Consider the following 57,148-nt stretch of genomic DNA (forward strand, 5'->3'; position numbering starts at 1 on the left):
GGGAAGTGTGTTCACATGGGTCAATTCTCAGTGACAATTTATGGGGCTACCGGGTCAGTTCTCAGTGACAATCAACACGCGGAGCTATTGACGGAGAACACTGCCCTGCACCCTGCTTCACCGGCCTCGCGATAATCCTGAACCGAATAGGTCACGCTCAGAGACGGCACACCAAGCACGGACACGCTGCGAGCACCGTCATAGGCATCGGCCAGCGCCCCGATGACATTGCGGTCGAATTCCGCCTCCAGTGTGTTGCCCTTCATCGTCACGCGATCTGCCGCGCAAAGCTGTCCAGCGATGTCGAAAACTAGGTTCATTCCTGCTCCTGACCAACATAAAGCGTTGATAAATGATCCACTTTCACCTTCTCAACCCGCAGTCAATTTTCGACGAATTTCGAAATTTCGTAAGAAATTTTGAAATCTGACAGTAATCTGGATCGCAGTGCGGAAATTAACCTTTCGCGCAAGCATGCCTGAGGCGCCCCGGCAGCCTCATCGGGGCGGGCCTTGCGGCCCTGCCCCTGCGCGCCCCTTTCGGGGCACACCTCATCAGCTACAACCCGAGGTGCCACCGCAGGTGTTGCACTTCATACAGGTGCCGTTGCGAACCAATGTGTAGTTGCCGCATTCACCGCAGGCTTCGCCCTCATAGCCCTGCATCTTGGCCTTGGCCCGCGCATCGAGGCTGACCGCCCCGGTGCTGACAGAGGTCGAGGGTTGCACCGCGACCGCCATGTCGCCGCCGCTCACTTGGGGGGCGTAAGCGGTGCTCGGCTCGACGCCCTGCCCGCCTTGCAACACCACCAACTCTTGCGGAAGGCGGTTGCGCAGATAGCCGGTGGAGCTGATTTGCTTGAGCACTTCCAAGGACTTATTCGCGGCCCCCTCGCTTAACTCGCTGACGTTCGAGAGGTTTTCTTCCTCGCCCCGGCCCAGATCATCAAAGGTCGCGCCCTCGGGCTTCACATGCGCCAGATCGGTGCGGTCGAGGTAGCTCACCGCCAATTCACGGAACACATAGTCGAGGATCGAGGTCGCCTGTTTGATGCTGTCGTTGCCCTGCACCATGCCCGCCGGTTCGAACTTGGTGAAGGTGAAGGCGTCGACGAATTCCTCCAGCGGAACGCCGTATTGCAGACCGACCGAGACCGCGATGGCGAAGTTGTTCATCATCGCCCGGAAGCCCGCGCCTTCCTTGTGCATGTCGATGAAGATCTCGCCCAGCTTGCCGTCCTCATATTCGCCGGTGCGCAGGTAGACCTTGTGACCGCCCACGTTGGCCTTCTGGGTATAACCCTTGCGGCGCTGCGGCATCTTCTCGCGATGCGATTTGATGATCTCTTTGACGATCACCTTCTCAACGATCTTTTCAGCCAGCACGGCGGCCTTCTCATGGGTGTTGCCGCTTTCCAGCGTCTCGGCGGCGTCCTCGTCATCCTCCACGAGGGCCGCGGCCAGTGGTTGGCTCAGTTTCGAACCGTCGCGGTAGAGCGCATTGGCCTTGATCCCGAGCGACCAGCTGAGCTCGTAAGCCTTCTGGCAATCCTCGATCGTCGCGTCATTGGGCATGTTGATCGTCTTGGAGATCGCCCCCGAGATGAAGCTCTGCGCCGCTGCCATCATGTGGATGTGGCTGTTGACCGAGAGATAGCGTTTGCCCTTCTTACCGCAGGGGTTGGCGCAGTCGAAGATGCCATAATGCTCCTCGCGCAGATGCGGCGCGCCTTCCAGCGTCATGGTGCCGCAGACATGGTCATTGGCCGCTTCGATATCGGCCTTGCTGAAGCCGAGGGAGCGGAGCAGATCAAAGGTCGGGTCGTTCAGCTTTTCGGTCGGAATGCCCAGCACCTGCGTGCAGAAGGCTTCGCCCAGCGTCCATTGGTTGAAGACAAAGCGGATGTCGAAGGCCTGCTTTAGCGCGGCGTCGATCTTGGCCAATTCATTGGCGCCAAAGCCGTGCCCTGCCAGCGTGGTATGGTTGATCGCAGGCGCATTGCCGATGGTGCCGTGGCCGACGGCATAGCTGACGATCTCTTCGATCTGGGCCGACCCGTAGCCGAGTTTTTCCAGCGCGGCAGGGACGGATTGGTTGATGATCTTGAAGTATCCACCTCCGGCAAGCTTCTTGAACTTCACCAGCGCGAAGTCGGGCTCAATGCCGGTGGTGTCGCAGTCCATGACCAGACCGATGGTGCCGGTGGGCGCGATGACCGAAGTTTGCGCGTTGCGGTAGCCATGGGCTTCGCCCAGTTTCAGCGCCTCGTCCCAGCAGGATTTGGCGATGTCGACCAGCCCTGCCTGCGGGCAATTGGCGTGATCCAGCCGCACCGGTTTGACCGACAGCTGCTCATAGCCGTCCGCTTGCCCATAGGCGGCGGTGCGGTGGTTGCGGATGACGCGGAGCATGTGCTCGGCGTTCTTGGCATAGCCCGGGAAGGCGCCCAATTCGCCCGCCATCTCGGCGGAGGTCGCATAGGCCACGCCGGTCATGATCGCGGTCAGCGCACCGCCCAAAGCGCGGCCCTCGTCGCTGTCATAGGAATAGCCCATGTTCATCAGCAAGCCGCCGATGTTGGCATAACCCAGACCCAGCGTGCGGAAGTCGTAAGACCGCTGCGCGATTTCCTTGGAGGGGAACTGCGCCATCATCACGCTGATCTCCAGTGTCACGGTCCAGAGGCGCGAGGCGTGCATGTAGTCCTCGACCTGAAAGACACCGTCCTTGAGGAAGGTCAGCAGGTTCATCGAAGCCAAGTTGCAGGCCGTGTCGTCGAGGAACATATACTCCGAACAGGGGTTCGAGCCGCGGATCGCCCCGTCTTCGGGGCAGGTGTGCCAGTCGTTCACGGTGTCGTGGTACTGGATGCCCGGATCGGCGCAGGCCCATGCGGCATGGCCGACCTGGTCCCAGAGGTCACGGGCGCGGACGGTCTTGACCACCCGGTTCTCGGTGCGGCTGATCAACTCCCAATCGACATCCTTCTCGACCGCCTTCAAAAAGGCGTTGGTGACGCGGATCGAGTTGTTGGAGTTCTGGCCCGAGACGGAGTTGTAGGCCTCGCTATCCCAGTCGGTGTCATAGGTCGGGAACTCGATGCCGGTGTGGCCCTGCTTGGCATAGTCCAGCACGCGCTTGACGTAAGTCTCCGGGATCGCGACCTTCTTGGCCTCGCGGATCGCCTGTTTCAGCGCGGCGTTCTTGGCGGGGTCATAGGCATCCGCCTCGGCCCCGTCCCATGCCTTGATCGCGTCGAACAAAAGGTTAAGCTTCTGCTCGTGCATCTTAGAGCCGGCGACGATGGAGGCCACCTTCTGCTCTTCGAGTACCTTCCAGTTGATGAAATCCTCGATATCGGGGTGGTCGGCGTCGACGATCACCATCTTGGCCGCGCGGCGGGTGGTGCCGCCGGATTTGATGGCGCCAGCGGCGCGGTCCCCGATCTTGAGGAACCCCATCAAACCCGACGACTTGCCGCCGCCCGACAGCTTCTCGCCCTCTCCGCGGAGCGATGAAAAGTTGGTGCCCGTGCCCGAGCCGTATTTGAACAGTCGCGCCTCGCGAACCCAGAGGTCCATGATGCCGCCATCGCCTACCAGATCGTCGCCCACGGACTGGATGAAGCAGGCATGCGGCTGCGGGTGCTCATAGGAGGATTTCGACCGGGTCATTTTGCCGGTCTTGTAGTCGACGTAGTAATGCCCCTGAGCCGGACCGTCGATGCCATAGGCCCAGTGCAGACCGGTGTTGAACCACTGCGGGCTGTTGGGGGCCGCGCGTTGGCTGGCAAGCATGTGGCGCATCTCATCGTAATAGGCGCGGGCGTCTTCCTCGGTGGTGAAATAGCCGCCCTTCCAGCCCCAATAGGCCCAAGCGCCCGCCAGACGGTCGAAGACCTGCTTGGAGGAAGTCTCACCGCCCATCTCGGCACCCTCGGCGGGCTCGGAGCGCCACAGGAACTCAGGCACGTCCTTTTCCTTGACCTTGCGGGTCTTGCTGGGCACGCCCGCCTTGCGGAAATACTTCTGCGCGATCACGTCGCTGGCGACCTGGCTCCAGGATTTGGGGACTTCGACGTTGTCGAGCTTGAACACCACCGAACCGTCAGGGTTGCGGATCTCTGACACCGTGGTGACAAAGTCCAAATCCGCATAGGCATCCTGCCCGGCCTTGGTGAAATTCCGTTCAATCTTCATCATCGCTGCCCTTTTTCAAACTCTCAAAATCCTGAGCCGACATGCCCACGGCAGGCCGTCTCACCCCTATGTGCTGGCAGTTTGAACAAAGCTTCCCCGCGCCACCTGCTGACGCAAGCGGCCCGAAACCGATTAAAACACTGGCTCTATACTCTGTCCCCGCCGCCCAAGCGCCCTGTTGCGTTAACCACAACATATTGTGGCGCTTTACTTGACCCCCACAAACTGACGTAGATCGCACTATTTGGTCAACGGTTTTTTTCGGAATTATTTCGGGGCGGGCAGTTGACCGAAGCCCCCCGATTTGCCGCGCGCCCTACCCCAGTGATTCAGCCTCAGGATATCCCCAAAGATACCCGCAAGCCCGATTGGTGGGCGGCTTTGAAATAATCCATTGCCGGGGCCGGGTTAGCGGAGGTGTTTGAGAGATTGGTTGAATTCATCCACAGCCCAAGACCGCCCGCCGGGCGACAGGCCGCCGAAAGTGAACCCTGTGCCACGATCACTCGGCCCAAGCCCCCTGCCCCATGTCCGCGTCTAAAACCGCGGCAGAATCATCACGATCTCGGCGCGCACAGGCGCAAACCTGCCAATACGGCGGCGGTAGCTACTATATCTTGTGCAGAATGAGGATAGGACAACGGGCGCACCTCAGCCAAAGCGGGAAGCGCTACATCAGCGATGTTGGAAGAAAGTGGTCGGAGCGAGAGGATTCGAACCTCCGACCCCCTGTACCCAAAACAGGTGCGCTACCAGGCTGCGCCACGCTCCGACTGGGGCTTCTTTAGCCATAAGCCCACCAATTGAAAAGCCCCGATTGACCTTAAAATCGGAAAATCCGCGAAGTCTTTAGCAGGGCCAAGCCGGAGCGTTCCCGGCAAAGGCCGGATGGCGGATTTCGCTGCCTTCGGTGATGCCGAGGCGTTTTGACAAACCGCCGTTAATCTCCAGCACCGACAGCAAATCGTCGCCGCCCGGGATCGGTGTTTCGTCCAACGGTTTGGCGGAGTGGTGGATCTTCTGCACCACGCCCCTTTCGTCGATGAACAGCAGGTCCAGTGGGATCAACGTGTTGCGCATCCAGAAATTCAGGGGCTGAGGTCTTTCGTAGATAAAGAGCATGCCCGCGCTCAGCGGCAGCGAACGCCGATGCATCAGCCCCTTGGCGCGTTCCGCCGTGTCATCGGCCACTTCGACAGAGAAGCGGGCCTTGCCCCACTCCCCGCGGAGCGTCACGGAATCGACACGGCAAACCTCGGCCACCGCCGCGCCGGTCAGCAGCAAGCCAGCCAGTGCCGCCCCTGCCATATGCCTTGCCAGTCGCCTGATCTTTAGCCGTCTATCACCGCGTCCCATGAGCTTACCTCCGCCGCCAGATGGCCCCGATCGCCAACAATCACACGCATGGCGAGTGCTTCGCCCGGTTGCAAATCACAAAGTCCGGATTGGCGCAGCACGTCGATATGTAAAAACACATCTTCCGCGCAGCCAAAGACATTTGCAAACCCGAATCCCTTGGCCTTGTCGAACCATTTGACACGGGCGGGCTCAAATTCGGCGGTGGCCAGTTGCTCAGGGTCGAAACCGGCGAATTCCACCACGGCGGTGGGGAGTTCACTGGGCGCCTCGACGGAAAGCACTTCGACCGCCTGCGCCCCGCGCTCGGTCTGTTGCACCCGCACCGCCACCCGCGCCCCATCCGCGACAGAGCTTTGGCCGTAATTGCGCAGGACATTGACGTGCAGCAGGATGTCCGCCCCGCCCGCATCCGCAACGACAAAGCCGAAGCCCTTGACCGGGTCGAACCATTTGACCACGCCTTCGAGGGGGTCATCTATCGCCGCTGGTTCCGCTTGGGTTTCAGACACATCTTTCATGGGGTATCGCGCCGTCAGATCAGGGGTTGAGCCGGGTCACGGCCCAGGGTGCCGCGACATCTGCGCGCCGCCATTGGAAACGGTCATGCAGGCGAAACTCGCCATCGGCCCAGAATTCGATTTCCAGCGGGGTGATCCGGTAGCCGCCCCAGAACGGGGGGCGCTCAGGGTTCACCCCCTTTTGCGCGGTCACCTTGGCCACCTCGGCCATCAGCGCAGCGCGGCCCGAGAGCGGCTGCGATTGACGCGAGGCCCAAGCCCCCAGACGGCTCTTGAGCGAGCGCGAGGCGTAATAGGCATCTGCCTGCGGCCCGTCCTCTCGGCTGATCAAGCCGCGCACCCGCAGCTGGCGGCGCAGGGATTTCCAATGCATGACAAAGGCCGCCTTGCCCGCGCCGTCCAGTTCCTGCGCCTTCTGGCTTTCGTAATTGGTATAAAAGACAAAAGCCTCCGGCTCGATCTCTTTCAGCAGCACCATGCGGGCGTTGGGCAGACCTTGCGAATCTACCGTGCTGAGCGCGATGGCATTGGGATCATTAGGCTCGGTCGCCTCTGCTTCGGAAAGCCAACGCTGCGCAATTGCAAAGGGATCATCCCCCGCAAAAATACCAGTCCGCGTCTCCATTCGGCATCTCCTTCAGAGTGCTTTGCCTGTCACCGGTTCTACGCCGGGGTCCGATCTCTTCGGTATGGCATTTGTTAACAATCGGCAACTCAAAGGACAACCTCACCCGATTTCCGACAGTTAGCCGCCGATCTTATGGCAAATCTCGGGGGTGAAGGCGCCTGTGCAGTCTTGATGGTAGCGCTGCAATCGCCTAGACCAAGACAACCTCAACGGAACATAGACAAGAACATAGACAAGGCGGCGGAATGGGAAACGAACTGATGCAGGGCAAGCGCGGGCTCATCATGGGGCTGGCGAATGACAAATCCATCGCATGGGGCGTGGCCAAGGCGCTGGCCGATGCGGGGGCGGAGCTTGCTTTTTCCTACCAAGGCGAAGCGCTGAAGAAACGCGTAGGCCCGCTGGCCGAGCAGCTTGGCAGCGACATCGTCTTGCCCTGCGACGTGGGCGATGAAGCATCGATCGACGCGCTTTTCGAAAGCCTGAAAGAACGTTGGGGTGAGCTGGATTTCATCGTTCATGCCATCGGCTTCTCCGACAAGGGCGAGCTGCGCGGTCGCTATGTTGACACCAGCCGCGGCAATTTCGCCATGTCGATGGACATCTCGGTCTACTCCTTCACCGCCGTGATGCAGCGCGCCGAGAAGATGATGTCGCCCGGTGCCAGCGCGCTGACGCTGACCTACTACGGCGCCGAGAAGGTGATGCCGCATTATAACGTCATGGGCGTGGCCAAGGCGGCGCTGGAGGCGAGTGTTAAATACCTCGCCGAGGATCTGGGCAAGGACGGCATCCGCGTCAACGCGATCTCGGCGGGGCCGATCAAGACGCTGGCGGCCTCCGGCATCGGCGACTTCCGCTACATCATGAAATGGAACGAGTACAACTCGCCCCTGCGCCGCAACGTCACCACCGAGGACGTGGGCAAGGCCGCGCTGTTCCTGCTGTCGGATCTGGGCAGCGGCACCACGGGCGAGAACCTGCATGTGGACGCGGGCTATCACGTCGTCGGTATGAAGGCGGTTGACGCGCCCGACATGTCCAAGGAATAAGCCGCCCAAATCAATTCGCGCGGGTGCCCGCGCCAGCTGCTGCAAAGGACCACCATGACCAAATCCAAGGACGCCTCGCGCCTGCCCCATGAAAAGGGCTTTCACATCTCCTGGGATCAGATCCACCGCGACAGCCGCGCGCTGGCGTGGCGGCTTGACGGTCTGGGCCCCGACGATGGCGCTTGGCGTGCCGTGGTGGCGATCACCCGCGGCGGCATGGCGCCCGCGATGATCGTCGCGCGCGAACTCGACATCCGCACCGTCGACACGATCTCGGTCATGTCCTACCATTCGGGCGGCGGGGCCGCCGACCAGCGCCGCGAGGCGAAGGTGCTGAAATCCCCCGATGCCGAGATGATGGGCGACGGCACCGGCATCCTGATCGTCGACGACCTTGTCGACAGCGGCAAAACCATCGAACTGGTGCGCGAGCTTTACCCGCAGGCGCATTTCGCCACCGTCTATGCCAAGCCCGAGGGCGAGCCGCAGGTCGATACCTTCATCACCGGCGTAAGTCAGGACACATGGATTTTCTTCCCGTGGGACATGGCCCTGCAATATGTCGAACCCTACCGCGGCAAGGACTGACCAGCTCCGCGCCACCTGCCCTGCCCCTATCTGACCGGATACCCCCATGACGCTTCCGCGCACCGCCACCACGTTCTTCCCCCCGGTGATGGAGGCGCGGCGCTGGCTCGATGGCGTCGACTTCCCGCCCGACCGCCCGCTTATTAACGTGAGCCAAGCCGCCCCCGTCGATCCGCCCCCCGAAAGGCTGCGCCGGGCGATGGCCGAGGTCACGCTGAACAACGACGAGGCGCATCTCTACGGCCCCGTGCTGGGCCTGCCGGAACTGCGCGCCGAACTGGCGCGGCAGACGGCTGAGAAATACGCAGGCGTGGTGACCGACGAACAGGTCTGCATCACCTCCGGCTGCAACCAGGCTTTCGCCGCCGCCATCGCCACGCTCTGCGGTGAGGGCGATGAGGTCATCATCCCGACGCCGTGGTACTTCAATCACAAGATGTGGCTCGACATGAGCGGCGTCACGGCGGTGCCACTGCCCGTCGAGGCCGACATGCTGCCCGACCCCGAAAAAGCCGCAGCAGCCATCACCCCGCGCACCCGGGCCATCGCGCTGGTCACGCCGAACAATCCCGGCGGCGTGGAATATCCCGCCGCCCTCGTGCAGGAATTTTTCGAACTGGCCCGCCGCCACGGCATCGCGCTGATCCTTGACGAGACCTACCGCGACTTCCACAGCCGCCCCGGCGCGCCACACGCGCTGTTCCGCGACCCCGATTGGCATGACACGCTCATTCACCTCTATTCTTTCTCCAAGGCCTACCGCCTGACCGGCCACCGCGTCGGCGCGCTGATCGCCAGCCGCGCACGGTTGGCCGAGGTCGAGAAGTTCCTCGATACTGTCGCCATCTGCCCCGCGCAGATCGGCCAGCACGGCGCGCTTTGGGGGATGCAGAACCTCAGCGCATGGCTCGCCGAAGAACGCGAGGAAATCCTCACCCGCCGCGCCGCCATTGCCGACCTGATGCCCCGGCTTGAACCGCTGGGCTGGGAGCTTCTGGGGCTGGGCGGCTACTTCGCCTATATGCGCCACCCTTTCAGCGTTTCTTCGGCTGATCTGGCGCGCGATCTGGTGCGCGACGCAGGCGTGCTCTGCCTGCCCGGCACGATGTTCCAGCCCGAGGGCGACGCCCGCGGCGAAAGCCAGTTGCGCATCGCCTTTGCCAACCTCGACGCCGCCGGTCTAAAGGTGCTTTTCGACAGGCTTGCAGCCCTGCCACGCAACGCATAGACAGGTCCGAAATCAACGAGGGACCGTGTCATGGCCAAAAAGGGCTTCAGCTTTTCGAAAACCGCCGTCTGGGCCTTGATGGCCCTTCTGATCTTGGGTCTGGGCGGCTTTGGCGCGATCAACCTCAGCGGCAATCTGCGCAGCATCGGCACCGTGGGCGACAAGTCGATCTCGGTCGATCAATATGCCCGTCAGTTGCAGCAGGAAATCCGCGCGATCGAAGCGCAAACGGGAGAGAGCCTCCCCTTCGCCCGCGCCCAAGAGATGGGGCTGGACCGCGCCGTGCTGCAACGGATCGTGCGCAACCGCGCGCTGGACCACGAAGCCGACGAAATGGGCATCTCCATCGGTGACGCCACCCTGCGCGATGAGATCGTGGCAATCTCGGCCTTCCAAGGGATCGACGGCAACTTTGACCGCGAAGGTTACCGCTTTGCCCTTCAGCAAAGCGGGATGAGCGAGGCCGAGTTCGAACGCTCGATCCGCGAAGAAGCCGCGCGTAGCCTGCTGCAACGCGCCATTCTGGGCGGCGTCTCCATGCCCGACACCTATGCCCGCACGCTGGTCGATTACGTTGCCGAAGAGCGCAGCTTCACATGGGCCCGACTGAGCGAAGATGACCTCGACGCGCCCCTGCCCGCCGCCACCGAAGACGAATTGCGCGCCTATTACGACGCCAACACCGATGACTTCATGCTGCCCGCCAGCAAAAGCATCACCTACGCTTGGCTCGCCCCCGAAGACCTGCTGGACGAAGTCGAAGTGCCCGAAGAAGAACTGCGCGCCGAATATGACGCCCGCAGCGACGAATACGACCAGCCCGAGCGGCGTTTGGTCGAACGTCTGGTCTTTGCCGATCAGGAGGCCGCAGACCGCGCCGCCGCAGCGCTTGAGGTCGATGGCACCACTTTCGAGGCACTGGTCGAAGAGCGCGGCCTGGCCTTGGCGGATGTCGATCTCGGCGATGTCGCGAAATCCGATCTTGATGATGCAGGCGATGCGGTCTTTGCCGCCGAAAGCGGTGATATCGTAGGCCCGCTGCCCAGCTCGCTCGGGCCGGCCCTGTTCCGTGTGAACGCCATCCTTCCCGCGCAGCATGTGCCTTTCGAAGAGGCCCGTGACGTGCTGGAAGAGACCCTTGCCATCTCTCGCGCCACCCGCGCTGTCGAAGCCCGCGCGCAAGAGATTGACGACCAGCTTGCCGGGGGTGCCACGCTCGAAGACTTGGCCCAAGAGACCAAGATGCGCCTTGGCACCATCGACTGGACCCAAGACAGCAGCGAGGGCATCGCCGCCTATGGGGCCTTCCGCGAAGCCGCTGCGGGGCTGAGTGCCAATGACTTCCCGCAGATCGACCAACTGGAAGACGGCGGCATCTTTGCCATGCGTCTGGATGAGACCAAAGACGCGCGCCCCGAACCTTTGGAAGAGGCCCGCGACGCCGTTGAGACCGCATGGCGCAACGCCCAAATTGTCGAGGCGCTGACCGAAAAGGCCGAGAGCCTGACCGAGACGCTGGCCGAAGAAGGGGGTTTTGAGGCCGCCGGTCTTTCGCCCCAGCTTGGCGAAGGGCTGACCCGCAGCTCCTATGTCGACGGCACGCCGGACGATTTCATGGATCAGGTCTTTGACCTCGACGAAGGCGGCGTGGCCGTCCTGCCTGCGGGCGATAGCGTCGTGGTTCTGCGCCTTGATGCCGTGACACCGGCGGGCGAAGACGACCAGACCCAAGCGCTGATGGACCGCCTTTCGCAGCAGTTGGATCAGGCGCTGGCCCAAGGTCTTTTCGATATCTACAGCAATGCCGTCATGCGCGACGCCGATCCCCAGATCGACCAGCGCGCGATCAATGCCGTGCATGTGAACTTTCCCTGATAGGCAATTTTGATGGCCCTGACCCCGGATTTCGATAGTTTCGCCCGCGCCTATGAGGCGGGCGAGAATCAGATCGTCTACACCCGCCTTGCCGCCGATCTCGACACGCCTGTGTCCTTGATGCTGAAACTCACCGGCGCGGCGGAGAACGCCTTTGTGCTGGAATCCGTCACCGGCGGCGATGTGCGCGGGCGGTATTCGATCATCGGCATGAAGCCCGACCTGATCTGGCGCTGCCGGGGCGAGACCTCTGCGCTGAACCGTGCGGCGCGCTATGATGCCGACGCCTTCAAGGATATGCCCGGTGACCCGCTCGACCGTCTGCGCGACGTGATCGCGGAATCGCGGATCACCCTGCCCGACGATCTGCCGCAAGCCGCCGCCGGGCTTTTTGGCTACCTCGGCTATGACATGATCCGGCTGGTGGAACATCTGCCCAATGTGAACCCCGACCCTCTGGGCCTGCCCGACGCGGTGATGGTACGCCCTTCGGTCGTCGCTGTGCTCGACGGGGTGAAAGGCGAGGTCACCATTGTCTCCCCCGCTTGGGTGTCCGAGGGCCAAACCGCCCGCGCGGCCTATGCCCAAGCCGCCGAGCGGGTGATGGACGCCGTGCGCGATCTGGAACGCGCCATGCCGCAGACCTCCCGCGATTTGGGAGAGGCCGAAGACGCGCCGGAGCCGGTCAGCAATTTCACCCGCGAGGGCTATAAATCCGCCGTGGAGAAGGCGCGCGACTATATCAAGGCGGGCGATATCTTTCAGGTGGTGCCAAGCCAGCGGTGGGCCCAGGGTTTCACCCAGCCGCCCTTCGCGCTCTACCGCAGCCTGCGGCGCACCAACCCCTCGCCCTTCATGTTCTATTTCAACTTCGGCGGTTTCCATGTGGTGGGCGCCAGCCCCGAGATCCTTGTCCGGGTCTTCGGCAACGAAGTGACCATTCGCCCCATTGCAGGCACCCGCAAGCGCGGCGCGACCCCGGTAGAAGATCGCGCGCTGGAAGCCGATTTGCTCAGCGACCCCAAGGAGTTGGCAGAACACCTGATGCTTCTGGATCTGGGCCGCAACGACGTGGGCCGGGTTGCTAAGATTGGTAGCGTGCGCCCGACGGAAGAGTTCATCGTGGAGCGTTACAGCCACGTCATGCACATCGTCTCCAACGTGGTGGGCGAGTTGAAAGAGGGCAAGGATGCGCTCGACGCCTTTTTTGCCGGGATGCCCGCGGGCACCGTTTCCGGCGCGCCAAAGGTCCGCGCGATGGAGATCATCGACGAATTGGAACCCGAGAAACGCGGCGTCTATGGCGGCGGCGTGGGCTATTTCAGCGCGGGCGGCGACATGGACATGTGCATCGCCCTGCGCACCGCCGTGGTGAAGGACGAGACGCTCTATATCCAAGCAGGCGGTGGCGTGGTCTATGACAGCGACCCCGAGGCCGAGTTCATGGAGACTGTGCATAAATCCGGCGCAATCCGCCGCGCGGCTGCGGATGCATCGCGTTTCGGCGGCAAGGGCAACGGCTGACCATGGCCCCCCGCGCGCCCTTCCAGATCGCGGGGCATTCCGTCGCCCCCGGCAGCAGCCTTGCCGTTGATCTGCCCGTCTCGATCCTGCCGGACCACACGCCGGTGCATCTGTCGCTGGAAATCTTCCACGGCAAACGGCCCGGGCCGACGATGTTCGTCTCAGCGGCGGTGCATGGGGATGAGGTGATCGGCGTGGAGATCCTGCGCCGCCTGTTGCGCGCGCCGCAGCTTTCCGCGCTGCGCGGCACGCTGATCGTGGTGCCGGTGGTGAACTCCTTCGGTTTCCTGAACCGCTCGCGCTACCTGCCCGACCGCCGTGATCTGAACCGCTGCTTCCCCGGCTCGCCCACCGGCAGCCTCGGCGCGCGGCTGGCGCATATCTTTCTGCAAGAGGTGGTGCTGCGCTGCGACTTTGGCGTCGATCTGCATTCGGCAGCGATCCACCGTACGAACCTGCCGCAGGTGCGCGTCTCTCCGGCGGATAAGGTGACCCAGAAAATGGCACTGGATTTCGGCGCGCCGGTGGTGCTGACCTCCCCCCTGCGCGACGGGTCGCTGCGCGCGGTCGCCGCGAAACAAGGCACACCGATCCTGCTATACGAGGCGGGCGAAGGGCTGCGCTTTGACGAGATGGCCGTGCGTGCGGGTCTCGCGGGCATCCTGCGCGTCATGCGCGGGCAAGACATGCTGCCCGCAAAGGGCATCGCTCGCGCCCGCAGCGCGCCCTATATCTGCACCGCTTCCCATTGGCTGCGCGCGCCCGCAGGCGGCCTGCTGCGCACCTTCCGGGCCGAGGGGGAAACCGTCGCGGAGGGCGATCTTCTGGCCATTGTCTCAGACCCTTTCGGCAAGGAGGAGGCCGAGCTTCTGGCCGATGCGCCCGGCATCCTGATCGGGCGGGCGATGCTGCCCATCGTCAACGAGGGCGATGCGGTCTTTCACCTTGCCAAACTTAGCCCCCGCGCGGCGGAGGCGACGGTAGATGAACTCGCCAGCCAGTTGGAGGAAGACCCGCTCTTCGACGAGGACGAGATTATCTAGCGCCACGGCGCGCCCCGCGCGGGGTCACTCCTCGCGCAGCAGCACCGCCGAGATCGGGACCAAAGCCACATCGCTCGCGCGGTCTTGCAGCCCCCAGAGCAGCAGGGCAGAGACGGTATCGGGCCGCAGGCGGCCCAGCATGATCACCGCGCCCTCCTGCCCCGCTTTGAATGCCGCTTGATCCAGAAAACGCCGGATCACCCGCGCGGATTGATCCTTGCTGTCAAAATCGCGAAACACCGGATCGGCAGCCACACCCACCTTGCGGGCCAGCTTGGGCATGGTGTTCAGCCCCTTGTCCTGCGTCACCAGCCCGTGGCCGGATTGCGCGAGGATATCGGTCACCTGATCGGCCAGCGCACGGCTGCCTTGGAAGCCGCTCTCGGTGCCTTCCAACACCCCCACCACCGGGCCAATCTGGTCGAGCGTGGCGCCAAATGTAGTCTCGGCATCGCTGGGCTGCGCGCCCTGCGGCAGGTCGACCATGGCCAAGACCTCGAACCCAGCCTCGCGGTAGGTTTCCACCCGCTCGGCGGCATCCGGCAAGGTGCTATCTACGGCGAAACTCAGCGGATAGGGAAAGCTGCGCAATGCGGCCAGCCCGGCGCTGCCTGCGGTGACCGAGGTGCCATCGTCGATCAGAACCACGCTCATTAGCGGCTTGCCCTCGGGCAGGTCCACGGCGAGGCTGTTGACCACCACGGGGCGCGGGTCTTCGTTCACGATTGCGTCAGCTTCAGCGGGCTCTGCCGCCACCTCTGCGCCGGGGCGGTTGATCACGACGCCTGTGTCTCGGTCGGTCAGGCTGGTCGCTGGTGTACCGATGGCCGGGCGGCTATCGGCTTCAGTTTCAGCGGGCTCTGGGGTGGCTTCGGCAACCTCCGCCTCTTCCAGCGGCGCGGGGCTCGCCCCCTCGATGCTCTCCGGCTCAGGCACCGGGGAAGACAGGTCTGCCTCAGCGGCCTCCCCCTCACCGCGAGGCACGTCTTCGGTCGCTCCGGCTTCAGCCTCCGGCTCTTCGATCACAACCTCCTCCGCAGGCAGGGTGATCGCCTCCTCCTCTTCGACCTCCGGCGCGGCCATGCCCTGCGGCGCGTCAAAGGCCCCTTCAATATCCGCCACATCCGGCGCGGGCGGCTGCGCGGGTTCGGTGCTGATCGAAAGCTCATCCGCCGCGGGCGGTGCATCTGGCGCTGTGGCCTGCGGATTGGGCATGACCGGCTCTTCCGCGCCCGGGGACATCGGCGTCTGCCCCTCGGGGGCCGCGGGGGTGCTGAGCCCTTCGGCACCGCCAGTCTCTGGCAGGCTGGCCGAGCTCTGTGTGTCTGGGTCAAGCGCGGCGAGGCTGTCTTGCTGCGGCACATCCGCGCGCGGTGCGGGGGCGTTCAACACCGGCGCGGTATCGCGGCTGCGCCCCTGCTCGCCCGCATCCGTCACGTTGATCCGCGCTGGCGCAGGGCCAGATCCGGGCGCATCGCCCACCTGCGGCGGCAGCGGCAAAGGCATCATCAGCGACACCGCACCGGCCACACCGATGCTTGCCACACCGCCCCAAATCAGCCCGCTCAGAACTCCGCGTGCCATCTGCGCTACTCCTGCTGTCTGCGCCATGGCCAGAAAGCCCGGCGTTCCCCTCAATTGGCTTGCCCCAAACTCTTGACGATGGGGTTCAAGCCTGAACATGTATGCGAAAACCTATACCGCGCTCCGGCGCGGTTTCTCCAGTCCTAATACAAAGAAATGCCTGCCTGTGCTGCTGCTCATCGATAACTACGACAGCTTTACCTATAACTTGGTCCACTATCTGGGCAGCCTCGGGGCGGATGTGCAGGTGCACCGCAACGATGCGCTCAGCGTGGACGAAGCGATGGCCATGAACCCCGCCGGTATCCTGCTGTCTCCCGGCCCCTGCGACCCCGACCAAGCGGGAATTTGCCTAGAGCTGACCCATGCCGCTGCTGCCGCGCGCGTGCCGCTTCTGGGGGTCTGTCTTGGCCATCAAACGCTTGGCCAAGCCTTCGGCGGTAAGGTCGTGCGCGCGGATGATATCGTGCATGGTAAACTGGGCCAGATGCAGCACGACGGGCGTGGCGTTTTCGCCGGGCTCCCCTCGCCCTTCGGGGCCACGCGCTATCACTCGCTGGTGGTCGAACGCGCGAGCCTGCCCGATTGCCTTGAGATTACCGCAGCGCTTGAAGATGGCACCATCATGGGCCTGCAACACCGCGAGTTGCCGCTACACGGCGTGCAATTCCACCCGGAATCGATCCGGTCCGAGCATGGCCACGCCCTGCTGCAAAACTTCCTGAACGAGATGAAGGTCCCGGCATGAGTAGCGCGCTGAAACCCCTGCTTGATGCCGCCGCGAACGGGCCGCTGACCTCGGATCAGGCCATTGAGGCCTTTGAAATCCTGTTCGAGGGCGAAGCGACCCCCAGCCAGATCGGCGGGTTCCTCATGGCGCTGCGCACACGCGGCGAAACGGTCACCGAATATGCCGCCGCGGCACAGGTCATGCGCAGCAAATGCAACGCCGTCCGCGGGCCCGAAGGCGCGATCGACATCGTTGGCACCGGCGGTGACGGCAAGGGCACGCTAAACATCTCGACCGCCGCCGCCTTCGTGGCTGCGGGCGCAGGCGCTGTCGTGGCGAAACATGGCAACCGCAACCTCAGCTCGAAATCAGGTGCTTCCGACGCGCTGTCGCAACTCGGGATCAACGTCATGGTCGGCCCCGCGGTGGTCGAGCGTGAATTGGCCGAGGCCGGTATCGGTTTCATGATGGCGCCCATGCACCACCCCGCCGTCGCCCATGTCATGCCGACCCGGTCCGAACTTGGCACCCGCACGATCTTTAACATCCTCGGGCCGCTGACCAATCCGGCAGGGGTCAAACGGCAGCTGACCGGCGCCTATACCCGCGATCTGATTGAACCGATGGCGCTGACGCTGAAACAACTTGGTTCGGAAAAAGCATGGCTGGTGCACGGCTCCGATGGCACGGATGAGCTGACCATCACCGGTGTCAGCTGGGTCGCAGCACTGGAAGACGGTGTCGTCAACCTGCGCGAATTGCACCCCGAAGACGCGGGCCTGCCGGTCCATCCGTTCGAAGCCATCGCCGGGGGTGAGCCCGCCGAAAACACCAAACATTTTAAGGCGCTCCTGGACGGGGTTCCATCAGGCTACTGCGACGCGGTGTTGCTGAACGCGGCCTCTGCTTTGGTGGTGGCCGACGTGGCCCCGGATCTGAAAACCGGCGTCGAGATGGCCCGCGAAAGCATCGACAGCGGCGCGGCGCGTGACCGGATCGAAAAAGTGGCGCGGATCAGCCAGTCGGCATGACCCCGCCGAGCCTCAGCGCCCTTGACGCATGGGCCGAGCTGCCCTTTTTTGCCGAGGATTGGCCGCGTATCGCCGAGCAGCTTGCCGCGGAAACGAGGGTGGTCCTACCGCCCGCCCCGCAGATATTCGCCGCACTTGAGCATCTGCAACCAGCGGCTGTGGAGGTGGTGATCCTTGGCCAAGACCCCTATCCGACACCCGGCCACGCCCATGGCTATGCCTTTTCGGCCGAGCCGGATGTGCGCCCCATTCCCCGCTCCCTTGTCAATATCTTCAAGGAGTTAGACGCCGATCTTGGCGCATCTCCGCAAGACCCGGACCTGCGGTTCTGGGCCGATCAAGGGGTTCTGCTGCTCAACAACGTGCTGACCGTTCCGGCGGGCTGCGCGCATGGGCATGCGAGGCTCGGATGGCAAAGGTTAACCGCTCAGGTGCTCAACCGTCTTTCTGATCGCCCTCGCGCCTACTTGCTTTGGGGGGGGCATGCGCAAAAGGCGGCGGCAGAGGTCGATCCGGCGCGCAACCTCAAGATAGAGACGCCGCACCCCTCACCGCTATCGGCAAGGCGCGGCTTCTTCGGCTCACGCCCCTTCAGCCGCGTGAATGACTGGTTGCAGGGCCAAGGCAAGCCCGGCATACATTGGACAAAGCCGTGAGGAAGCCATGACCGCCACAATTCTTGAAAAAATCAAAGCCTACAAGCTGGACGAAATTGCCGCTGCCAAGGCCGAAAAATCGCAGGCAGAGGTCGAAGCTGCGGCCCGCGCGGCCCCGCCGGTCCGCCCCTTCGCGCAGAGCTTGCACAAAGCCTCCCGCGAAGGCTATGGCCTGATCGCCGAGATCAAAAAAGCCAGCCCCTCCAAAGGTTTGATCCGCGAAGATTTCGAACCCGCCGCCCTCGCCCGCGCCTATGCCGCAGGCGGCGCGACCTGCCTCTCGGTCCTCACCGACACCCCGAGTTTTCAGGGCGCGAAGGAATTCCTCGTCGAAGCCCGCGCCGAATGCGATCTACCGGTACTGCGCAAGGATTTCCTTTACGATCCCTATCAGGTCGCCGAAGCGCGCAGCCTTGGTGCCGACTGCATCCTGATCATAATGGCCTCCGTCTCTGACGCGCAGGCCGCGGAACTTGAGCAAGCGGCAGATGAATGGGGCATGGACGCGCTGATTGAGGTTCATGACGCGGAGGAACTGGCCCGGGCCGAAAAGCTCAGCAGCCGCATGATCGGGATTAATAACCGCAATCTCAATACCTTCGAGACCTCTCTTGATGTGACGCGTCAACTGTCGGAGGCCGTCCCTCACGACCGTATGCTGGTCTGTGAATCCGGCCTCTACACCCCCGCGGACCTCGCCGATATGGCTGTCTACGGCGCGCGTTGCTTCCTCATCGGCGAAAGCCTGATGCGCCAGCAAGATGTCGAACAGGCCACCCGCGATCTGCTCGCCAACCCGCTCGTTCCCGGAGGGATGTAATGGCGCTCACCCATTTCGATGCCGAAGGCGACGCCCATATGGTCGATGTCTCGGAGAAAGCCGTGACTTCGCGGGTGGCCAAGGCTGAAAGCTACATCAAGATGGCGCCGGAAACGCTTGATATCATTACTGAAGGCCGCGCCAAGAAGGGTGATGTTCTGGGGGTCGCAAGGCTTGCCGGGATTATGGCGGCCAAACGGACGGCAGACCTGATCCCGCTTTGCCATCCTTTGCCGATCACCAAGGTCAGCGTCGATCTGACTGCCGACGCCGTACTGCCCGGCATCCGTATTCTCGCCACCGTCAAAACTACTGGCCAAACTGGGGTTGAGATGGAGGCCCTCACCGCGGCCTCCGTCACCGCCCTTACCGTCTATGACATGGCCAAAGCGGTGGATAAGGCGATGGAGATTGGCGGCACGCGGGTCGTTCTGAAAGATGGCGGTAAATCAGGCCGTTACGAGGCGACATGATCAGTGTCGAAGCGGCTTTGGAAGCCGTCCTGAACCTTGTCGCCCCTCTGGAAACCGATGAAGTCGCCCTTCGCGCCGCCCATGGCCGTGTCTTGTCGCAGCCCGTGCGCGCGCAGCGCAGCCAACCGCCCTTCGCCGCCTCCTCTATGGACGGCTACGCCCTGCGCCGCGCCGAAGTCGAACCGGATGCGATGTTCAAAGTCGTCGGCGAAGCCGCGGCGGGCCATAGCTACGCGGGTAAGCTGCGGGCCGGACAAGCCGTCCGCATTTTCACCGGCGCGCCGGTCCCGGAAGGCGCCGATTTCGTGGTGATCCAAGAAGATGTGACCCGGCGCGGCGACCTTATCACCCTCGGCCACAGTATTGATGACAAAAACAATATTCGCCCCGCTGGCGGAGACTTCACCGAAGGCGAAGACCTAACCGCCCCGCGCGTTCTGCGCCCCGCCGATGTGGCGCTCCTCGCTGCAATGAACGTGGCGCAGGTGCCCGTCACCCGCAAACCCATCATCGCGATCCTCGCCACGGGGGATGAATTGGTGCAGCCCGGAGAAAGCCCCGGCCCCGACCAGATCAGCGCCTCCAACAGCTACGGCCTCGCCGCGATGTTCGAAGAGGCGGGCGCCGAAGTGCGCATGCTGCCCATCGCGGGGGACACCACAGCATCCCTCAAACAGGCCTTCGCCTTGGCCCGCGGCGCGGATTTGATTGTCACCATCGGCGGCGCGTCGGTGGGCGATCATGACCTCATCGCGCCCGTGGCGGCTGAGCTTGGCATGGAGCAATCATTTTACAAGGTCGCGATGCGGCCCGGCAAGCCGTTGATGGCAGCCAAGATCGGTGATGCCGCGATGATCGGGCTGCCGGGAAACCCCGTTTCTGCAATGGTTTGCGGTGCGATCTTCGTGTTGCCGATGCTGCGGCGCATGCTTGGGCTGACCGAAGTTCATGCTGCCATGCACGAAGCCCCCCTCGGACACGAGATTGGCCCGAATGGACCCCGAGCGCATTACATGCGCGCCCATCTTCGGGATGGCGCACTCCACCCGGATGATCGGCAGGATTCATCTCTTCTATCCGTGCTCGCCCAGGCCGATGCGCTGATGATCCGCCCGCCTAATGAACCGGCGCGCAAGGCGGGCGATTTGCAAAAGTACATCTTGATTTAACGCCAACCTACGGTTGACACAAAACAAGAACATCCCTAGAACAAAAGCAATAAAAGCTTCAGGGGCCGCGCGATGCTGACCAAAAAACAACTCGATCTGCTTTCTTTCATCCACCAGCGCGTGCAGCGCGACGGCGTCCCGCCCAGCTTTGATGAGATGAAACTGGCGCTCGACTTGCGGTCGAAATCCGGCATCCACCGGCTGATCACAGCGTTGGAGGAGCGTGGCTTTATCCGGCGCCTTGCCCACCGTGCCCGTGCGATCGAGGTGGTCAAATTGCCCGAAAGCCTTGGCGGCGCGCCCGGTTTCGCTCCCCGCGTGATCGACGGGGACCGGCCCGACGCCCCGCCCCCGCCTGCGGCGCAACCGGTCACCGCGCATCACGCGTTCGATGTGCCGGTCATGGGCCGGATCGCTGCCGGTGTCCCGATTGAGGCGATCTCCCAAGTTTCCCATAGCGTCACGGTGCCGGGCGGGATGATCGCAGGTCAGGGGGAGCATTACGCCCTCGAAGTGCGCGGCGACTCGATGATTGAGGCGGGTATCAACGATGGCGATATCGTGGTGATCCGTGAAACCTCCGTCGCCGACAATGGGGATATCGTGGTGGCCTTGGTCGAAGATCAGGAAGCGACGCTGAAGCGTTTCCGCAGACAAGGGTCTTCGGTGGCTTTGGAAGCCGCCAACGCCGCCTATGAAACGCGGGTCCTGCCTTCGGACAAGGTGAAGGTTCAGGGTCGACTGGTCGGGTTGATCCGCACCTACTGACTCTGCGGGCGGCTGTTCCACAAGCGTGTCCCGGCGCGGTCTTTCGCAGTGGTGACTTCCCAACCCTGCGCCGATTTGTTCAGCGCGATTGCGCCGGTTTCGCGCAGGCGCATAGGATCGTAGACTTGGCAGCCCCAATCTCGGGCGGTCGTCATATCGACGGACGCAACCACGACCTCCTCGGGCTGGCAGCCGCTGAATGCGGCGACCGCCCGTTTTCCTGACAAATGGATGATACCTGCCTCTTGGCCCGCCCATCTTTGGGCAGCCACGGCTTGATCCGCGCCGTCGCCATCATTCTCCAACCAATTGCGCGCGACGAAACCTGCGGCTTTGTCTTTGCTGAGCGCCCTGCCCGCCGGGGTCATGACGCCCACGAGCGTTCCCGTGTCGGTGATGAGCACGTCCGGGCGTGTGGTTCCTCGCCAGAGGGTGAAAGACAGCAAGATCGCGGGCAAGCCGAACCAACGTAGATGACCTTGCCACAGGACGAGCCAGAGAAACCCGAGTGACAGGAGCGGCAGCACCCATCCCCCCGGCCCCGGCACGAAGCTGCGCGCGCCGGGCAGATGTGCCACCACATCCGCGACCGATAGGATCCACTCAAGGCCCAGACCCATCGCCCATAGCGGTATTCCTTCACCGCCGAAGGGCGCAAGGATCGCCGCCAGCACGGCGGCGGGGATGACCAAGACCCCCATCAAGGGGACCGAGAGCAGGTTCGCGACCAATCCGTAATGCGCGATCGTGTTGAAATGCGCGGCGGATATGGGCGCGGTGGCAATGCCCGCCACGGCCGAAGAAATCACCACCGCGGCGACGGGGCGGAGGCGTTTGGGAATGACCTCACCTTCGAAATCGCGGATCCAGCCAAAGACGGCGACAAGCGCCGTGGTCGCGGCGAATGACATTTGAAACCCCGGCCCCATCAGCGCTTCGGGCCGCAGGGTCAGCACGATGATGCCCGCGATGGCGACGGCGCGCAGGGAGATCGCCCGCCGCCCGATCATCAGGGCGCATAGTGCCACGGCACACATGACATAGGCCCGCTCGGTCGCGACATTTCCGCCCGAGAGCGCGAGGTATCCGGTGGCGGCAATCAGAGCGGCCCCCGCGGCGATGCTTCGGCTTGGCCAACGGGTGGCGGTGACCGGATGCAACGCGAGAAGCAGGCGCGCTGAACCGAAGACAACTCCGCTGAGCAACCCCATATGCAGGCCCGAGATCGCCAATAGATGCGCCAAATTGCTGCTGCGCAGATCCTGCAAAGCGTCTTGCGAAATCGCGCTGCGGTCGCCGGTGGTGATGGCGGCGGCGAAACCTCCGATATCGCCGGGAAGATGGGCGCGTACCCGCGCGGAGGCCGCCATGCGCAATCGGAAGAGGATCAGCGCGATGCCCCCTTCCAAGGGGTCCGCCATGCCTAGGAGCGGCACGCGGGTGTAGCCCACCGCGCCCAATTCGGCAAACCAAGCATGGCGCTGAAAATCAAAGCCGCCCGGCTCGACCGGGCCTGCGGGGGGCGACAGATGCGCCGTGGTCATCACCTGCATGCCGGGCCGTGGCGTGATCGCGCCGGGGAGCGTCGAATGGAGTGAGACGCGAACCCGGGGCGGCGTGCGCGCGGGCGAAACCCGATCCAACCGGACCTGATCGAGCGTCACGCGCGGCACGTCGGACTGGCTTCGGTCAAGCGCCACGACACGTCCCTCAACCGGGCCATAGTAACGCCAGCCAAGAACCGGGGCCGCCACCGAATGCGCCCGAAACGCCGCCAGTAGCAGTCCTAGCAAGACCAAAGCCGCGCCGACAGCAAAGGGGGCCGTAATCTCAGGCAGCGCCCGCGCGACGACCGCCAGCACGACCACGATACATGCCACCGCCGCCAGCATCGCCCCCGTAGGCTCCGCCCGCAGCGAAAAATACCAGCCGATCCCCAGGGCGAGGCAAACCGGCACCCAGCAAAATAGATGCCCGCGCTGGCGCAGCATCACGGCGCTGAACTGGTTCCAAAGGCCCATGCTTGCCCCCGCGGATCGCACTGGGTAGACAGGCGTCAAATCCTAGGACCGGGATGGTTACCAATTGGTAAACGCCGCTCCGAACAGCATATCTCTGACCGAAAGGCCCTCCGCCATGAACGCCCCTGTTGTGACCCGTTTCGCCCCTTCTCCCACCGGGTTCTTGCATATCGGCGGGGCGCGGACCGCCCTGTTCAACTGGCTCTATGCGCGTGGCCGGGGGGGTAAATTCCTGCTGCGCATCGAAGATACCGACCGCGCGCGTTCCACCCCCGAAGCGACGGCGGCGATTCTGCAGGGCATGTCGTGGCTCGGCCTCGACCACGATGGCGAGATCGTGAGCCAATTCGAGAATGCCCCGCGCCACGCGGAAGTCGCGCAGGAACTGCTGGCCGCCGGCAAAGCCTATAAGTGCTTCGCCAGCCAGGAAGAAATCACCGCCTTCCGCGAGGCGGCCAAGGCCGAGGGGCGCAGCACGCTCTATCGCTCCCCTTGGCGGGATGCCGATCCGGCCAGCCACCCGGACGCACCTTATGTCATCCGCATCAAGGCGCCGCTGGAAGGCACTACCGTGATCCGCGATCAGGTGCAGGGCGATGTCACCATCCGCAACGACCAGCTCGACGATATGATCCTGCTGCGCTCGGACGGGACGCCGGTCTATATGCTGGCCGTGGTGGTGGACGATCACGACATGGGCGTGACCCATGTGGTGCGCGGCGACGATCACCTTAACAACGCCGCCCGCCAGATGATGATCTATGAGGCGATGGGTTGGGACGTGCCGGTCTGGGCGCATATCCCGCTGATTCACGGCGCGGATGGCAAGAAGCTGTCGAAACGTCACGGCGCCTTGGGTGCGCAGGAATATCAGGTGATGGGCTATCCTGCCGCGGGCATGCGCAACTACCTCGCCCGTCTGGGCTGGAGCCATGGGGATGACGAATTCTTTACCGATGCACAGGCGCAGGAGTGGTTCGATCTGGACGGCATCCGCAAAAGCCCCGCGCAGTTTGACCTGAAAAAGCTGGAAAACCTCTGCGGTCAGCATATCGCACAGGCCGATGATGCCGCGCTGCGGCGCGAGATCGAAGCCTATCTTGAAGCGGCAGGAGAGCCCGCGCTGACCGAAGGTCAGGCCGAGGGGTTGGAACGGGCAATGTACTGCCTGAAAGATCGCGCGAAGAAATTCCCCGAACTGCTTGAAAAAGCGGCCTTTGTCTTGGCCGAGCGCCCAATCACCCCAGATGAGAAAGCGGCAAAGAATCTCGATACGGTATCCCGTGGCATACTGTCGGAATTGACGCCGCAATTGCAAAATGCTAGCTGGAACAAAGAAACGCTGGAGGAGGTACTGAACGGCTTTGCTGCCGCGCATGACACCAAATTTGGCAAGCTGGCGGGGCCGCTTCGGGCGGCCTTGGCTGGCAGGGCAGTCACCCCATCGGTTTTTGACATGATGTTGGTGCTGGGGCGCGATGAGACCCTTGCCCGACTGACGGACGCCGCGGCCTAAGTTTTGGTTCACCACTTCTTTGGGCGGCAGGTATAACTGAACGGGACAGCCCCATATGGGGCTAGCCCCAGACGGCGGGGGCATCTCCGCAGCCTACATTCGGGAAGGGATTTCATGACCAATAACAATAAAACCGCAACGCTGACGATCGACGATCAAAGCTTCGATCTGCCGATTCACAGCCCCACTGACGGGCCCGATGTTGTCGATATCCGCAAGCTCTATGCGCAGGCGGGTGTCTTTACCTACGACCCGGGCTTCACCTCGACCGCGGCTTGCGACAGCACGATCACTTTCATTGATGGTGACAAGGGCGTGCTGCTGCACCGGGGCTACCCGATCGAACAACTGGCGTCGAAGTCGCATTACCTCGAAGTCTGCTACCTGCTGCTTTATGGTGAGCTGCCCTCCCCCAAAGCGCTGGAAGATTTCGAGTGCCTGGTGACCAACCACACCATGCTGCACGAGCAGATGATGAACTTCTTCCGCGGCTTCCGCCGTGATGCGCATCCGATGGCGATCATGGTGGGCGTGGTTGGCGCAATGTCGGCCTTCTATCACGACAGCACCGACATCAACGACGAGCACCAGCGTGAGGTCGCCACGATCCGCCTGATCGCCAAGATGCCGACGATCGCGGCGATGGCCTATAAATACACAATCGGCCAGCCCTTCGTTTATCCGCGCAACGATCTCGACTATGCGTCGAATTTCCTGCGCATGTGCTTTGCCGTTCCGGCCGAAGAGCATGAGGTCAACCCGATCCTCAGCCGCGCGATGGACCGGATCTTTACGCTCCACGCGGATCACGAGCAGAACGCCTCGACCTCGACCGTGCGTTTGGCGTCCTCTTCCGGTGCGAACCCCTTCGCCTGTATCGCCGCTGGCATTGCCTGCCTCTGGGGTCCGGCGCATGGTGGTGCGAACCAAGCCTGCCTTGAGATGCTCAAGGAAATCGGCACGCCCGATCGCATCCCTGAGTTCATCGCCCGCGCCAAGGACAAGAACGACCCCTTCCGCCTGATGGGTTTTGGCCACCGCGTCTACAAGAACCACGACCCGCGCGCGACCGTGATGAAGGAAAGCGCCGACGAGGTTCTCGAACTGCTGGGCGTGGAGAACAACCCGATCCTTCAGGTTGCCAAGGAATTGGAGAAAGCCGCGCTGGAGGATCCGTATTTCGCGGAGAAGAAGCTCTTCCCGAACGTGGATTTCTATTCCGGCATCATCCTCGAAGCGATGGGCTTCCCCACGTCGATGTTCACCCCGATCTTCGCGCTGGCGCGGACCGTGGGCTGGATCTCCCAGTGGAAAGAGCAGATCAGCGATCCGCAGCTCAAAATCGGCCGTCCGCGCCAACTGTACCTCGGCGAAGACAAGCGCGACTACGTCGATATCGAAAACCGCTGAAGCGACCTTCAGACACCATGCAAACGCCCCGGATTTCCGGGGCGTTTCTCGTTTCTCCCGCCAGTTCCTGCAATACCGCTGATTGAGGTTGTTGACCCTAGGGCAACAATGGCGGCGCCGGTGGGGCAACTGATTCCGCGCGCCCGAATCGCGAAAACCGGTGCCCTTATATGCGCTGTCAGCAATGGCCCGAAAAATCAGTGAATGTTTCCAAGCGTTTTGCCGGACACGAAACACCGGAGCCGAAAATACGGCCAAATTGCGGCACTGTTTCGCACATCGTGACAATACCCCCGCCCCGCTTGACGGGATTCCCCCCGCGGCGGTAGCCTCTCTTCACGATGTCTTTTCGGGGTGGGAAGGGCATCATTGCTGCACTGCCGAAGGGGTTCGCTCTTTCGCAGTCCGGCCGGCGGCCACCCCATTGTAGACGCCCAGCAGTATAGCCGGGCCGCGACGAGAGGATGCAGGATGACCGCAACGGACCGGACCAAAGGACTTCGCTGGGACTGCGCCACCGGTCTGACGCCTGCGAAGGCCGACGATGTCCTCGGCCCTCAGGGTGCGCTCGTCCCCGATACGCTGCATGACTGCGACCAGATCGCCGTGGTCTATGACAAGGGCCAGACCCCGCCGCGCATCACCATCGCGCAGGTTTCGAACTCGGTTCACACGGTTTTCGCGGATGGCGTCGCTGTGGCGGTTGTGGCGCGGGCCAATGGCCCGGCGCCTTCGGCCAGCGATGTGCTGCTGGTCGAGCGGAGCTGCTAACGCTCAGCGCCCCTGAAACTTGGGGCTGCGCTTTTGGGTAAAGGCCGTCACCCCCTCGGTGAAGTCCTGAGACTTGCCGCAGCGGCCCTGCGCTTGGGCCTCCAGCGAGAGTTGATCCTCAAGCCCATTGTCCCATGACGCGCGGATCGCCTTCTTGGCCTCGGCATAGGCAGCGGTCGGACCAGCGGCCAATTGCGCGGCCTTGGCGCGCCAATGGGCATCGAACTCCGCATCCGGCACGGCCTGCCAGATCATCCCCCAATCATCGGCCTGACGGGCGGTGATCTTATCGGCAAAGAGGGCCGCCCCCATTGCCTTGGCCATGCCCATCTGCCGCGGCAACGCATAGGTGCCGCCCGCGTCGGGGATCAGGCCAATGCGGGTGAAAGCCTGCATGAAATAGGCGCTCTCGCTCGCAAAGACGACATCGGCGGCCAGCGCGATATTCGCCCCTGCCCCTGCCGCCGGGCCGTTCACGGCGGCGATGGTCGGCACCGGGCAGTTGATGATGGCACGCAGCAGCGGCGCATATTCTTCGCGCAGCGTTTTCTCCAGATCGGCCACGCCGCCCGCCCGGTCGGCCAAGTCTTGGCCCGAGCAAAAGGCACGCCCCGCCCCCGTCAGGACCACGACCCGCGCCGCGCGCCCGCCTTCGGTCACCGCATGGGTCAGCTCTGCCCGCATCTGCGTGGTGAGCGCGTTCATCTTATCGGCGCGGTTCAGCGTGATCAGCGCGACATCATCGGTCAGCGCATAGGTGATCGTTTCATAGTCCATCTTGCTATCCTCGATTGCTTGGCCGCAGCATATCAAAGCAATGTGCCGCTGCCAGTGCAACGGGGCGTCAGCGGTCGAGAATATCGCGCAGGCGGGCTTCTTCCTCTGCCGAGAGGGGCGCTTCGCCTGGGGTTTTGCTGCGGGCGCGACCGCGCAGATAGATCACGCCCAGCCCCCCGGCCAACAAGAGCATCAGCGGCCCCGCCCCCCAAAGCAACCAATTGGCCCCCGTCGCCTGCGGGTTCAGCAGGACATATTCACCGTATCGGTCGACGATGAAATCCACCGCCTCCTCATCGCTGTCGCCCGCCACCAGCCGCTCGCGCAGCAAGATGCGCAGGTCACGGGCAAGGCTCGCGTTGCTCTCATCAATGCTTTCGTTCCGGCAAACGAGGCAGCGCAGACCTTGGCTCAACTCCCGCGCGCGGGCCTCCAACGCGGGATCGTCGAGCACCTCGTCAGGCTGCACTGCCCAGAGGGGGCTGGCGAGCAGGGTCAGGACCAACAGCAGCCGTTTCATTCCGCAGGCACCCCCGCCGGTTGCTTGCGCGCACCCGCCGCGACCCGGAAGCGCCGGTCGCTGAGGCTCAGCACCCCGCCAAGCGCCATGAGCGCACAGCCGATCCAAATCCAGTTGGTCATCGGCTTGATATAGGTCCGCACCGCCCAACCGCCCCCGTCCTGCGCATCGCCGATCACCACATAGACGTCGCGCGCGAGGTTATAGTCGATCGCCGCCTCGGTCGTGGGCATCTGCGCCACGGGGTAGAACCGTTTTTCAGGCCGCAGGGTCGAGATCACCGTGCCGTCCTGCGCCAGCGTAATCTCGGCCATGGTGCTGAGGTAGTTCGGCCCCCGAACCTCGCTCACATCCCGCAGGGTCAGCGTGTAGCTGCCCACGTCAAAAGGCGCGTCGATCCGGGCCACGCGGATGTCATCCACGGCCCAAGCCATCAGCCCCGCGATCCCGGCCATGGTGACGCCCAGCCCGCCATGCGCGGTGGCCTTGCCCCAATCTGCACGCGGCAGGCGGCGCAGACGGCGCAGCTTGCCCGGACCGCGCCCAAGGCGCTGCATCACATCCACCACGGTGCCCATCACCAGCCACGCCCCAAGGAACAGGCCCACAGGCCCCAGCAGGCCGCGCCCGGTCTGCATGGCAAAGGCCAGCCCCCCAAGCGCCAGCGCCAGCAGGAAGGCATAGCGCAACGGGTAGAGCGCGCGCATGATCTTGGCCCGTTTCCATGGCATTGCGCTGCCAATCGGCAGGATCAGCCCGAGCGCTACCATGAAAGGGGTAAACGCGGCGTTGAAGAACGGCGGCCCGACGCTGAGTTTCCGGCCGAGGAACATCTCAGCCACCAGCGGCCACATGGTGCCCACGAAGACCACGAAACAGGCCACTGCGAGCAGCAGGTTGTTCACCACGAGGGCCGTCTCCCGGCTCAGCAGGCCAAAGACGCCTTTCGCCTCCAGCGCCGAAGCGCGCAGCGAATAGAGCACCAGCGCACCGCCGGTAAAGACCCCCAGAATGGCCAGAATAAAGACCCCGCGCTCGGGGTCATTGGCGAAGGCATGGACAGAAGTCAGCAGGCCAGAGCGCACGATGAAAGTCCCGATCAGCGAAAAGCCGAAGGCGAGGATGGCCAGCAGGATGGTCCAGCTTTTCAGGCTCTCGCGTTTCTCGACCACAATGGCGGAATGCAGCAGTGCCGCTGCCAAAAGCCAGGGCATGAAGCTCGCATTCTCAACCGGATCCCAGAACCAGAAACCGCCCCAGCCAAGCTCGTAATAGGCCCACCAAGACCCAAGCGCGATGCCGATGGTCAGAAACACCCAAGCCGCCAGCGTCCAAGGCCGCACCCACCGGCCCCAAGCCGCATCCACGCGCCCCTCAATCAGCGCCGCCACGGCAAAGCTGAAGGCCATGCTGAGGCCGACATAGCCGAGATAGAGAAACGGCGGGTGGAAGGCCAAACCGGGGTCTTGCAAGAGCGGGTTCAGGTCTTGGCCATCAAAGGGCGGCGTGCCCATGCGCAGAAAGGGGTTCGAGGTGAAAAGGATGAACGCCAGAAAGGCCACCCCAATCGCCGCCTGCACCGAGAGCACCCGCGCGCGCAGGCGCGGCGGCAGGTTGCCCCCAAACCACGCGGCCATCGCCCCGAAAAGCGCCACGATCAACACCCATAGCAGCATCGACCCTTCGTGATTGCCCCATGTGCCGCTGATTTTATAGAGCATCGGCTTGGCGGAATGGCTGTTGGCCACCACCAGTTGCAGGCTGAAATCCGAGGTGACGAAGGCCCACATCAGCGCGCCAAAGGACAGGGCGATCAGGATAAATTGCGCCGCCGCCGCCGGTTCGGCCACCGCCATCCAGCCCGCGCGGCCCCGCCAAGCGCCCCACATCGGCACCACCATCTGTACAAGCGCAACGCCAAAGGCGAGCACAAGCGCGAAATGTCCAAGCTCTGTAATCATGGGCCGGACTATAGGGGGCCGACGCCCCCTAAGCCATGGCAAATCAAACGGGAGAAACGGTCAATCGGTCGCAGTCAGGCGCGGCTGCGACGCCAAGCATCAAGGGCCGCATTCTCCGACGGCGCAACCGCAGCGAGGGCCAGACGGCTGTCGGCACCGGTGTCGGCCACCTGAGGGCTGTCGGCGCGCATCTCGCGCAAAGTCTCGATATTCTCGACCACCTGCGGCACCCGCGCGATGGTGCCGACGATGGCACGCTGAAACTCCTGCGATTTCACCTGCTGCCGCGCGCCGAAATAGAAAGAGACGATCACCCCCAACAACCACCAAAGCGGCTCGGGCACCAAGGCGATGCCCTGCATCCGTTCGGCGAACCACAGCGGATTGACCATGGCGGTGACGAACAGGCCGAGCGTGCCGAGCGCCAGCATCGGGCGCGGCAGCCGGTTAACCCCATCCATGAAGCGGTCAAAGCCACCCTGCCGCGCTTGGGCGAACTCGGCCCCATATTGCGCCATGGCTTGGCCCTGCACCGCATGGGCGCGCTGCGCCCCGGCCTCGGCATTCTCGCGGAACACTTCGACCGTGTCGCGGATGACGTTCCGCTCACCGCCGAAGATTGTCGTGAAGATACGTTCAATCAGCCCCATTGTGCCACCCTCAGTGCGAAATCGGCCTCGCTCATGTGATAGCGCGGGGCGATGAACTCCTCCGCGCGCCGGATCCAACCGCCCTTGCCGCCTGCCCGGCTGCGCGCGTATTTGCGGCTCGCGGGGCGGCGGTCGGCAAGGCGGAAGTAGTAGTTGCGCCGCGCGATGCCGTAAGCATCCACCAGATGATCCGGGGCGGCCTGCCAGGCGGCATGGGCGGCGCGGATTGTCTGCGGGCCGATCGCCCCGTCAACGGTGATGTCCTGCCCCATCTCGCGCAGCAGGTTTTGCAGGATTTTAACCGCGTTGCTGCCAGCGTTGACATACATGTCGAAAACGCTCGGCTGCAATGGCGCGGGCAGTTCGGCGATGCGCGGCGCGTTGAAGTAATGCCGGACAAAAATATCGACTGCCTGCGCGCGGCCAATGCGGCGCACATCCGCCACATCGACCGCCCCATCGCCGGTCAGGTCCAGCCCCAAGCGGCGCATGGTGTGGATCGTGACCCCGTATTTCGTCGCCCCGCCGGGGTCGTCGGGGTCATTCACAAAGCCGCCCTCGCGGGCGACGATGGCGCTGGCGATCTCACGCACGGACTGCATCTCGGGCTCTCCTGTTTTGCATGCAAACAGGCTCCGCCGGATTGGTTAACCGATGCTCACGCCCCCGCGCGTTGCGCAGCGGTTAGCCCTCAGATTCGCGATAAACACCCTGCTCTTTCAGCGCATCCGTCACTTCCTTAGGCATGTAGGTCTCATCATGCTTTGCAAGGATTTCAGTGGCTTCAAACACGCCGCCGACATAGCTGCCGGTGCCGACCATGCCTTGGTTCTCTTCAAAGAGATCCGGCAAAACGCCGGTGAAAACCACCGGGACAGAGGCCCCGCCATCGGTCACGGCAAAGCTTATCTGCTCCCCCTGCCCGCGCTTGAGCGACCCTTCCTCGACCAGCCCGCCGATGCGGAACACCTCTGCCGGGCCGGGCGGCTCGGCGATGACTTGGCTCGGAGCGCGGAAATAGTTGATCCCGTCACGCAGCGCATAGCCGATCAGTGCGGTCGACAGGACCAAGGCCACCGCCGCCACGGCGATGATCTGAATCCGGCGCTGTTTCTTGAGGCTCTTCATGGGAAGAGCGGGGCCATCATCAGCCCCTCGGTTTCAGGCAGTCCCAGCATCAGGTTCGCGTTTTGCAAGGCTTGCCCGCTGGAGCCTTTGGTCAGATTATCCAGCGCTGCAACCACCGTTGCCCGCCCGGTCTGACGGTCGGCCACCACGCCGATATGACAGAAGTTCGAGCCGCGCACATGCCGCGTGCTGGGCGCCTCGCCGAAGGGCAGCACTTCGATAAAGGGTTCATAGGCATAGGCTTTTTGCATTGTCTCATAGATCACCTGCGCATCACCTTTGACATAGCAGGTCGCCAGAATGCCGCGGTTCGCAGGCACCAGATGCGGGGTGAACTGGACCTGCACGGGCCGTCCTGCAAGGGCCGAGAATTCCTGATCGAACTCCCCCAGATGCCGATGCGTGCTACCAAGCGCATAGCCGTGATAGCCCTCGCTCAACTCCGCATGCAGCAGGTTTTCCTTGAGCGACCGTCCCGCACCGGAAACGGCGCATTTCAGGTCAAGAATGATATCGTCCAAGTCGATCACCCCCGCCGCGATCAGCGGGCGCAGGGCAAACTGACCCGTGGCCGCATTGCAGCCCGTCCCCGCCACCAGCCGCGCGGCGGCAATCTCATCGCGGTAGAATTCGGTGAGGCCGTAGACCGCCTCTTTCTGCTGCTCAAGGGCGGCATGTTCATTGCCGTACCACTTGGCGTAATCATCAGGGTCGCGCAGGCGGAAGTCGGCGGAGAGATCGACGATCTTCAGGTCTTTGGGCAGCGCCGCGATCACCTCTTGGCTGGTCTTATGCGGCAATGCGCAAAAGCACAGGTCAATCTGGGAAAAGTCGATTTCATCAATCGTGACCAATGTGGGCAGATCGAGATGGCGCAGATGCGGAAAGACCTCGGCCATGGTCTGGCCCGCCTTGGAATTCGCGCCCAAAGCTTTGATCTGCATAGAAGAATGGCCAGCGATCAGCCGGATAAGTTCTGCCCCGGTATAGCCGGAGGCGCCAAGAATGGCGATGTTCTGGGTCATGGTCTGTCCCCTTGTTCGGAACGAAATGTAATTGGAGTTCAGGCGGCGGTGAATGTGATCTGTCGTCGCAGGAACTGCGTCGCGCGGTCGCTCACCCGGGCGGGATCACCGGTGGTGAGAAAGGCCGCCTCACCCGTGCCTGTCATATCAGGATGCCGCTCAAGGTAATCGGCCAGGGAATCCGCCACCAACTCGGCCTGACTAAAGACTTTGACCTGCCCGCCCAAGGCCGCCTGAAAGGCCTCCTGCATCAGCGGGTAATGGGTGCAGCCGAGGATCGCCGCATCGGGGTTGGGCATCTTGCGCTTCAGCGCGTCGACATGGCTGCGCACCAGCGCTTCGGCAAGGATCATGTCACCCTCTTCGATGGCATCGACCACCCCGCCGCAGGCCTGCGCCTCAACATCCACACCGATGGCGCGGAAAGACAGTTCACGCTGAAACGCGCGGCTTGCCACCGTGGCAGGCGTGGCAAAGAGCGCCACATGGTTGACGGCCACCTCGCGCGGCGGAGAGTTGTCGCCCCACTGCCGCTCCGTCATCGCCTCAATCAGCGGCACAAAGACGCCCAGCACCCGCTTGTCGCGCGGGATCCACCCCTCTTGCATCCGGCGCAGCGCGGCGGCAGAGGCGGTGTTGCAGGCAAGGATCACCAGATCGCAGCCCGCATCGAACAGCCGCTGCACGGCGGCGCAGGTCAGCTCATAAATGTCATCGGCGTTGCGCACGCCATAGGGCGCATGGGCGCTGTCGGCGAGGTAGACAAAATCAACCTCCGGCAGCCGTTCTTGCACCTTGTTCCAGACGGTCAGCCCGCCCAGCCCCGAATCGAAAATACCAACTGCCATGGTCTGTCGTCACCTGTCGGCTCTATGCCGTTCCTCAAACTCGTAACCGAGGCCCTGATACTGGCCCGGCTTTGGTGACAACTCATAGGTGGCTTTGCGCAGGAAATCCATCATCGCTTTTGCGTCCCCTGCGAGCGGGTCGAGCGTGGCGCGCGGGATCGGCGCGCCGATGGCCACGCGCACGGGCGTATCGACACGGGCGCGGAACTCTTTGATCAGCAGCCCCATCCGCAGGTTGGCATGCAGGTGACTGGCGATCTGGAACAAGCGGCTGGTGTGACCGTCAAAGTAGATCGGCACCACAGTGGCGTCAGACTTGGCGATCATCCGCGCCGTGAAGCTGCGCCAGCCGGGGTCCATCGGCTCCGAAAAGGGCCGTGCGGCGGTGCTGACGGTGCCCCCGGGAAAGATACCAATCGCCCCGCCCTGCGCCAGATAGTTCAACGCGGTCCGGCGGGTGGCGAGGTTGAGCGCCAGTGCGGCGCGATCTTCGGCAAAGCTGATGGGCAAAAGGTGATGCGCCAGATCCGGCGCTTGGCTGAAAACCGCATTGGCCATGATCCGAAAATCGCCGCGCGTCTGGCTTAGGATATGGCCAAGCATCAGCCCGTCCAGAATGCCGTATGGGTGATTGGCGATCAGAATGACCGGCCCCCGCGTCGGGATATCGGCCAAAGCGCCGCGCATCACGTCCAGCGTCAGACCACAGCGGCGCACCATCGCATCGAAGAACCCCAGCCCCGCGGCCAGATCGTCTTCGTAGCCTTCGGCCCGTTTCAGCAAGGACACGCGCCCGGTGGTGTTTTCCATCAATCGGATGAGCGCCCTCCCGCCCCGGGTTCGGGCGGAATGGGCATAGCTTATGTCACGGGCGTAGGTCACATCTCGGCCTCAGGATCGTCTTGGTGCAGACCCTAAAGCAGAGATGTAACAGCGATATTACTCCGCCGCCTTCGCTGTGGCGGTGCCACCCGCGCGGATCACCGCCAGCAGTTCCTCGCGCCGTTTTGCGGCCTTGGCCTCATTGGCTTGTTTGACCGGCCCGAAACCGCGGATTTGCAGCGGCAGTTCGGCCAGCGCCACGATGGCATCGCGGGTCTGGTCGGTCAGCTTTGGCAGGACCTCGGCCATATCGGCCTCGTATTGCTTGATCAACGCACGCTCCATCTTGCGCTCGGCGGTATAGCCGAAGGGATCGAGCGGCGTGCCGCGCAGCCCTTTGAACTTCGCCATGACCCGCAGCGGCCCTTCGAGCCACTGACCGAACTCACGCTTCTGCGGACGACCGTTGGGACCCATCTTGGACAAGAGCGGCGGCGCCATGTGGAAGGTCATGTTGAAGTCGCCATCGAACTGCGCCCGCGCCTTGTCCCGGCTGGTGATCAGCAGCCGGGCGACCTCATATTCGTCCTTGTAACTCAGAAGCTTGTGATACCCCAAGGCCACCGCCGCCTTGACGTCACGATCCTCAATACCATTAAGCATCTTGGTATAGCGTTTGGCCAAGCCTTTGCCCTGATAGTCGGTCAGGTGGTTCTCACGGAAGGCGATCTTCTCCCCCAGCGATTTGGGCAGTTCGACCACATTATCGGGCTGGCTCACCGCTCTAGCATCCTCGGGGTAGAGCACCGCCCAACGACCGATCTCAAAGGCACGTTTGTTGCGCTCCACCGCCGCGCCGTTCATCTCGATCGCCTGCATAAGGCTCTCGAACGTCAGCGGTAGCAGCCCCCGCTGCCACGCAGCACCGAAGATCATCATGTTGGAGAAGATCGAGTCGCCCAAAGTCGCCTTAGCGAGATCCGAGGCATCGAACATCGCCACGTCATCCTTCAGCCGCGCCTCGAGGGCAAGGCTCAGCCGGTCGTAGGGCATCTGAAACTCGGTGTCGCGGGTGAAGTCGCCGGTGATGATCTGGTGCGAGTTCACCACGGCACCGGTGCGCCCGGCGCGCGTCAGTCCCAGCGTCTTGTGACCAGCAGAGACCACCAGATCCCCGCCGATGAGCGCATGCGCCTCGCCGGTGGCGACCCGGATCGCGCTGATGTCCTCGGGGCGTTCGGCCAGACGGCAGTGGATATGCACCGCACCGCCCTTCTGGGCGAGGCCGGCCATCTCCATCATGCCAGCCCCCTTGCCGTCAAGCTGTGCCGCCTGCGCCAGCAGCGCGCCAATGGTCACGACGCCGGTACCGCCCACGCCGGTGATGACGACGTTATGGGTGCCGTCGATCTTGGGCAGGTCGGGCATCGGCAGGTCGGGAATGCTGAGATCGGTAGTCGGGTCCTTGCGGATCTTGGCGCCTTCCAGCGTCACGAAAGAGGGGCAGAAGCCGTCGAGGCAGGAGAAATCCTTGTTGCATTGCGACTGGTCGATGGCGCGCTTGCGGCCCAACTCGGTCTCGTTCGGCACCACGGCCACGCAGTTCGACTGCACGCCGCAATCGCCGCAGCCCTCGCAGACGTCCTCGTTGATAAAGACGCGCTTGTCGGGGTCCGGGAACAGCCCGCGCTTGCGGCGGCGGCGCTTTTCGGCGGCGCAAGTCTGAATGTAGACGATGGCGCTGACGCCCTTGTGCTCGCGGTAGGCCTTTTGCACGTTCGGCATCTCGGCGCGCTCATGAATTTCCACGCCCTTGAAGCGCGTGAGGTCCACGTCTTCCTTCTGGTCGTAGACGACCGCGACGTTCTTCACGCCCATCGCCTTCAACTCTTCGACGATGCGGTAGGCGTCAAGGTCGCCTTCGTTGTGCTGGCCCCCGGTCATGGCAACCGCGTCGTTATAGAGGATCTTGTAAGTAATGTTCGTCCCCGTCGCGATGGCAGCACGAATGGCCAGCACGCCGGAGTGGTTGTAGGTGCCGTCGCCGAGGTTCTGGAACACATGCTCGGTGTTCGAGAACGGCGCCTCGCCGATCCAGTTCGCGCCCTCGCCGCCCATATGGGTGAAGCCCGTGGTCTCGCGGTCCATCCACTGCACCATGTAGTGACAGCCGATGCCCGCATAGGCGCGAGAGCCGTCGGGCACTTTGGTCGAGGAGTTATGCGGGCAGCCCGCGCAGTAATACGGCAGGCGGGCCGCGATATCCTCGGCATTGTCCGATCGCCGCGCTTCGTTGAGCGCCTCAAGGCCTGCGCGGATGCCATCGGTCTCGCGGCCCTCCTCCAAGAGGATGCCGCCGATCTTTTCGGCGATCAGAATGGGGTCGAGCGCGCCGCGCGTCGGGAACAGCTCTTCGCCATGCTCCATGCCCGCGCCGCCCTTGTGCCAGCCATAGACGCGGCGGTGGGTGTCGTTGAACAGCGCTTCCTTGATCTGCACCTCGATCAGCTTGCGCTTCTCTTCGACCACAACCACCAGATCGAGCCCATCGGCCCAATCATGGAAACCCTGCATGTCGAGCGGGAAGGTCTGGCCGATCTTGTAGGTGGTGATGCCAAGGCGCTCGGCCTCGTTCGCGTCGATGTTCAGAAGGCTCATCGCATGCACGAGGTCGAGCCAGTTCTTACCCGCCGCGGCAAAGCCGATCTTGGCGCCGCGCTTGCCCCAGACGCGCTTGTCCATCTTGTTGGCATGGGAAAACGCCTCGGCCGCGAAGCGCTTGTAGTCGATCATCCGCGCTTCCTGCAGATGCGGCGTGTCGTTCAGCCGGATGCTGAGGCCGCCGTCGGGCATGTCGAAGTCAGGGATCACCAGCTTCATCCGGTTCGGATCGCCGTCAACCACGCTGGTGGCTTCCACGGTGTCCTTCATGGTCTTGAGACCGACCCAGAGACCCGAGAACCGGCTCAGTGCCCAGCCGTAAATGCCGTAGTCGAGGATTTCCTGCACACCGGCCGGGGAGACCACGGGCATATAGGCATCCACCATGGCCCATTCGGATTGGTGCAGCACGGTGGAGGATTCGCCGGTGTGGTCATCGCCCATGGCCATCAGCACGCCACCATGGGGCGAGGTGCCCGCCATGTTGGCGTGGCGCATCACGTCGCCGGTGCGGTCGACGCCCGGCCCCTTGCCGTACCACAGGCCGAAGACGCCGTCGTATTTCCCCTCCCCGCGCAGTTCCGCCTGCTGACTGCCCCAAAGCATGGTCGCCGCGAGGTCTTCGTTCAGACCCGGCTCGAAGCGCACGTTGTAGTCGGTCAGGAACTTCTGTGCGCGCTGCATTTGCAGATCCACGCCTCCCAGCGGGCTGCCCCGGTAGCCGGTGACATAGCCCGCGGTATTCAACCCCGCGGCGCGATCCCGTGCCGATTGCATCATCATCAGCCGGACCAGCGCCTGCGTGCCGTTCAGCAGCACCGGGCTTTTCTCAAGGTCGAAACGGTCGTTCAGTGAAATCTTTTGCGTTGTCATGGCGGGCCCTCCCTAGCACGTCAGTCTTGCATGATTGCCCGGATTATAGGTCACAGTTGCTGACCTGTATAGCAGTTATTCCGCAACGGCAGTCCCGCAGGCGACGGTTTGTGCTGTTTTCTCCCGGCTATTAAGGTAGGAGAAAGGCTGGGCAAGGAAAGTACGGGCCATGGATTGGGACAAACTCAGAATTTTTCACGCCGTGGCCGATGCGGGGTCGCTGACCCATGCGGGGGACAAGCTCAACCTGTCGCAATCCGCCGTCAGCCGACAGATTCGCGGGCTGGAAGAGCAGCTTAACACCAACCTCTTCCACCGACATGCGCGCGGGCTGATCCTGACCGAACAGGGGGAGCTTTTGTTCGACGCGACCTCGGCCATGGCCAAACGCCTTGACGCCGCCGCGGCGCGCATCCGTGACAGCGAAGAAGAGGTTTTTGGCGAGCTGCGCGTCACGACGACGACCGGCTTCGGCACCCTTTGGCTCGCCCCGCGCCTGCCCAAACTCTACGAGCAATACCCCGACCTCAAAGTCGATCTAATGCTCGAAGAACGCGTGCTCGACCTGCCGATGCGCGAGGCCGACGTGGCGATCCGCATGAAGGAACCAAGCCAGGCCGATCTGGTCCGCAAACGGCTGATGTCCGTGCGCATGGGCCTCTACGCCAGCCCGGAATACCTCGAAAAACACGGCACGCCCGAGCGTATGGAGGATATGACCGATCACCGGTTGATCTGTCAGAACACCGACAGCGATCAGGTCGGCGCGGGGCTGCAACTTGTCAAAGAGCTGATGATGTACGATCTGCGCTCGCTCCTGACGGTGAACAACTATTTCGGCGTGCTCCAAGGCGTGGTGCACCACCTTGGCCTCGGCGTGCTGCCCAACTACCTGATCCAAGACTTCCCCCATATCGTGCAGGTCATGCCCGATATCGAATCCGCCGAAGTGCCGGTCTACCTCGCCTATCCAGAAGAACTGCGCCAATCCAAACGCGTCGCCGCCTTCAAGGATTTCGTTCAGGAAGAGATCATCACCTACCGCAAGCAATGGCGCGAACGGGTGGAAGGCGAAGGCTAAAACACACCCCACCGCCAGCCATGCAATAGGCGCATATCGGCCATGATGACTTGCCATGTTAATTAGCCTTGATTTGAGCAGCCCTGCCTCCTATTTCACCATCATGAAGATTGACAGCCTGAGGGCGCGTCGCTTCATACCTCCCTGTTGGACTTGGCCGAGCTTTTAGCTCGGCCTTTTTTTTGGCCCATCGCCTTCTTTCAGCCCGCGGGCGGCCAAAGCCACTTCCCCCCCGGCATTTCCCCTTGTATGAGGGCGCAAACGCGCCAGCCGGGGAATTTCCATGCAAGATCCAGCCATCACGCCTGACCTTATCGCCAGCCACGGGTTCACCCCCGAGGAATACGCCGAGGTCGTCAATATCCTCGGGCGCGAGCCGAACTACACCGAGATGGGCATTTTCTCGGCCATGTGGAACGAACACTGCTCCTATAAATCCTCCAAGAAATGGCTCCGCACCCTGCCCACCGACGGCCCGCAGGTGATCTGCGGCCCGGGCGAGAATGCGGGCGTGGTCGACATCGGCGATGGCCAAGCGCTGGTCTTTAAGATGGAGAGCCACAACCACCCCTCCTACATCGAACCCTACCAAGGTGCTGCGACCGGCGTCGGCGGCATCCTGCGCGATGTCTTCACCATGGGCGCGCGCCCCATCGCCGCGATGAACGCGCTGAGCTTCGGCCGCCCCGACCACCCCAAAACCCGCCAGCTTGTCCACGGCGTCGTCGAAGGCGTCGGGGGCTATGGCAACTGTTTCGGCGTGCCGACCGTTGGCGGCGAAGTGCGTTTCGACAAAGCCTATGACGGCAACTGCCTCGTCAACGCCTTCGCGGCGGGCCTCGCCGATGCCGACAAGATCTTCTACTCCGCCGCCTCCGGCGTGGGCATGCCCGTGGTCTACCTCGGTGCGAAGACGGGCCGCGACGGCGTCGGCGGCGCGACCATGGCCAGCGCCGAATTCGACGACACTATCGAAGAGAAACGCCCAACCGTTCAAGTCGGCGACCCCTTCACCGAAAAGCGCCTGATGGAAGCGACGCTCGAGCTGATGGCCACCGGCGCCGTGATCTCGATCCAAGACATGGGCGCTGCGGGCCTCACCTGCTCGGCGGTGGAAATGGGCGACAAAGGCGGTCTCGGCGTGCGTCTCGACCTCGAAAAGGTCCCGACGCGCGAGCCGCATATGACCGCCTATGAAATGATGCTCAGCGAAAGCCAAGAGCGCATGCTCATGGTGCTGCGCCCCGAGCTTGAGGCCGAGGCCAAAGCCGTCTTCGACAAATGGGACCTCGACTTCGCCATCGTGGGCGAAACCCTCCCCGAAGACCGCTTCCTCATCTGTCTCGATGGTGAGGTCAAAGCCGACCTGCCGCTGTCGAAACTCGCCTCCACCGCGCCCGAATACGACCGCCCTTGGGTGGAAACACCCGCCGCCGCCGCGCTGACCGATGCGCCCAGCATCGACCCGATCAAAGGCCTGCGCGCCCTGATCGGCTCCGTGAACCACGCCTCGAAAGACTGGGTTTACGAACAATACGACACGATGGTCATGGGCGATACGGTCCGCCTGCCCGGCCTCGGCGCAGGCATCGTGCGGGTGCATGGCACCGACAAGGCGCTGGCCTTCACTTCCGACGTGACCCCGCGCTACGTCAAGGCCAACCCCACCGAAGGCGGTAAACAGGCCGTCGCCGAAGCTTACCGCAACCTCTGCGCCGTGGGCGCCAAACCGCTGGCGACGACCGACAACCTCAACTTCGGCAACCCCGAAAAGCCCGAGATCATGGGCCAATTCGTCGGCGCTATCAAAGGCATCGGCGAGGCCGTGGGCGCGCTCGACATGCCCATCGTGTCCGGCAATGTCTCGCTCTATAACGAGACCGACGGCAAAGGCATCCTGCCCACGCCCACCATCGGCGCGGTCGGCCTGATCGACAGCCTCGATCAGGTCATCAGCAACCAATTGCGTGAGGGCCATGTGGCCCTGCTGATCGGCGCGACTGGCAGCCACCTCGGCCAATCCGCCCTGCTCGCCGAAGCCTTCGACCGGGCCGAGGGCGACGCCCCCCATGTCGACCTCGCCACCGAACGCCGCCACGGCGAATTCATCCGCGCCCAAGCCAGCCAAATTTCCGCCTGCACCGACCTCGGCGACGGCGGCCTCGCCCTCGCGGCCTTCGAGCTGGCCGAAACCGCAGGCATCGGCGTTGAGATCGAAAGCGAAGACACCGCCACCCTCTTCGGCGAAGACCAAGCCCGCTACCTCGTCGCCTGCACCGCCGAAGCCGCGGAAACCCTGATCGCCGCGGGCAAGGAAGCGGGCGTACCGGTCACCGCCGTCGGCGCCTTTGGCGGTGACAAGATCAGCTTCGGCAACACCTCCGCGCCCCTGTCGGACCTGCGCACGATCTACCGGACCACTTTCGCCCAGACCTTCGCCTGAACCTCTGGTTTCGGAGCCGCCCTTGCTTGAGACCAAACGGTCGCGCGCAGGGCGGCGGCGCAAGCTAAATCGCCGAGGGGCCCCTTTAGGGGATACGGCTATTTCGCTTGAACCGACGACAGGCGGGTGACAGGCCGGGATCAATCAAGGGTGGGTCCGAAACCCCTCTGGTTTTGGAGAGACCCGCAGCCCTCCGCTTGCCCCTCATTGGCTAAACCTCTGCGTTCAACCCCGCCAACATCCGCGCCTTCTCCCCCGCATCATCAGGGCGCGAGATCGCCTCGGCCAGCGCTTCCAAAGATGCAATCGAATGCCCCGCGCGAAAACTATCGACATGGGGCAGCATCGCACGAATACCCGCCGCCTTGGGCGCAAAACCGTCCCAGCGAAGCAAAGGGTTCAGCCAGATCACCCGCCGCGCGGTCAGCTGCAACCGCTGTATCTGCCGCGCCAATTCCGCCGGGTCGTCCCGGTCCAGCCCGTCGGTGATCAACAAGACCACCGCCCCCTGCCCCATGACCCGCCGCGACCAGTCGCGATTGAAGGCCGCCAGCGCCGCGCCGATACGGGTGCCGCCCTCCCAATCCTGCGCCTGCGCCCCCGCCGCGGCGAGCGCCGCATCCACATCGCGGGTGGCAAGATGCCGGGTGATATTGGTCAGCCGGGTGCTAAAGGTGAAACCATGCACCTGCGCCCAGCCTTTACCCCTGCGGTTGGCCACCGCATGCAAGAAATGCAGGATCACCCGGCTGTATTGGCTCATCGAGCCGGAAATATCGCACAGCACGACGAGGTTCGGATAGCGCGCGCGCGGTGTCTTCCGATAAAGCTGGTCCGCCTCTCCACCCCGCCGCAGCGCCGCTTTCATCGTGCGCGCCACGTCGATCCGCCCCCGCGCCGCCGCCACATTGCGGCGGCTTGGCATCGGCGGCACCGGCAGGTCGAGCTTGGCCAACATCCGTTTCGCCTCAGCCATTTCGGCAAGGCTCATCTGTTCGAAATCCAAGGTCCGCAACCGTTCCCGCGCGGACATGGTCAGGCTTGCATCCACCTCGACGAGGGTCTCCTCGGGTCGAGGCGCGTCCTCCCGCTCCGGTGCCTCCGCCCCGTCCAACAGGGCCTCCGCCGCGCGTTTCTCGGCGGGCGTGGCGGGGCGATCCTCTTGCACCCCGCGGATCGCAGGCAGCATCGCGGCCATCATATGCTCCAGATAGCGCGGGTCACGCCAATAAAGCCGGAATATCTGCGCAAAGACCCGCGCCTGTTCGGGGCGGCTCACGAAACAGGCGTGGAGCGTCCAATAGAAATCGCGGCGGCTGGTGAAGCCCACGGCAGCAACGGCCTCCACCGCCTCCACCACCCGACCCGGCCCGATTGACAACCCCGCCCGGCGCAGGGCGCGGGCGAAATGGGTGATATTCCCCGCAAGCTTGGGGTCGTCAGGCAGGTCCAGAGGCAGGTCTTCGGCCATCGTGCTCAGGCAGGCGCCAGCGATGCGCGGGCCTGATCGAGAATGCGCGCCGCCTCAGAGCCTTGCAGCTTGGCGATGTCATCTTGATACTTCAGCACAGCCCCCAGCGTATCGGCGACAACCTCGGGGCTGAGCGTTGTGACATCCAAGGCCAGCAGGCATTTCGCCCAGTCAATCGTCTCCGCCACGCCCGGCTTCTTGAACACATCCTCGGTCCGCAAATGCTGGACAAAAGCCACCACCTCGCGGCTAAGCGCCTCTGCTGCCTCAGGCGCACGGGCAGCAAGGATCGCCATCTCGCGCGCCACATCCGGGTAATCGACCCAGTGGTAAAGACAGCGGCGTTTCAGCGCGTCATGCACCTCACGCGTGCGGTTCGAGGTCAGGATCACGATTGGCGGCTCGGGCGCGCGGATCGTGCCAAGCTCGGGGATGGTCACCTGAAAATCACTCAACGCCTCCAACAAGAACGCCTCGAAAGGCGCATCGGTGCGGTCCAACTCGTCGATCAGCAGCACCGGGGCGCCGTTCTCATCCGGGCGCAGCGCCTGCAACAGCGGGCGTTCGATCAGGTAGTCGTCACTGAACAACTCCTGCGTCAGCGCCCGCCGGTCAGCGCCGCCGCTCGCCTCCGCCGTGCGGATCGCCACCATTTGCGCCGGAAAATTCCATTCGTAAACCGCGCTGGATGCGTCGAGCCCCTCATAGCATTGCAACCGGATCAACCGCCGCCCCAGACCGGCGGCCAGCGCCTTGGCGATCTCGGTCTTGCCGACGCCCGCCTCGCCCTCCAAAAACAAGGGCCGCCCCAACGTGAGGCTGAGGAACACCACGACCCCAAGCGCGCGGTCGCAGACATAGCCCTCAGCGCTCAGCATCTCTTGGACCGCGTCGATCGTATCAATGTTTTTCATGGCCCCAGTGGTGCATTCCCGCCCCGCCCCGTCAAGAGGGCAGACCGCGCGTCGGCAGATTGACGGGATTTCCCCGCGCTGGCATAGTCCTGCGCAATAAACGACGGCTTCCGGCAACAAGGGGGCCACAGGGGCGGATATGGGACAGAGCATTTTCATCGCGATCCGGCGCGGCGGGGTCTGACATGCGCATCACCGCTGTCACCTGCGTCAAGAATGAAGGCCCGTTTTTGCTGGAATGGATCGCCTTCAACCGGGTGATCGGGGTCACGGATTTCCTATTCTACTCAAACGATTGCAGCGATGGCACCGATGCCCTGCTCGACGCGCTTGCCCGCCACGGTATCGTCACCCATCTGCCCAACCCGGCCACCAATCGAAACTACCAGATGCAAGCACTCAAGGATGCGCGGCGCCACCCCATCGTCACACAGGCCGATTGGGTCTGGATCGCCGATGTGGATGAGTTTCTGAACATACATGTCGGCGACCACCGCCTGCCCGCCCTAATCACGGCCTGCGGCAACCCGCAGGCGATTTCGCTGCATTTTCAGTTCTTCGCCAATGGCGGGGTCGAGGATTTCACCGACGCCCCCGTCATCACGCAATTCACCCAGAGCCATAACCCCGATATCTGCTGTGCCGATACGGCGATTGAGGTTAAGACCTTGGTTCGGCACGACTTTCCCTTGGGCTACTACGGGGCGCACCGGCCCTTCCACGACGACACGAAGCACCATCCGCATTGGACCGATGGCGCGGGCCGTCAGGTGCCTAAGCCCTTCCGCAGCGCCGCCACCAAACGCCGCATCCGCGCCTTTCCCGCCCGCGGTGCACGGCGCTTTGCCACGCTGAACCACTACGCATTGCGCTCGCTCGACAGCTATCTGGTCAAGAACGACCGTGGCGACGTGAACCGCGAACACCGCGCTTTTGATGACAGCTATTGGCGCGACCGGAACGATGCAGCTTGGGAGGATCGCTCGATCCAGCGCTACCTGCCTGCCTTGCACGCCGAGATTGAACGCCTAAAGGCGCTGCCCGGCGTCGCCGATCTGCATGCCGCCTCCGTGGCCGCCCACCGCGCGCGTCGCGACGCGCTGCTGACCGATCCCAGCTACCGCGAAATGCAGGCGCAACTGCGTGAAGCCAGCCCGTTCTGCGCCGCCGAGGCACGGATCCGCGCCGAGATCGGCCTCACATGACAGGGCCGCGGATCGTCAACCTCGGCCTGCCCAAGACCGGCACCACCACGCTCACGGATGCGCTGCGCCACGCCGGGCTCAAGGTCGCGGATTGGCGCATTCGCAAGGGCCAAAGCAGCTCTCCCGAGATCACCGGCGCGCATGTAGGGCGGATCATCTATGCCGATTACTTCGCCAGCGGCGACCCGTTGGCGCGGCTGCATGAGTTCGACGTGATCAATGAGATGAGCGCCGTGCGCCATGACCGCAGCCTTTGGCCGCAGACCGATTGGGGCGTGCTGAACGCCATCCAGCACCACCACCCCGAGGTCAAGTTCCTGCTCTCGCACCGCGATCCGGCCAAGACGGCAAACAGCATGATGCGCTGGAATAATCTGGGCCGCCGCCGCTTGCCGCAGGCCGATGTGCCGGGGCTGCCCCGCGGTTTCGGCCGCGACGAGGCCGAGCTTGCCCGGTGGATCGAAGGGCATTTCGCCTTCTGCCGCCGCGTTTTCGCCGGTTGTGCCAACTTTTTGGAGTTCGACATCGAAGACCCCGAGGCGCGCGACAAGATCGCAAATTATCTTGAGATCGACTTGCCGTGGTGGGGCCAAAGCAACACCGGCAAGGCGGAGGCCGGGTGATGCGGCTGACCCTCTTCATAGGCCCGACCGAACGCGCTGCCGCCCGGCTACGCAACATCCTGCAACAGCAAAAGGACGCGTTGCTCAAGCAGGGGGTTCTCGCCGCTGATTGGAACCACGTCCGCCTCTATGCCGCCTGCGCTGCCCCGGAAGCGGTGGGGCTTCTACGGCACCGCCGCGGCTTGGACAGCCCCCTGATCGGCACCACCCTGCGCGATGAATTTCACGCGCTGATCCCCCATGAGCTGGCCGCGACCCGCGCCGATCATGTGGTGCTGAGCGCGGCGCAACTGGGCAATCTGCTGTCCCGGCCTGAGGAGCTGCGCGCCCTGCACGATCTGCTGCGCCCCTATTTCGACGACATCCGCGTGATCGCGCATCTGGATGAACAGGCGCGGACGCTGGTCGCGCATTACGGCTTTGCCGTGGCCGAAAGCCGCCGTCATCCGCTGACACAGGAATTGGCCTTGGCCGAGCGCGGCCACTGGTGGCAAGGCGCGCTTGCCCATAGAGAGACCGCGCCGGACTTCGGCCTCTTCCCCGAGGTGCAAGCCCCGCCCTTTTGGCTCGATTATCAAGCGCTGCACGCCCATTGGGCCGCCGCCTTCGGAGCAGAGAAGATCACGTTTCGCCCGCTCGACCTGCCCCATCTTATGTCAAAGGTCGGGGCCGGCGAGATCACCGAGAGCCTCGTCCTTTCCACGCCCCTCGACCCCGTCGATCCCGGGCGCGCCCTTGCAGCCCTGCCCGCGCCTTGGCTGACGCGGATGCGGCAGTTCAACGATGTGCTGATCCGCTACCAACAGGCCCATGACCTCGCCTGCCCGCGCAGCACATGGAGCCAGATGTTGCAGGCGCTGCAAATCGGCGGCCCCGTGATCAAACCCGGAAGCCTCGCCGCGATCTCCGACCATTTCGCCCGCGACAACGCCGCGCTCATCGCCCGTTTTCCCGCGCTGGATCAGGCGCTTACCCCCGACGCGCCCGAGGCCCCGTGGCAAGAAGCCAATCCCCAGTTCGGCTTTCGCGCCACCCAATACCTCGCCGCCTTCGCCCACCGCATCCGAAGCACCGCGACCCCGCTTGCACAAAAACGCGCGGAGGCCGAGGAGGCCCACCGTTCTGCGGCGAGGTTCGAGGCGCTATTGCACGATCCCAACGCCCCCGAAGAGACACGCGCCGCCAATGCCCGGCTCCTCACCCGACTAAAGGTCAACCACGAAACCATTCTGCGCGGCCCTTTCCGCCCCCACAACGGCGCAGCCCCTGCGGGCGAAGACCAACCCGCGCCCGCCTATACCGCCGTGCCCCCGCGCACATTGCCGTCTGGCAGTAGCGGCAATGTCATCGTCGCCTGCATGAAAAACGAAGCGCCCTATATCGTCGAATGGGTGGCCTATCACCGCGCCGTGGGCTTTGATAACTTCCTGATCTACACCAATGATTGCAGCGACGGCACCGATGCCGTTTTGGGGCGTCTGCAAGACATGGGCATTCTCCAGCACCGCAACAACCACGATTGGAAAGGCAACTCCCCCCAACAACACGCGCTGAACCAAGCGCTGGAGGAACCGCTCGTCCGCCAAGCGGAATGGATCGCGCATATCGATGTGGACGAATTCGTCAACATCCGCACCGGCAACGGCAGGCTCGAAGACTTCTTCGCCGCCGCCCCCGAGGCCACGAATATCGCGATGACGTGGCGCCTCTTCGGCCACAACGATGTGACCGCCCTGTCGGAGGCCCCCGTGATCGGCCAATTCAACCATTGCGCACCGAGCTTTTGCCCCAAACCCCATACCGCATGGGGGTTCAAAACGATGTTCCGCAACCTCGGCGCCTATGCCAAACTCTCCTGCCACCGGCCAAACAAATTGGACGAGGCCGCGGTGTCCGAGGTCAAATGGGTCAACGGTGCGGGCCACGACATGACGCGCGACGCGCTCCGCAATGGCTGGCGGTCCTCGCGCAGCAACATCGGCTATGATCTGCTACAGTTAAACCATTATGCCCTCCGGTCAGCCGACTCCTTCCTCATCAAACGCCAGCGCGGCCGCGCCCTTCACGTCGACCGCTCCATCGGGATCAACTATTGGATCCGAATGGACTGGAACGACCACCGCGACCTGTCGATCCAGCGCAACCTGCCCCGTCTACGCGCCGAGATGGACCACCTCCTCACCGACGCCGAACTCCGCAAACATCACCAAGCGGGCCTCGACTGGCACCGCGCCAAGGCCGAAGAACTGCGCCAGACACCGGAGTTCCGCGATCTCTACCGCCAAGCGCTTAACATCAAGTTAACCGCGACCGAGCGGGCCGCCTATGCCCTTGCCCTCGATATGGAAAGCTGACCCGTGACACAGGCCGCGCCCCCGTCTGAACCCGATTTCATCCACTCCCGCGGCATGAAGTTTCCCGACGATCCGGCGATCCTGCGCGGGCGGATCCGCAAGCTGCTGCGACAGAACGCCTATGAAGCCAAGGAGAGTGAGGCCGCGCTGCGCGTCGTCCGCGAAGGCGACAGGGTGATCGAACTGGGCGGCGGGGTTGGCTATATGTCGACGCTGGTGGCCAGCAAACGCAATGTCGCCTCGGTCCATAGCTTTGAGGCGAACCCCAACCTCATCCCCTATATCCGGCGGGTCCACGCGGCCAATGGGCTGTCCAACACCCATGTCACCAACGCGATCCTCGGCCCCGCCCCCGGCAAGGCGGATTTCTATGTGCGCGACCGCATCCTGTCGTCTTCCCTGACCCGTTTCAAAGACGAAGACCTACCTGAAACCCATCAGATCGACGTGCTCGACGCGGTTCAAATCTTTGCCGACCTCACCCCAAGCGTATTGATCTGCGACATCGAAGGGGCCGAGGTCGATCTCATCCCCACCCTGCCCCTCGACACCCTCCGCGCCGCGATCATCGAATTGCACCCGCAATGGATCGGCCCCGATGGCGTCAACAAGGTCTTCGCCGCCTTCATGCAGGCGGGCATGGCCTATTATCACCGCGGCTCGCACAATAAAGTCGTGGCTTTCCGCCGTAGGTGGTAACGCGCCTCTCATAGCCGCGCCCTCGGAAAACCGTCACATTCTCTTCAATTTCTCACGGATTTTCCGCATTTTCGCCCTAATATCCAGCTACACCCAGCTGAAACGGCGGTTCTGCCCCGCCCCGACAAGCCCGAGGATGCCCGATGCCGCGCGAGACGCCCACGATCGAAAGCTCACTGGCCGATATGCCCAAACGCAAATGGCTGCGCGCGATTGAGGCCGTCGCCGAAGAAGACGGCTATTTCCAATCCCTAGGCAAAAGCCACTTCTCCGCCTTCATCGAGCGTGAGACGACCCTGCTCGTCACCTTCGAGACCTATCAAGGCATGCATGCGCTCTCTGACAAGGCGCAGCCCTTGGGCTGGGACATGGTGCGCAATCACGACTGGTCGCATCTGTGCCTTGCCAGTGACGGTGACACATGGTTCCGCGCCGAAGAGGTCTATGCCTATTTCGACCGGCTGATCGACGATGGCTTCTTCGACGAATTCGATCAAGTGCTCTTCTATGGCGCGGGCCCCTGCGCCTATGCCGCCGCCGCCTATTCCGTGGCCGCGCCCGGCGCGGCAGTGGTGGCGATCCAACCGCAGGCCACGCTAAACCCGCGCATCACCGAATGGGATGACCGTTTCGCCGATATGCGCATCCTCGATTTCACCTCCCGCTATGGCTATGCGCCCGATATGCTCGACGCCGCCGAACGGGTCTTCGTCCTCTACGACCCGCGCGAGAGGCTCGACGCGATGCATGCGGCGCTCTTCACCCGTGCCAATGTCACCAAATTGCGGATGCCCTTCATGGGCGATGCGCTGCAAACCGACCTGCTAGAAATCGACCAGCTCGACCCGCTGTTGCAAGCCGCCGCCGAGGGCACGCTGGACGCAGCCCGCTTCGCCGCCCTCTACCGCGCGCGGCGCGATTACCTGCCCTATCTGCGCAACCTCAGCCAAGCGATCAACACCCAAGGGCGCGAACTGCTGCTCGAAGCGCTCTGCGCCAATGTCTCGGCCCGGATGAAAGCGCCCCGCTTTGCCCGCCGCCTCGAACGCATCCGCGCCAGACGCAAGGCCCGCGTGGCCGAGGCCGCGACCGCCACCGGATAGGTTTTCAATCTGGCGCGCGGCCCCGCTCTGTGCTAGCCCCGCGCCCATGACACAAAGCCTCACGATCCGCCGTCCCGATGACTGGCACCTGCACCTGCGCGACGGCGACATGCTGCGCGCCGTGGTCCCGCACAGCGCCCGCGACTTTGCCCGCGCCATCATCATGCCCAATCTCGTGCCCCCCGTGGTGACAGGCGCTCAGGCCGCCGCCTACCGCGACAGGATCATGGCCGCCCTGCCCGAGGGCGCGGATTTCACGCCCCTGATGACCCTCTACCTGACCGAGGAGACGGACCCCGACGATGTCGCCCGCGCCCATGCCGAGGGGCTGATCCACGCCGTCAAGCTCTACCCCGCAGGCGCCACGACCAACTCCGCTAGCGGCGTGTCGAACTTCGACAATGTCGCGCCGGTGCTCGACCGCATGGCCGAAATCGGCCTGCCGCTGTGCACCCACGGAGAGGTCACCGACAGCGAGGTCGACATCTTCGACCGGGAAGCCGTCTTCATCGACCGTGTGCTCGACCCGATCCGCCGCGCCCACCCCGCGCTGCGCGTGATCATGGAACATATCACCACCGCCGAGGCCGCCGACTACGTCCGTAGCAACGACAGCGGTCTTGCCGCCACGATTACCACGCACCACCTGGTGATCAACCGCAACCACATCCTCGCCGGTGGCATCCGCCCGCATTATTACTGCCTGCCAGTCGCCAAACGCGAGACCCACCGCCGCGCCCTGCGCCAAGCGGCCACCTCCGGTGATCCGCGCTTCTTCCTCGGCACCGACAGCGCGCCCCATACCGATGGCGCGAAACTCCAGCCCTGCGGCTGCGCGGGCTGTTTCACCGCACCCAACACGATGTCGATCCTCGCTCAGGTGTTCGAAGAAGACGGCGCGCTCGACAAGCTCGAAGCCTTCACCTCGCTCAACGGCCCTGCCTTCTACGGCCTGCCGCCAAACGAGACACAAATCACCCTGCGCCGCGAAGCGCCCCAACACCCCGACAGCATCGACACGCCCGACGGCCCGGTCACGGTCTTCGACCCCGGTTTCGATCTGCACTGGACCACCTGATCTTCATCCTTTCTTAAATACCGCTCCGACCTCTCCCCACCCAAGGACGCCTGCCATGATCCCCACCAGCCACCCAAGCCCCCAAGAAATGGCCCGCCTCACCGCGCGCATGCTGCTGGAGATCGGCGCGGTGCATTTCAACGCGGAGGAGCCCTTCACGCTGGCCTCGGGCCTGCCGTCGCCCACCTATATCGACTGCCGCAAGCTGATCTCTCACCCGCGCATCCGGTCGACGCTGATGGATTTTCTCGCCGTCACCGTCATGCGCGACGCGGGCTTTGAGGCCTTCGACAATATCGCCGGGGGCGAGACGGCGGGCATCCCCTTTGCTGCCATGGTCGCCGAACGGATGGCGCTGCCGATGACCTATGTGCGCAAAAAGCCCAAAGGCTACGGTCGCAACGCGCGGATCGAAGGTGAGATGACGCCGGGACAGCGCGTGCTGCTGGTCGAAGACCTGACCACCGATGGCGGCTCGAAACTCGGCTTCGTCGACGCGATTCGCGAAACCGGGGCGACCTGCGCCCATACGGCGGTGATCTTCCACTACGGCATCTTCCCCCAGACCGAAAAGACCCTTGGCGACCATGGCGTTACGCTTCATGCGCTCTGCACATGGTGGGACGTGCTGGCCGAGGCCCGCGCCCAAGGGGCCTTTGACGCCGCCACGCTGACGGAGGTCGAAGCCTTCCTGAACGCCCCGCGCGATTGGCAAGAATCCCGCAAAAGTTAACCGAATTTTCGCAAGATGTTGACCGAAGGCCCCACCACAAGGCAAAATGTGGTGGGGCCTTTTGTCGGTAAAGATATCCACAAAAGATACAATTTGCGCCGGACGAACCCACTGGCTATGAGGTCCATCTGGGTAGAAATGGGTGAGGTCATGAACGAGATTACATCGCTGAACGCGAACCAATTGGCCGTGCAGGCACCGGAATCGATGCCGCATTCGATTGAGGCCGAACAGCAGCTTTTGGGCGCAATCCTGACCAACAATGACGTCTACGACCGTGTCGCCTCGGTCATCGGGCCCAAGCACTTCTACGAGCCGGTCCACGCCCGCATCTTCGACATCGCGGCCCAGCGGATCGCCAAAAACAACCTCGCCTCCCCGGTCACACTCAAGGCCTTTATGGAGGACGATGAGGGGCTGAAGGAGCTGGGCGGCCCGGCCTATCTCGCGCGTCTTGCGGGTGCAGCGATCAGCGCCTTCGCCGTGCGTGACTACGCGCAGATGATCTATGACCTCGCCGTGCGGCGCGATCTGATCCAGCTGGGTCGCGACATCTCGGCCAAGGCCGCGCAGGTCGATGTCTCCTCCGAGCCGCGCGAGCAGATCGTCGAGGCCGAGCAGGAGCTTTACAAGCTAGCCGAACAGGGTCAGGTGGAAAGCGGTTTCCAGTCCTTCCTCAAGGCCGTCACCGATGCGGTCAACGTGGCAAATGCTGCCTACCAGCGTGACGGAGGGCTTTCGGGCGTCTCCACCGGTTTGATCGACATGGACAAGAAACTGGGCGGTCTGCACCGCTCGGACCTTCTGATCCTCGCCGGGCGCCCTTCGATGGGTAAGACCTCGCTTGCCACCAACATCGCCTTCAACGTGGCCAAGGCCTACAAGCGCGGGATGAAGCCCGACGGCACCGAGGGTGCCATCGACGGCGGCGTCGTGGGCTTCTACAGCCTCGAGATGAGCGCCGAACAGCTCGCCTCGCGGATTCTGTCGGAAGCTGCCGAGATCCCCAGCCACCAGATCCGCTCGGGCGACATGACCGAGGCCGAGTTCCGCCGCTTCGTCGACGCCGCCAAGGCGCTCGAGGCCTGCCCGCTCTTCATTGACGACACGCCCGCCCTGCCGATCAGCCAGCTTGCCGCGCGCGCGCGGCGCTTGAAGCGGACCCACGGGCTCGACGTGCTGATCATCGACTACCTGCAGCTCGTGCGCGGCACCGGCAAATCCGAGAACCGGGTGAACGAAATTTCCGAGATCACCATGGGTCTCAAGGCCATCGCCAAGGAACTCGACATTCCGGTGATCGCCCTGTCGCAGCTCTCGCGTCAGGTGGAGAGCCGCGACGATAAACGCCCGCAGCTCTCGGACCTTCGGGAATCCGGCTCGATCGAACAGGACGCCGACGTGGTGATGTTCGTGTACCGCGAGGAATACTACAAGGAACGCGAGAAGCCCGGCGATCACGAGCTCGATAAGATGGCGGTCTGGCAGGAAGAGATGGAGCGCCTGCACGGCCGCGCCGAGGTGGTGATCGGCAAGCAGCGTCACGGGCCCATCGGCACGGTGGACCTCAGCTTCGAGGGCAAGTTCACCCGCTTCGGCAACCTCGTGCAGCCTTGGCAGCAGGGCGGCGGGGACGATCAGGAGTTCTGAGGGGAGAGCCTTCCGTTTTTCCTGAGGAACAATTTTAAAGAACCTAGGGCCATCGCCTGCCCGAGGGTGGGCGATGCAACAAAAGTTCGGTACCACTTTATCTTTCAACTATGATGTGCGTGCCGCGAGGTCTCACCCAGCCTAGCCAAATCGCCTACCCGTCCGGGCGGGCAGGCGATGGCCCGGCGCCTGCGGCTTGATTCCGGGCTGCGTGGCAACCTCGACTGGTGCTTTTGCCGCCATGATCGGTCTTAAGGAACGCCATGCCGAACTTCACCTAGTAGCCCCCCTTTCGCCAAGCAGGTTATGGCCCGGCGCCTGCGGCCTGATTCCGGGCCCGGTGGCAAAAGGGCCCGGCAACGCTACCGGGCCCCAGCCTCACTCAGCCCCCGATTTCACCTCATACATCAGCCCTTTGGCGGTCCCCTCCGGAAAACCCCGCCAATAGCTGTGGTCCTCCTTCTCGGTCCCGTCCTCCTCCACCGACCAGACACTGTCGTTCGAATTCTCTACCAGATCGAGATACGCCGCCTTCTCACTCTCACCCTTCAAATGACTGTCCATCCACGCGGTCACGAAATGCTGCGCGATGTTGTTCATCCGGGCCGTGTCCCAGACCGCGTCGGTGTAATGCTCGGAAATGTTGAAGCCCTTGTCCTCGCTGAAGTAATAGGCCTCCTCCGGCGCCGGCATGGGCGCGCCCGCGTTATGGCCCGCGTTCATGTAGGTCAGCAGCGCGCGGTCCACGTTCGAGGTGTTCTCCCAGATCGCCCGGATGCCGTTCTCGTAGAGCGAGGTATCGTCCTGCGAACCTGCGATAAATAACACTGGGATCTGCACGCCCGCCAGCCCTTCGGCATCCCAGAAGCCGCGGTTCATGCCCCAAGGGCCGAAGGCCACGGCGGTCTTGATGCGCGGATCGGGCAGCGCGTCATGCGTCTCGGAGCCCGCCTGATGAATGCCCAGCGTCCCGTGCGGACCGCCCCATGTATAGCCGACCGAAGCCTCCGTCACCCCGCCCCCGGCGGTGATGATCGCGCCGTAGCCGCCCATGGAATAGCCGATCAGACCTGTATTCTCGGCATCGTAGAGCCCCGCGAAATCACCGCCCTCCTCGGCTTTCTGGGCCATCTGCTCAAGCACGAAAAGCTGGTCCAGCGAGCGGTTCACCAGCGTCGAGCCAAAGGCCGCCTGCGTGCGGTAGGTGCTGTCGGTATGGTCGATCGAGGCCACGACATAGCCTTTGGAGGCGAGGTTCTCGGCCAGATGGGACAGCAGATAGCGGTTACCCGGATAGCCGTGGCTGATCAGCACCAGCGGAAAGGTCTCGCCCTCTGCCGGATCGACGTCGCGCATCGCTTGGCCCTGCAACGTGACCTCGGTGGTGCCGTCGCGGAGATAAGCCTTGAAGGAGGTGTCGCCCTCCGCCCCCTCGGCGGCGGGGTAATACATCTCAACCGTCAAAGGCCGGTCATAGCGCGGCATCTCCTCGGGCTTGTCGGCGGCGGGGTCGATGGCGAGGATGTCGATCTGGTCGGGGTTGACCATCTCCAGTGTCCGCACCCCCACGGCATGGTCGCCATAGGCCGCAAGTTCGGGCGCGTTCGGCAATTGCCGGTCGATCCGGTTCTCCGCCTGCGCTGCGCCAGCGGTAAGGCCCGCGGCAAGCAGGGCTGTGGTCGTCATATGTCGGTGCATGGTTCGTCCTCCCTTGAATTGCGCCAAGCCTACCCGCGCCACGGGGACAGGCAAGCGCCCTTCGGGTAACGTTACGGAAGTTTCACACCTACCCCCGCGCGGCCCGGGCCACTTCGGCCTCGCTCAGCCCGTATTTCCCGGCGAACTTCGCGCGGGCGGCCAGCAGTCTTGGATCATCGGGCCGCATGCCCAAGGTGCGGATGAAAGCCACCCGCTGCTGCTGTTTCAAAGCCTCGGTGTCGATATCGGTGCCCATGGCCCGGTCGATGATCTCCCCGCCCGGGCTGACGTGGAACCACTTGTCGAAGTCGCGAAAGTGATGCTGATTGTGCAGCCGGGTGACATGCCGCTCCACCGCCGTTTTCGGCACCGTCAAATGCGCCGTCATGTGAAACCACTCATAGCCCAGAAAGGTCAGCACCCCGCCCAAGGGCACGATCGCCGTGGCGATCCAGATGCTGGCCTCGAACCCCAAAAGCGCCGCGATGCCCCAGACCAGAAGGAAATTCCCCACGAGCATCGGCAGCGCGACCCAGACCGGCACGAAGAACAGCCCGTGATTGGTCGGGAAGTCATGGTGTCCGTAATGCGCGCGGTAAAGCAGATCAAAGGCCCACTGCCGCTTGGGCGGGGCAAGGTGAAAGACATGTCGGTGCAGGTTGTACTCATTAAGCATCTGCGCCGCGACCCCCAGCGGCACCAGCGCCCAGCACCACAGCGGCGCCCCCCAAAGCATCGCAACAAAGGCCACCACAGCGGCCAGCGCCATGAGCGACACGCCCGCATGGCCGAACATGATCTTGATCCGTGACATCCGCCTGACCTCCCCATCCTGCGCATCCGGTAGGCAAAACTGTAACAAATCCCCCGCCTCCCTGTCGCGCATGACGTTAGGTGCCCTTGGCCGCTTGACCTCCCCCCTCATTCCGGCCCACATCCGCGCATGAGCAAAGCGACCCTGACCATCGACCTACAAGCCATCGCCGACAACTGGCGCGCCCTCGACCGTATGACAAAGGCCGAAACCGCCGCCGTGGTCAAAGCCGACAGCTATGGGCTGGGCGCTGCCCGTGTGGCCAGGACATTGGCCGAGGCTGGTGCGCGGCAGTTCTTCGTGGCCCTGACCGAAGAGGGGGTGGCCCTGCGCCAAGCCTTGGGCGAAGGCCCGGTGATCAATGTCTTTTCCGGGCATATGGCGGGGGATGCGGAGGCGATTGCCGGTGCCGCGCTGACGCCGATGATCAATTCGACAGAGCAGCTGCTGCGCCAGTTTGAGACCCTGCCCGGCCATGCTTTCGGCATCCAACTCGACAGCGGGATGAACCGGCTGGGGATGGAGCCTGCGGAATGGGCAGCCCTGCGCGACATCGCGCTGAGCCAGAACCCCAGGCTGATCATGTCGCATCTGGCCTGCTCGGACGCGCCGGATCATGAGATGAACGACGCGCAACTGCGCAGTTTCAGCGACATGACCCAAGGGGTCGAGGTGCCGCGCTCGCTCTCCGCCACGGGGGGCATTCTGCTGGGGCCGGAGTATCATTTCGACGTCACCCGGCCCGGCATCGGCCTTTACGGCGGGCGCCCTTTCACAGAGGCGCGGCCCGTGGTCACCCTCGACGTGCCGGTGATCCAGACCCGCAGCGTCACCCCCGGGGAAACTGTGGGCTATGGCAACACATGGACGGCGGAGAGCACCGTGACACTCGCCACCGTGGCTGCGGGTTACGCCGACGGCCTTCTGCGCGCGATGGGAAATGCGACCGGCACCGCCTGTTTCCAGCATGAGGGTGTTACCCTGCCCATCCTTGGCCGCGTCTCAATGGACCTGATCACGGTGGATGTCTCTGCATTGGAGGAGGTGCCCGCGA

General features: G+C 63.5%; 48 protein-coding genes and 1 tRNA gene (1 of these 49 cut by a window edge). 27 read left to right on the forward strand and 22 right to left on the reverse strand.

What is annotated here, in order from left to right:
* Nucleotides 1-71 precede the first annotated feature (71 nt).
* From ACGYLQ_RS06375 to pdxH, 6 genes are all read right to left on the reverse strand, one after another.
* Nucleotides 72-320: a hypothetical protein gene (locus ACGYLQ_RS06375; protein ID WP_394441265.1), complete on the reverse strand. Its 249-nt coding sequence runs from the start codon at nt 318-320 to the stop codon at nt 72-74.
* Between the two features lie 234 nt (nt 321-554).
* Nucleotides 555-4,199, reverse strand: a complete 3,645-nt coding sequence (locus tag ACGYLQ_RS06380) for a vitamin B12-dependent ribonucleotide reductase (protein WP_394441671.1) — start codon at nt 4,197-4,199, stop codon at nt 555-557.
* A gap of 695 nt (nt 4,200-4,894) precedes the next feature.
* Nucleotides 4,895-4,971, reverse strand: a tRNA-Pro gene (locus ACGYLQ_RS06385).
* 77 nt (nt 4,972-5,048) lie between these two features.
* On the reverse strand, nt 5,049-5,507 hold the full coding sequence (locus tag ACGYLQ_RS06390) for a DUF192 domain-containing protein (RefSeq protein WP_394441268.1): 459 nt from the start codon (nt 5,505-5,507) through the stop codon (nt 5,049-5,051).
* A 23-nt stretch (nt 5,508-5,530) separates the two neighbouring features.
* Nucleotides 5,531-6,076, reverse strand: a complete 546-nt coding sequence (locus ACGYLQ_RS06395; RefSeq protein ID WP_394412400.1) for a cold shock domain-containing protein — start codon at nt 6,074-6,076, stop codon at nt 5,531-5,533.
* 19 nt (nt 6,077-6,095) lie between these two features.
* Entirely contained in the window at nt 6,096-6,701 is a 606-nt protein-coding gene (pdxH, locus tag ACGYLQ_RS06400) for a pyridoxamine 5'-phosphate oxidase (protein ID WP_394441270.1), read from the reverse strand.
* Nucleotides 6,702-6,949: 248 nt separating this feature from the next.
* Between pdxH and fabI the strand changes: the two genes are divergently transcribed.
* From fabI to ACGYLQ_RS06430, 6 genes are read left to right on the forward strand one after another with little or no spacing between them, the layout of a single operon-like run.
* The gene (fabI, locus tag ACGYLQ_RS06405) at nt 6,950-7,756 is read left to right on the forward strand and encodes an enoyl-ACP reductase FabI (RefSeq protein ID WP_067261594.1); all 807 of its coding nucleotides are present in this window, start codon (nt 6,950-6,952) and stop codon (nt 7,754-7,756) included.
* A 54-nt stretch (nt 7,757-7,810) separates the two neighbouring features.
* Nucleotides 7,811-8,344, forward strand: coding sequence for a xanthine phosphoribosyltransferase (gene gpt / locus ACGYLQ_RS06410; protein ID WP_067261592.1), 534 nt, complete (start codon nt 7,811-7,813; stop codon nt 8,342-8,344).
* A gap of 46 nt (nt 8,345-8,390) precedes the next feature.
* A complete protein-coding gene (locus ACGYLQ_RS06415) occupies nt 8,391-9,572 on the forward strand; it encodes an aminotransferase (RefSeq protein ID WP_394441272.1) in 1,182 nt (393 codons plus the stop codon).
* Nucleotides 9,573-9,602: 30 nt separating this feature from the next.
* On the forward strand, nt 9,603-11,447 hold the full coding sequence (locus ACGYLQ_RS06420) for a peptidyl-prolyl cis-trans isomerase (RefSeq protein ID WP_394441275.1): 1,845 nt from the start codon (nt 9,603-9,605) through the stop codon (nt 11,445-11,447).
* A gap of 12 nt (nt 11,448-11,459) precedes the next feature.
* Nucleotides 11,460-12,971 carry an anthranilate synthase component I gene (gene trpE / locus ACGYLQ_RS06425; RefSeq protein ID WP_394441276.1) on the forward strand — a complete coding sequence of 504 codons (1,512 nt, stop codon included), beginning with the start codon at nt 11,460-11,462 and terminating at the stop codon, nt 12,969-12,971.
* A 2-nt stretch (nt 12,972-12,973) separates the two neighbouring features.
* Nucleotides 12,974-14,014 (forward strand): succinylglutamate desuccinylase/aspartoacylase family protein, encoded by a 1,041-nt coding sequence (locus tag ACGYLQ_RS06430; protein ID WP_394441279.1) that lies wholly within the window; start codon nt 12,974-12,976, stop codon nt 14,012-14,014.
* Nucleotides 14,015-14,038: 24 nt separating this feature from the next.
* On the opposite strand, the gene ACGYLQ_RS06435 is transcribed toward ACGYLQ_RS06430, so the two are convergent.
* Nucleotides 14,039-15,598 (reverse strand): divergent polysaccharide deacetylase family protein, encoded by a 1,560-nt coding sequence (locus ACGYLQ_RS06435; RefSeq protein WP_394441281.1) that lies wholly within the window; start codon nt 15,596-15,598, stop codon nt 14,039-14,041.
* A gap of 166 nt (nt 15,599-15,764) precedes the next feature.
* Here ACGYLQ_RS06435 and ACGYLQ_RS06440 point away from each other — a divergent pair, with 166 nt between their 5' ends.
* The 7 genes from ACGYLQ_RS06440 (at nt 15,765) to lexA (ending at nt 21,245) form a co-directional block, all read left to right on the forward strand.
* Nucleotides 15,765-16,346 carry an aminodeoxychorismate/anthranilate synthase component II gene (locus ACGYLQ_RS06440; protein WP_067260724.1) on the forward strand — a complete coding sequence of 194 codons (582 nt, stop codon included), beginning with the start codon at nt 15,765-15,767 and terminating at the stop codon, nt 16,344-16,346.
* On the forward strand, nt 16,343-17,359 hold the full coding sequence (gene trpD, locus ACGYLQ_RS06445; RefSeq protein WP_394441283.1) for an anthranilate phosphoribosyltransferase: 1,017 nt from the start codon (nt 16,343-16,345) through the stop codon (nt 17,357-17,359). Before ACGYLQ_RS06440 ends, trpD begins: the two co-directional genes overlap by 4 nt.
* The gene (locus tag ACGYLQ_RS06450; RefSeq protein ID WP_394441285.1) at nt 17,356-18,015 is read left to right on the forward strand and encodes a uracil-DNA glycosylase; all 660 of its coding nucleotides are present in this window, start codon (nt 17,356-17,358) and stop codon (nt 18,013-18,015) included. The genes trpD and ACGYLQ_RS06450 overlap by 4 nt, the downstream gene beginning before the upstream one ends.
* A gap of 7 nt (nt 18,016-18,022) precedes the next feature.
* Nucleotides 18,023-18,835 (forward strand): indole-3-glycerol phosphate synthase TrpC, encoded by an 813-nt coding sequence (gene trpC, locus ACGYLQ_RS06455; RefSeq protein ID WP_394441287.1) that lies wholly within the window; start codon nt 18,023-18,025, stop codon nt 18,833-18,835.
* Nucleotides 18,835-19,308 (forward strand): cyclic pyranopterin monophosphate synthase MoaC, encoded by a 474-nt coding sequence (gene moaC, locus ACGYLQ_RS06460; protein ID WP_394441289.1) that lies wholly within the window; start codon nt 18,835-18,837, stop codon nt 19,306-19,308. The genes trpC and moaC overlap by 1 nt, the downstream gene beginning before the upstream one ends.
* Complete coding sequence (gene glp, locus ACGYLQ_RS06465) at nt 19,305-20,477, forward strand: gephyrin-like molybdotransferase Glp (protein WP_394441291.1); 1,173 nt, start codon at nt 19,305-19,307, stop codon at nt 20,475-20,477. Before moaC ends, glp begins: the two co-directional genes overlap by 4 nt.
* Before the next feature lie 72 nt (nt 20,478-20,549).
* The gene (gene lexA, locus ACGYLQ_RS06470; protein ID WP_067260680.1) at nt 20,550-21,245 is read left to right on the forward strand and encodes a transcriptional repressor LexA; all 696 of its coding nucleotides are present in this window, start codon (nt 20,550-20,552) and stop codon (nt 21,243-21,245) included.
* Here lexA and ACGYLQ_RS06475 read toward each other — a convergent pair.
* Nucleotides 21,239-23,266, reverse strand: a complete 2,028-nt coding sequence (locus ACGYLQ_RS06475) for a ComEC/Rec2 family competence protein (protein ID WP_394441293.1) — start codon at nt 23,264-23,266, stop codon at nt 21,239-21,241. The two genes, lexA and ACGYLQ_RS06475, sit on opposite strands and share 7 nt — an antisense overlap.
* A 115-nt stretch (nt 23,267-23,381) precedes the next feature.
* On the opposite strand from ACGYLQ_RS06475, the gene gltX reads away from it, so the two are divergent.
* From gltX to ACGYLQ_RS06490, 3 genes are all read left to right on the forward strand, one after another.
* On the forward strand, nt 23,382-24,782 hold the full coding sequence (gltX, locus tag ACGYLQ_RS06480; RefSeq protein ID WP_394441295.1) for a glutamate--tRNA ligase: 1,401 nt from the start codon (nt 23,382-23,384) through the stop codon (nt 24,780-24,782).
* 114 nt (nt 24,783-24,896) lie between these two features.
* On the forward strand, nt 24,897-26,192 hold the full coding sequence (locus ACGYLQ_RS06485; RefSeq protein WP_067260690.1) for a citrate synthase: 1,296 nt from the start codon (nt 24,897-24,899) through the stop codon (nt 26,190-26,192).
* Nucleotides 26,193-26,663: 471 nt separating this feature from the next.
* The gene (locus tag ACGYLQ_RS06490; RefSeq protein WP_394441298.1) at nt 26,664-26,963 is read left to right on the forward strand and encodes a hypothetical protein; all 300 of its coding nucleotides are present in this window, start codon (nt 26,664-26,666) and stop codon (nt 26,961-26,963) included.
* A 3-nt stretch (nt 26,964-26,966) separates the two neighbouring features.
* Here the strand turns inward: ACGYLQ_RS06490 and ACGYLQ_RS06495 are convergent, their stop codons facing one another.
* The 10 genes from ACGYLQ_RS06495 to ACGYLQ_RS06540 all read right to left on the reverse strand — a co-directional run bounded on the left by ACGYLQ_RS06495 (nt 26,967) and on the right by ACGYLQ_RS06540 (nt 38,228).
* Complete coding sequence (locus ACGYLQ_RS06495) at nt 26,967-27,740, reverse strand: enoyl-CoA hydratase-related protein (protein WP_394441300.1); 774 nt, start codon at nt 27,738-27,740, stop codon at nt 26,967-26,969.
* 67 nt (nt 27,741-27,807) lie between these two features.
* Entirely contained in the window at nt 27,808-28,260 is a 453-nt protein-coding gene (locus ACGYLQ_RS06500) for a cytochrome c-type biogenesis protein CcmH (RefSeq protein WP_394441303.1), read from the reverse strand.
* Nucleotides 28,257-30,221, reverse strand: a complete 1,965-nt coding sequence (locus tag ACGYLQ_RS06505) for a heme lyase CcmF/NrfE family subunit (protein WP_394441306.1) — start codon at nt 30,219-30,221, stop codon at nt 28,257-28,259. The genes ACGYLQ_RS06500 and ACGYLQ_RS06505 overlap by 4 nt, the downstream gene beginning before the upstream one ends.
* A gap of 74 nt (nt 30,222-30,295) precedes the next feature.
* Entirely contained in the window at nt 30,296-30,871 is a 576-nt protein-coding gene (locus tag ACGYLQ_RS06510; RefSeq protein WP_394441308.1) for a holin family protein, read from the reverse strand.
* Nucleotides 30,862-31,473 carry a holin-associated N-acetylmuramidase gene (locus ACGYLQ_RS06515; protein ID WP_394441311.1) on the reverse strand — a complete coding sequence of 204 codons (612 nt, stop codon included), beginning with the start codon at nt 31,471-31,473 and terminating at the stop codon, nt 30,862-30,864. Before ACGYLQ_RS06515 ends, ACGYLQ_RS06510 begins: the two co-directional genes overlap by 10 nt.
* A gap of 82 nt (nt 31,474-31,555) precedes the next feature.
* The gene (gene ccmE / locus ACGYLQ_RS06520; protein ID WP_394441314.1) at nt 31,556-31,999 is read right to left on the reverse strand and encodes a cytochrome c maturation protein CcmE; all 444 of its coding nucleotides are present in this window, start codon (nt 31,997-31,999) and stop codon (nt 31,556-31,558) included.
* Complete coding sequence (gene argC, locus ACGYLQ_RS06525; protein ID WP_394441316.1) at nt 31,996-33,024, reverse strand: N-acetyl-gamma-glutamyl-phosphate reductase; 1,029 nt, start codon at nt 33,022-33,024, stop codon at nt 31,996-31,998. Before argC ends, ccmE begins: the two co-directional genes overlap by 4 nt.
* A gap of 38 nt (nt 33,025-33,062) precedes the next feature.
* A complete protein-coding gene (locus ACGYLQ_RS06530) occupies nt 33,063-33,872 on the reverse strand; it encodes a glutamate racemase (RefSeq protein WP_271691460.1) in 810 nt (269 codons plus the stop codon).
* A 9-nt stretch (nt 33,873-33,881) separates the two neighbouring features.
* Nucleotides 33,882-34,754, reverse strand: a complete 873-nt coding sequence (locus ACGYLQ_RS06535; protein ID WP_394441319.1) for a lysophospholipid acyltransferase family protein — start codon at nt 34,752-34,754, stop codon at nt 33,882-33,884.
* 57 nt (nt 34,755-34,811) lie between these two features.
* Complete coding sequence (locus ACGYLQ_RS06540; RefSeq protein WP_394441321.1) at nt 34,812-38,228, reverse strand: indolepyruvate ferredoxin oxidoreductase family protein; 3,417 nt, start codon at nt 38,226-38,228, stop codon at nt 34,812-34,814.
* Nucleotides 38,229-38,397: 169 nt separating this feature from the next.
* Here ACGYLQ_RS06540 and ACGYLQ_RS06545 point away from each other — a divergent pair, with 169 nt between their 5' ends.
* Together ACGYLQ_RS06545 and purL are read left to right on the forward strand one after the other, a co-directional pair.
* Nucleotides 38,398-39,309: a LysR family transcriptional regulator gene (locus ACGYLQ_RS06545; protein WP_209217657.1), complete on the forward strand. Its 912-nt coding sequence runs from the start codon at nt 38,398-38,400 to the stop codon at nt 39,307-39,309.
* Between the two features lie 283 nt (nt 39,310-39,592).
* The gene (gene purL, locus ACGYLQ_RS06550; protein ID WP_394441324.1) at nt 39,593-41,752 is read left to right on the forward strand and encodes a phosphoribosylformylglycinamidine synthase subunit PurL; all 2,160 of its coding nucleotides are present in this window, start codon (nt 39,593-39,595) and stop codon (nt 41,750-41,752) included.
* 211 nt (nt 41,753-41,963) lie between these two features.
* On the opposite strand, the gene ACGYLQ_RS06555 is transcribed toward purL, so the two are convergent.
* Nucleotides 41,964-43,223 (reverse strand): VWA domain-containing protein, encoded by a 1,260-nt coding sequence (locus ACGYLQ_RS06555; protein ID WP_394441326.1) that lies wholly within the window; start codon nt 43,221-43,223, stop codon nt 41,964-41,966.
* A gap of 5 nt (nt 43,224-43,228) precedes the next feature.
* Entirely contained in the window at nt 43,229-44,137 is a 909-nt protein-coding gene (locus ACGYLQ_RS06560) for an AAA family ATPase (protein WP_394441329.1), read from the reverse strand.
* A gap of 185 nt (nt 44,138-44,322) precedes the next feature.
* On the opposite strand from ACGYLQ_RS06560, the gene ACGYLQ_RS06565 reads away from it, so the two are divergent.
* The 8 genes from ACGYLQ_RS06565 (at nt 44,323) to ACGYLQ_RS06600 (ending at nt 53,582) form a co-directional block, all read left to right on the forward strand.
* The gene (locus tag ACGYLQ_RS06565; RefSeq protein ID WP_394441332.1) at nt 44,323-45,342 is read left to right on the forward strand and encodes a glycosyltransferase family 2 protein; all 1,020 of its coding nucleotides are present in this window, start codon (nt 44,323-44,325) and stop codon (nt 45,340-45,342) included.
* Nucleotides 45,339-45,965 carry a sulfotransferase gene (locus tag ACGYLQ_RS06570; RefSeq protein ID WP_394441335.1) on the forward strand — a complete coding sequence of 209 codons (627 nt, stop codon included), beginning with the start codon at nt 45,339-45,341 and terminating at the stop codon, nt 45,963-45,965. The genes ACGYLQ_RS06565 and ACGYLQ_RS06570 overlap by 4 nt, the downstream gene beginning before the upstream one ends.
* Complete coding sequence (locus ACGYLQ_RS06575; protein WP_394441338.1) at nt 45,965-48,319, forward strand: glycosyltransferase family 2 protein; 2,355 nt, start codon at nt 45,965-45,967, stop codon at nt 48,317-48,319. The genes ACGYLQ_RS06570 and ACGYLQ_RS06575 overlap by 1 nt, the downstream gene beginning before the upstream one ends.
* Nucleotides 48,320-48,322: 3 nt before the next feature.
* Nucleotides 48,323-49,018 carry an FkbM family methyltransferase gene (locus ACGYLQ_RS06580; RefSeq protein ID WP_394441340.1) on the forward strand — a complete coding sequence of 232 codons (696 nt, stop codon included), beginning with the start codon at nt 48,323-48,325 and terminating at the stop codon, nt 49,016-49,018.
* A 143-nt stretch (nt 49,019-49,161) separates the two neighbouring features.
* A complete protein-coding gene (locus tag ACGYLQ_RS06585) occupies nt 49,162-50,121 on the forward strand; it encodes a phosphoadenosine phosphosulfate reductase (protein ID WP_322327600.1) in 960 nt (319 codons plus the stop codon).
* Between the two features lie 46 nt (nt 50,122-50,167).
* Nucleotides 50,168-51,199, forward strand: a complete 1,032-nt coding sequence (gene pyrC / locus ACGYLQ_RS06590; protein WP_394441342.1) for a dihydroorotase — start codon at nt 50,168-50,170, stop codon at nt 51,197-51,199.
* A gap of 55 nt (nt 51,200-51,254) precedes the next feature.
* On the forward strand, nt 51,255-51,932 hold the full coding sequence (locus ACGYLQ_RS06595) for an orotate phosphoribosyltransferase (RefSeq protein WP_394441344.1): 678 nt from the start codon (nt 51,255-51,257) through the stop codon (nt 51,930-51,932).
* A 150-nt stretch (nt 51,933-52,082) separates the two neighbouring features.
* On the forward strand, nt 52,083-53,582 hold the full coding sequence (locus tag ACGYLQ_RS06600) for a replicative DNA helicase (protein WP_067268251.1): 1,500 nt from the start codon (nt 52,083-52,085) through the stop codon (nt 53,580-53,582).
* Between the two features lie 378 nt (nt 53,583-53,960).
* Here ACGYLQ_RS06600 and ACGYLQ_RS06605 read toward each other — a convergent pair whose 3' ends face one another.
* Nucleotides 53,961-55,268: an alpha/beta hydrolase family protein gene (locus ACGYLQ_RS06605; RefSeq protein WP_394441674.1), complete on the reverse strand. Its 1,308-nt coding sequence runs from the start codon at nt 55,266-55,268 to the stop codon at nt 53,961-53,963.
* Nucleotides 55,269-55,368: 100 nt separating this feature from the next.
* Nucleotides 55,369-56,094: a sterol desaturase family protein gene (locus ACGYLQ_RS06610; protein ID WP_394441346.1), complete on the reverse strand. Its 726-nt coding sequence runs from the start codon at nt 56,092-56,094 to the stop codon at nt 55,369-55,371.
* A gap of 129 nt (nt 56,095-56,223) precedes the next feature.
* Here ACGYLQ_RS06610 and alr point away from each other — a divergent pair, with 129 nt between their 5' ends.
* Nucleotides 56,224-57,148, forward strand: partial view of an alanine racemase gene (gene alr, locus ACGYLQ_RS06615; protein WP_394441349.1) — the 5' portion only. 119 nt of this gene lie beyond the right edge of the window; 925 of the gene's 1,044 nt are visible here — the first part of the coding sequence; it begins with the start codon at nt 56,224-56,226; its stop codon lies off the right edge, out of view.

The sequence above is a fragment of the Sulfitobacter sp. 1A12779 genome, from assembly GCF_043557315.1.
Classification (GTDB): Bacteria; Pseudomonadota; Alphaproteobacteria; order Rhodobacterales; family Rhodobacteraceae; genus Sulfitobacter; species Sulfitobacter faviae.

Excerpts from the sequence above, each read along its gene's own strand:
- ACGYLQ_RS06375 (WP_394441265.1), bottom strand. The coding sequence starts at position 320 with ATGAACCTAGTTTTCGACATCGCTGGACAGCTTTGCGCGGCAGATCGC.
- ACGYLQ_RS06380 (WP_394441671.1), bottom strand. The coding sequence starts at position 4,199 with ATGAAGATTGAACGGAATTTCACCAAGGCCGGGCAGGATGCCTATGCG.
- ACGYLQ_RS06390 (WP_394441268.1), bottom strand. The coding sequence starts at position 5,507 with ATGGCAGGGGCGGCACTGGCTGGCTTGCTGCTGACCGGCGCGGCGGTG.
- ACGYLQ_RS06395 (WP_394412400.1), bottom strand. The coding sequence starts at position 6,076 with ATGAAAGATGTGTCTGAAACCCAAGCGGAACCAGCGGCGATAGATGAC.
- pdxH (WP_394441270.1), bottom strand. The coding sequence starts at position 6,701 with ATGGAGACGCGGACTGGTATTTTTGCGGGGGATGATCCCTTTGCAATT.
- fabI (WP_067261594.1), top strand. The coding sequence starts at position 6,950 with ATGGGAAACGAACTGATGCAGGGCAAGCGCGGGCTCATCATGGGGCTG.
- gpt (WP_067261592.1), top strand. The coding sequence starts at position 7,811 with ATGACCAAATCCAAGGACGCCTCGCGCCTGCCCCATGAAAAGGGCTTT.
- ACGYLQ_RS06415 (WP_394441272.1), top strand. The coding sequence starts at position 8,391 with ATGACGCTTCCGCGCACCGCCACCACGTTCTTCCCCCCGGTGATGGAG.
- ACGYLQ_RS06420 (WP_394441275.1), top strand. The coding sequence starts at position 9,603 with ATGGCCAAAAAGGGCTTCAGCTTTTCGAAAACCGCCGTCTGGGCCTTG.
- trpE (WP_394441276.1), top strand. The coding sequence starts at position 11,460 with ATGGCCCTGACCCCGGATTTCGATAGTTTCGCCCGCGCCTATGAGGCG.
- ACGYLQ_RS06430 (WP_394441279.1), top strand. The coding sequence starts at position 12,974 with ATGGCCCCCCGCGCGCCCTTCCAGATCGCGGGGCATTCCGTCGCCCCC.
- ACGYLQ_RS06435 (WP_394441281.1), bottom strand. The coding sequence starts at position 15,598 with ATGGCACGCGGAGTTCTGAGCGGGCTGATTTGGGGCGGTGTGGCAAGC.
- trpD (WP_394441283.1), top strand. The coding sequence starts at position 16,343 with ATGAGTAGCGCGCTGAAACCCCTGCTTGATGCCGCCGCGAACGGGCCG.
- ACGYLQ_RS06450 (WP_394441285.1), top strand. The coding sequence starts at position 17,356 with ATGACCCCGCCGAGCCTCAGCGCCCTTGACGCATGGGCCGAGCTGCCC.
- trpC (WP_394441287.1), top strand. The coding sequence starts at position 18,023 with ATGACCGCCACAATTCTTGAAAAAATCAAAGCCTACAAGCTGGACGAA.
- moaC (WP_394441289.1), top strand. The coding sequence starts at position 18,835 with ATGGCGCTCACCCATTTCGATGCCGAAGGCGACGCCCATATGGTCGAT.
- glp (WP_394441291.1), top strand. The coding sequence starts at position 19,305 with ATGATCAGTGTCGAAGCGGCTTTGGAAGCCGTCCTGAACCTTGTCGCC.
- lexA (WP_067260680.1), top strand. The coding sequence starts at position 20,550 with ATGCTGACCAAAAAACAACTCGATCTGCTTTCTTTCATCCACCAGCGC.
- ACGYLQ_RS06475 (WP_394441293.1), bottom strand. The coding sequence starts at position 23,266 with ATGGGCCTTTGGAACCAGTTCAGCGCCGTGATGCTGCGCCAGCGCGGG.
- gltX (WP_394441295.1), top strand. The coding sequence starts at position 23,382 with ATGAACGCCCCTGTTGTGACCCGTTTCGCCCCTTCTCCCACCGGGTTC.
- ACGYLQ_RS06485 (WP_067260690.1), top strand. The coding sequence starts at position 24,897 with ATGACCAATAACAATAAAACCGCAACGCTGACGATCGACGATCAAAGC.
- ACGYLQ_RS06490 (WP_394441298.1), top strand. The coding sequence starts at position 26,664 with ATGACCGCAACGGACCGGACCAAAGGACTTCGCTGGGACTGCGCCACC.
- ACGYLQ_RS06495 (WP_394441300.1), bottom strand. The coding sequence starts at position 27,740 with ATGGACTATGAAACGATCACCTATGCGCTGACCGATGATGTCGCGCTG.
- ACGYLQ_RS06500 (WP_394441303.1), bottom strand. The coding sequence starts at position 28,260 with ATGAAACGGCTGCTGTTGGTCCTGACCCTGCTCGCCAGCCCCCTCTGG.
- ACGYLQ_RS06505 (WP_394441306.1), bottom strand. The coding sequence starts at position 30,221 with ATGATTACAGAGCTTGGACATTTCGCGCTTGTGCTCGCCTTTGGCGTT.
- ACGYLQ_RS06510 (WP_394441308.1), bottom strand. The coding sequence starts at position 30,871 with ATGGGGCTGATTGAACGTATCTTCACGACAATCTTCGGCGGTGAGCGG.
- ACGYLQ_RS06515 (WP_394441311.1), bottom strand. The coding sequence starts at position 31,473 with ATGCAGTCCGTGCGTGAGATCGCCAGCGCCATCGTCGCCCGCGAGGGC.
- ccmE (WP_394441314.1), bottom strand. The coding sequence starts at position 31,999 with ATGAAGAGCCTCAAGAAACAGCGCCGGATTCAGATCATCGCCGTGGCG.
- argC (WP_394441316.1), bottom strand. The coding sequence starts at position 33,024 with ATGACCCAGAACATCGCCATTCTTGGCGCCTCCGGCTATACCGGGGCA.
- ACGYLQ_RS06530 (WP_271691460.1), bottom strand. The coding sequence starts at position 33,872 with ATGGCAGTTGGTATTTTCGATTCGGGGCTGGGCGGGCTGACCGTCTGG.
- ACGYLQ_RS06540 (WP_394441321.1), bottom strand. The coding sequence starts at position 38,228 with ATGACAACGCAAAAGATTTCACTGAACGACCGTTTCGACCTTGAGAAA.
- ACGYLQ_RS06545 (WP_209217657.1), top strand. The coding sequence starts at position 38,398 with ATGGATTGGGACAAACTCAGAATTTTTCACGCCGTGGCCGATGCGGGG.
- purL (WP_394441324.1), top strand. The coding sequence starts at position 39,593 with ATGCAAGATCCAGCCATCACGCCTGACCTTATCGCCAGCCACGGGTTC.
- ACGYLQ_RS06555 (WP_394441326.1), bottom strand. The coding sequence starts at position 43,223 with ATGGCCGAAGACCTGCCTCTGGACCTGCCTGACGACCCCAAGCTTGCG.
- ACGYLQ_RS06560 (WP_394441329.1), bottom strand. The coding sequence starts at position 44,137 with ATGAAAAACATTGATACGATCGACGCGGTCCAAGAGATGCTGAGCGCT.
- ACGYLQ_RS06565 (WP_394441332.1), top strand. The coding sequence starts at position 44,323 with ATGCGCATCACCGCTGTCACCTGCGTCAAGAATGAAGGCCCGTTTTTG.
- ACGYLQ_RS06570 (WP_394441335.1), top strand. The coding sequence starts at position 45,339 with ATGACAGGGCCGCGGATCGTCAACCTCGGCCTGCCCAAGACCGGCACC.
- ACGYLQ_RS06575 (WP_394441338.1), top strand. The coding sequence starts at position 45,965 with ATGCGGCTGACCCTCTTCATAGGCCCGACCGAACGCGCTGCCGCCCGG.
- ACGYLQ_RS06585 (WP_322327600.1), top strand. The coding sequence starts at position 49,162 with ATGCCGCGCGAGACGCCCACGATCGAAAGCTCACTGGCCGATATGCCC.
- pyrC (WP_394441342.1), top strand. The coding sequence starts at position 50,168 with ATGACACAAAGCCTCACGATCCGCCGTCCCGATGACTGGCACCTGCAC.
- ACGYLQ_RS06595 (WP_394441344.1), top strand. The coding sequence starts at position 51,255 with ATGATCCCCACCAGCCACCCAAGCCCCCAAGAAATGGCCCGCCTCACC.
- ACGYLQ_RS06600 (WP_067268251.1), top strand. The coding sequence starts at position 52,083 with ATGAACGAGATTACATCGCTGAACGCGAACCAATTGGCCGTGCAGGCA.
- ACGYLQ_RS06605 (WP_394441674.1), bottom strand. The coding sequence starts at position 55,268 with ATGACGACCACAGCCCTGCTTGCCGCGGGCCTTACCGCTGGCGCAGCG.
- ACGYLQ_RS06610 (WP_394441346.1), bottom strand. The coding sequence starts at position 56,094 with ATGTCACGGATCAAGATCATGTTCGGCCATGCGGGCGTGTCGCTCATG.